The sequence below is a fragment of the Nonomuraea sp. NPDC005730 genome (genome assembly GCF_040630865.1).
Classification (GTDB): domain Bacteria; phylum Actinomycetota; class Actinomycetes; order Streptosporangiales; family Streptosporangiaceae; genus Nonomuraea.
The window spans coordinates 447401-501309 of sequence record NZ_JBEXYK010000002.1; the positions used below are offsets into that span (position 1 = coordinate 447401).

44 protein-coding genes and 1 pseudogene (1 of these 45 cut by a window edge) are annotated in these 53909 nt (G+C 72.8%); 20 read left to right on the forward strand and 25 right to left on the reverse strand.

Annotation, left to right across the window (positions count from 1 at the left end):
* Both ABZ444_RS04765 and ABZ444_RS04770 read left to right on the forward strand, forming a co-directional pair.
* Positions 1 to 200, forward strand: partial view of a hypothetical protein gene (locus tag ABZ444_RS04765; protein WP_357992679.1) — the 3' end only. 859 nt of this gene lie to the left of the window's left edge; 200 of the gene's 1059 nt are visible here — the last part of the coding sequence; its start codon lies beyond the left edge, outside the window; the stop codon is at positions 198 to 200.
* A 126-nt stretch (positions 201 to 326) separates the two neighbouring features.
* On the forward strand, positions 327 to 1841 hold the full coding sequence (locus ABZ444_RS04770) for a heparinase II/III family protein (protein ID WP_357992682.1): 1515 nt from the start codon (positions 327 to 329) through the stop codon (positions 1839 to 1841).
* Positions 1842 to 2971: 1130 nt separating this feature from the next.
* Here ABZ444_RS04770 and ABZ444_RS04775 read toward each other — a convergent pair.
* The gene (locus ABZ444_RS04775) at positions 2972 to 3793 is read right to left on the reverse strand and encodes a fumarylacetoacetate hydrolase family protein (RefSeq protein ID WP_357992685.1); all 822 of its coding nucleotides are present in this window, start codon (positions 3791 to 3793) and stop codon (positions 2972 to 2974) included.
* A 187-nt stretch (positions 3794 to 3980) separates the two neighbouring features.
* On the opposite strand from ABZ444_RS04775, the gene ABZ444_RS04780 reads away from it, so the two are divergent.
* Entirely contained in the window at positions 3981 to 4733 is a 753-nt protein-coding gene (locus ABZ444_RS04780; RefSeq protein ID WP_357992689.1) for an IclR family transcriptional regulator, read from the forward strand.
* A 67-nt stretch (positions 4734 to 4800) separates the two neighbouring features.
* Here the strand turns inward: ABZ444_RS04780 and ABZ444_RS04785 are convergent, their stop codons facing one another.
* From ABZ444_RS04785 to ABZ444_RS04820, 8 genes are all read right to left on the reverse strand, one after another.
* Positions 4801 to 5220 carry a hypothetical protein gene (locus tag ABZ444_RS04785; protein WP_357992692.1) on the reverse strand — a complete coding sequence of 140 codons (420 nt, stop codon included), beginning with the start codon at positions 5218 to 5220 and terminating at the stop codon, positions 4801 to 4803.
* A 128-nt stretch (positions 5221 to 5348) separates the two neighbouring features.
* Positions 5349 to 7397 (reverse strand): hypothetical protein, encoded by a 2049-nt coding sequence (locus tag ABZ444_RS04790; RefSeq protein ID WP_357992695.1) that lies wholly within the window; start codon positions 7395 to 7397, stop codon positions 5349 to 5351.
* 8 nt (positions 7398 to 7405) lie between these two features.
* Positions 7406 to 7642, reverse strand: coding sequence for a hypothetical protein (locus ABZ444_RS04795; RefSeq protein WP_357964611.1), 237 nt, complete (start codon positions 7640 to 7642; stop codon positions 7406 to 7408).
* A gap of 646 nt (positions 7643 to 8288) precedes the next feature.
* Positions 8289 to 10514, reverse strand: coding sequence for a glycoside hydrolase family 3 C-terminal domain-containing protein (locus tag ABZ444_RS04800; RefSeq protein ID WP_357992698.1), 2226 nt, complete (start codon positions 10512 to 10514; stop codon positions 8289 to 8291).
* A gap of 11 nt (positions 10515 to 10525) precedes the next feature.
* Positions 10526 to 11131, reverse strand: coding sequence for a TetR/AcrR family transcriptional regulator (locus tag ABZ444_RS04805; protein WP_357992701.1), 606 nt, complete (start codon positions 11129 to 11131; stop codon positions 10526 to 10528).
* 135 nt (positions 11132 to 11266) lie between these two features.
* Positions 11267 to 12385, reverse strand: coding sequence for a magnesium and cobalt transport protein CorA (locus tag ABZ444_RS04810; RefSeq protein ID WP_357964607.1), 1119 nt, complete (start codon positions 12383 to 12385; stop codon positions 11267 to 11269).
* 27 nt (positions 12386 to 12412) lie between these two features.
* The gene (locus ABZ444_RS04815) at positions 12413 to 12883 is read right to left on the reverse strand and encodes a nuclear transport factor 2 family protein (protein WP_357992704.1); all 471 of its coding nucleotides are present in this window, start codon (positions 12881 to 12883) and stop codon (positions 12413 to 12415) included.
* 4 nt (positions 12884 to 12887) lie between these two features.
* A complete protein-coding gene (locus ABZ444_RS04820) occupies positions 12888 to 13775 on the reverse strand; it encodes an amidohydrolase family protein (RefSeq protein ID WP_357992707.1) in 888 nt (295 codons plus the stop codon).
* A gap of 34 nt (positions 13776 to 13809) precedes the next feature.
* On the opposite strand from ABZ444_RS04820, the gene ABZ444_RS04825 reads away from it, so the two are divergent.
* Both ABZ444_RS04825 and ABZ444_RS04830 read left to right on the forward strand, forming a co-directional pair.
* Positions 13810 to 14514 (forward strand): M50 family metallopeptidase, encoded by a 705-nt coding sequence (locus tag ABZ444_RS04825; RefSeq protein WP_357992710.1) that lies wholly within the window; start codon positions 13810 to 13812, stop codon positions 14512 to 14514.
* Between the two features lie 46 nt (positions 14515 to 14560).
* Positions 14561 to 16126, forward strand: a complete 1566-nt coding sequence (locus ABZ444_RS04830; RefSeq protein WP_357992712.1) for a protein kinase — start codon at positions 14561 to 14563, stop codon at positions 16124 to 16126.
* On the opposite strand, the gene ABZ444_RS04835 is transcribed toward ABZ444_RS04830, so the two are convergent.
* Together ABZ444_RS04835 and ABZ444_RS04840 are read right to left on the reverse strand one after the other, a co-directional pair.
* A complete protein-coding gene (locus ABZ444_RS04835; RefSeq protein ID WP_357992715.1) occupies positions 16115 to 18250 on the reverse strand; it encodes a thiamine pyrophosphate-dependent enzyme in 2136 nt (711 codons plus the stop codon). The genes ABZ444_RS04830 and ABZ444_RS04835 overlap by 12 nt on opposite strands.
* Positions 18251 to 18481: 231 nt before the next feature.
* Positions 18482 to 19033, reverse strand: coding sequence for a TetR/AcrR family transcriptional regulator (locus ABZ444_RS04840; RefSeq protein WP_357992809.1), 552 nt, complete (start codon positions 19031 to 19033; stop codon positions 18482 to 18484).
* Between the two features lie 109 nt (positions 19034 to 19142).
* Here ABZ444_RS04840 and ABZ444_RS04845 point away from each other — a divergent pair, with 109 nt between their 5' ends.
* From ABZ444_RS04845 to ABZ444_RS04870, 6 genes are all read left to right on the forward strand, one after another.
* Positions 19143 to 20711 carry a carboxyl transferase domain-containing protein gene (locus tag ABZ444_RS04845; RefSeq protein ID WP_357992718.1) on the forward strand — a complete coding sequence of 523 codons (1569 nt, stop codon included), beginning with the start codon at positions 19143 to 19145 and terminating at the stop codon, positions 20709 to 20711.
* Between the two features lie 2 nt (positions 20712 to 20713).
* Positions 20714 to 22663 carry a biotin carboxylase N-terminal domain-containing protein gene (locus tag ABZ444_RS04850; protein WP_357992721.1) on the forward strand — a complete coding sequence of 650 codons (1950 nt, stop codon included), beginning with the start codon at positions 20714 to 20716 and terminating at the stop codon, positions 22661 to 22663.
* Complete coding sequence (locus ABZ444_RS04855; RefSeq protein WP_357992724.1) at positions 22663 to 23568, forward strand: hydroxymethylglutaryl-CoA lyase; 906 nt, start codon at positions 22663 to 22665, stop codon at positions 23566 to 23568. Before ABZ444_RS04850 ends, ABZ444_RS04855 begins: the two co-directional genes overlap by 1 nt.
* A gap of 2 nt (positions 23569 to 23570) precedes the next feature.
* Entirely contained in the window at positions 23571 to 24707 is a 1137-nt protein-coding gene (locus tag ABZ444_RS04860) for an acyl-CoA dehydrogenase family protein (protein WP_352357043.1), read from the forward strand.
* A gap of 92 nt (positions 24708 to 24799) precedes the next feature.
* A complete protein-coding gene (locus ABZ444_RS04865; RefSeq protein ID WP_357964592.1) occupies positions 24800 to 25234 on the forward strand; it encodes a GNAT family N-acetyltransferase in 435 nt (144 codons plus the stop codon).
* 58 nt (positions 25235 to 25292) lie between these two features.
* On the forward strand, positions 25293 to 28205 hold the full coding sequence (locus ABZ444_RS04870) for an AAA family ATPase (protein WP_357992727.1): 2913 nt from the start codon (positions 25293 to 25295) through the stop codon (positions 28203 to 28205).
* A 17-nt stretch (positions 28206 to 28222) separates the two neighbouring features.
* Here ABZ444_RS04870 and ABZ444_RS04875 read toward each other — a convergent pair whose 3' ends face one another.
* The 4 genes from ABZ444_RS04875 to ABZ444_RS04890 all read right to left on the reverse strand — a co-directional run bounded on the left by ABZ444_RS04875 (position 28223) and on the right by ABZ444_RS04890 (position 33457).
* The gene (locus tag ABZ444_RS04875; RefSeq protein ID WP_357992730.1) at positions 28223 to 30289 is read right to left on the reverse strand and encodes a hypothetical protein; all 2067 of its coding nucleotides are present in this window, start codon (positions 30287 to 30289) and stop codon (positions 28223 to 28225) included.
* An 82-nt stretch (positions 30290 to 30371) separates the two neighbouring features.
* A complete protein-coding gene (locus tag ABZ444_RS04880) occupies positions 30372 to 31301 on the reverse strand; it encodes a sugar kinase (protein WP_357992733.1) in 930 nt (309 codons plus the stop codon).
* A complete protein-coding gene (locus ABZ444_RS04885; protein WP_357992735.1) occupies positions 31294 to 32226 on the reverse strand; it encodes a pseudouridine-5'-phosphate glycosidase in 933 nt (310 codons plus the stop codon). Before ABZ444_RS04885 ends, ABZ444_RS04880 begins: the two co-directional genes overlap by 8 nt.
* 121 nt (positions 32227 to 32347) lie before the next feature.
* Positions 32348 to 33457, reverse strand: coding sequence for a putative sulfate exporter family transporter (locus tag ABZ444_RS04890; RefSeq protein WP_357992738.1), 1110 nt, complete (start codon positions 33455 to 33457; stop codon positions 32348 to 32350).
* Between the two features lie 70 nt (positions 33458 to 33527).
* On the opposite strand from ABZ444_RS04890, the gene ABZ444_RS04895 reads away from it, so the two are divergent.
* The 8 genes from ABZ444_RS04895 (at position 33528) to ABZ444_RS04930 (ending at position 42487) form a co-directional block, all read left to right on the forward strand.
* Positions 33528 to 34418 carry a LysR substrate-binding domain-containing protein gene (locus tag ABZ444_RS04895; RefSeq protein WP_357992740.1) on the forward strand — a complete coding sequence of 297 codons (891 nt, stop codon included), beginning with the start codon at positions 33528 to 33530 and terminating at the stop codon, positions 34416 to 34418.
* A gap of 113 nt (positions 34419 to 34531) precedes the next feature.
* On the forward strand, positions 34532 to 34834 hold the full coding sequence (locus ABZ444_RS04900; RefSeq protein ID WP_357992743.1) for a hypothetical protein: 303 nt from the start codon (positions 34532 to 34534) through the stop codon (positions 34832 to 34834).
* 112 nt (positions 34835 to 34946) lie between these two features.
* Positions 34947 to 36452, forward strand: coding sequence for an NAD(P)/FAD-dependent oxidoreductase (locus tag ABZ444_RS04905; RefSeq protein ID WP_357992746.1), 1506 nt, complete (start codon positions 34947 to 34949; stop codon positions 36450 to 36452).
* Positions 36453 to 36556: 104 nt separating this feature from the next.
* A complete protein-coding gene (locus ABZ444_RS04910; protein ID WP_357992749.1) occupies positions 36557 to 37255 on the forward strand; it encodes a response regulator transcription factor in 699 nt (232 codons plus the stop codon).
* Positions 37252 to 38601: a HAMP domain-containing sensor histidine kinase gene (locus ABZ444_RS04915; protein WP_357992752.1), complete on the forward strand. Its 1350-nt coding sequence runs from the start codon at positions 37252 to 37254 to the stop codon at positions 38599 to 38601. Before ABZ444_RS04910 ends, ABZ444_RS04915 begins: the two co-directional genes overlap by 4 nt.
* A 24-nt stretch (positions 38602 to 38625) precedes the next feature.
* Positions 38626 to 39801 (forward strand): bifunctional glycosyltransferase family 2/GtrA family protein, encoded by a 1176-nt coding sequence (locus tag ABZ444_RS04920; protein WP_357992755.1) that lies wholly within the window; start codon positions 38626 to 38628, stop codon positions 39799 to 39801.
* Positions 39798 to 41795 carry a glycosyltransferase family 39 protein gene (locus tag ABZ444_RS04925; RefSeq protein ID WP_357992758.1) on the forward strand — a complete coding sequence of 666 codons (1998 nt, stop codon included), beginning with the start codon at positions 39798 to 39800 and terminating at the stop codon, positions 41793 to 41795. Before ABZ444_RS04920 ends, ABZ444_RS04925 begins: the two co-directional genes overlap by 4 nt.
* A gap of 74 nt (positions 41796 to 41869) precedes the next feature.
* On the forward strand, positions 41870 to 42487 hold the full coding sequence (locus ABZ444_RS04930) for a TetR family transcriptional regulator C-terminal domain-containing protein (protein WP_357992761.1): 618 nt from the start codon (positions 41870 to 41872) through the stop codon (positions 42485 to 42487).
* A 1-nt stretch (position 42488) separates the two neighbouring features.
* Here ABZ444_RS04930 and ABZ444_RS04935 read toward each other — a convergent pair whose 3' ends face one another.
* From ABZ444_RS04935 to ABZ444_RS04950, 4 genes are all read right to left on the reverse strand, one after another.
* A complete protein-coding gene (locus ABZ444_RS04935) occupies positions 42489 to 42755 on the reverse strand; it encodes a hypothetical protein (protein ID WP_352320256.1) in 267 nt (88 codons plus the stop codon).
* Between the two features lie 69 nt (positions 42756 to 42824).
* Positions 42825 to 43676 carry a helix-turn-helix transcriptional regulator gene (locus tag ABZ444_RS04940; RefSeq protein WP_357992764.1) on the reverse strand — a complete coding sequence of 284 codons (852 nt, stop codon included), beginning with the start codon at positions 43674 to 43676 and terminating at the stop codon, positions 42825 to 42827.
* 59 nt (positions 43677 to 43735) lie between these two features.
* Positions 43736 to 43996 (reverse strand): hypothetical protein, encoded by a 261-nt coding sequence (locus ABZ444_RS04945; RefSeq protein ID WP_357964568.1) that lies wholly within the window; start codon positions 43994 to 43996, stop codon positions 43736 to 43738.
* 86 nt (positions 43997 to 44082) lie between these two features.
* Entirely contained in the window at positions 44083 to 45096 is a 1014-nt protein-coding gene (locus tag ABZ444_RS04950; protein ID WP_357992767.1) for a phosphotransferase family protein, read from the reverse strand.
* Between the two features lie 141 nt (positions 45097 to 45237).
* Between ABZ444_RS04950 and ABZ444_RS04955 the strand changes: the two genes are divergently transcribed.
* Positions 45238 to 46155 (forward strand): ROK family protein, encoded by a 918-nt coding sequence (locus ABZ444_RS04955; RefSeq protein ID WP_357992770.1) that lies wholly within the window; start codon positions 45238 to 45240, stop codon positions 46153 to 46155.
* Here the strand turns inward: ABZ444_RS04955 and ABZ444_RS04960 are convergent.
* From ABZ444_RS04960 to ABZ444_RS04985, 6 genes and pseudogenes are all read right to left on the reverse strand, one after another.
* Positions 46081 to 47793: an acyclic terpene utilization AtuA family protein gene (locus tag ABZ444_RS04960; protein WP_357992773.1), complete on the reverse strand. Its 1713-nt coding sequence runs from the start codon at positions 47791 to 47793 to the stop codon at positions 46081 to 46083. The two genes, ABZ444_RS04955 and ABZ444_RS04960, sit on opposite strands and share 75 nt — an antisense overlap.
* Complete coding sequence (locus ABZ444_RS04965) at positions 47793 to 48554, reverse strand: enoyl-CoA hydratase-related protein (RefSeq protein ID WP_357992776.1); 762 nt, start codon at positions 48552 to 48554, stop codon at positions 47793 to 47795. The genes ABZ444_RS04960 and ABZ444_RS04965 overlap by 1 nt, the downstream gene beginning before the upstream one ends.
* On the reverse strand, positions 48551 to 50431 hold the full coding sequence (locus ABZ444_RS04970; protein ID WP_357992779.1) for a biotin carboxylase N-terminal domain-containing protein: 1881 nt from the start codon (positions 50429 to 50431) through the stop codon (positions 48551 to 48553). Before ABZ444_RS04970 ends, ABZ444_RS04965 begins: the two co-directional genes overlap by 4 nt.
* The gene (locus ABZ444_RS04975) at positions 50428 to 51960 is read right to left on the reverse strand and encodes an acyl-CoA carboxylase subunit beta (protein WP_357992812.1); all 1533 of its coding nucleotides are present in this window, start codon (positions 51958 to 51960) and stop codon (positions 50428 to 50430) included. The genes ABZ444_RS04970 and ABZ444_RS04975 overlap by 4 nt, the downstream gene beginning before the upstream one ends.
* Positions 51961 to 52013: 53 nt before the next feature.
* A complete protein-coding gene (locus ABZ444_RS04980; protein ID WP_357992782.1) occupies positions 52014 to 52643 on the reverse strand; it encodes a TetR/AcrR family transcriptional regulator in 630 nt (209 codons plus the stop codon).
* 60 nt (positions 52644 to 52703) lie between these two features.
* A pseudogene (locus ABZ444_RS04985) lies at positions 52704 to 53909 on the reverse strand (hypothetical protein); the annotation flags it as partial.

The window sequence follows — 53909 nt, forward strand, 5'->3', positions numbered from 1 at the left end:
GTTACCTGGGCGGCCGCGCCGACCCTCTGGGCCGCCCCGGCGAGGCGTTCAGCTATCCGCTCCCCACCGGCGTCCGGCGGACGTTGATCATCGATCCGGCCACCTCCCAGGTCCTCGCCGGCACCGACGCGGGCGGGACCGGCGGCTCGCAGATCGTCCTCACGGCAGGCTGGACCGATCAGGCCCCCGACCTGCGCTGACCCCCCCACCTGCACTGACCCCCACCTGCACTTGACCCTCACCCCGACCTGTACTTGACCCTCACCCCGGCAGGCGCGTGACCGCCACGCGGCGAGTTCGGCGCGCCCGGAAACAGGAGCCGCGACGTGTTCTGGCGTGCCCGCACGACCACCGGCAGGGCCATCTGCCTGAGCGACCAGTTCCCCGCCGCCGACGTCGCGGAGGTGATGGACGGACGGGTCAGGTTCGCCGGCCTGCCGCCCGCCGACCTCGGCACGGAGATCGACTGGACCGCCGACCCGTACGGCAACCGCTCCTGGGCGCTGAACCTGCACACGCTGCGCTGGGCGGGCCGGCTGGTCGCCGCGTACGAGCGCACGGGCGAGCGGGCCTGCCTGGAGCGCGCCGCCGACGTGACCGCGCAGTGGATCAGCCGGAACCCGCGCGGCGGGCACGAACTGAGCCCGTGGGCGTGGGCCGAGCACGCCGTCGCCCTGCGCGCCCCCGTGCTGGTCTGCCTGAGCGAGCACGTGCGCACCCCGCTGCTGTGGTCGAGCCTGGCCGAGCACGGCGAGGTCCTGGCCGACCCCGCGCTCTACCGCGCGGGCCACAACCACGGGCTGGACCAGGACATCGGGTTGCTGCTCGTCGGCTGCCGCCTCGGCCGCGCCAAGTGGCGCGACCTGGCCGTACGCAGGATGATCGGGTCCGCCGAACTGGCCGTCGACGCCCAGGGCGTACTGCACGAACAGGCCCCCCGCTACGGCCTGTACGTGCACCGCCGCCTCGGCGTGGCCCTGCGCGCGATCAGCGAGAGCGGCGCCGAGCCCCCGGCCCGTCTCGCCGCCCGCCGGACCGCCCTGGAGGGCTACATCGCGCACGCCACCCAGCCCGACGGCTGCCTGACCCCCATCGGCGACGGCCCGGCCGACACCCGCGCCCCCGGCTTCCCCCACGACGGCCCCCTCGTACGCGTCTTCGACGCCGGATACGTCTTCGGCAGGACCGCCTGGGACGACCCGCGCTCGGCCCACTACTCGATCAGGTTCGGCCCCGGCCGCCGCCTGCACGGCCACGAGGACCACCTCGGCGTCACCTACAGCGCCCAGGGCCGCCGCATCCTGGTCGAGGCCGGGTTCCACTCCTACGAGCGGACCGAGTACGTGGCCTGGACCCGTACCCCGCAGGCCCACAACGTGCCCGTCCCGGACGGGGACTTCCGACCCGGCACGGCCACCCGCCTGGTGCACGCCGACCTCGCCCCCGGACGTCAGGAGTTCGAGCTGGCCGACGACGCCTACGGGGTGACCAGAACCCGCCGCGTCCTGGTCGGGCACGGCGAGGACGTGATGGCCGTACGCGACTCGGTCCCCTCGGGGACGCTGCGCAGCCTGTGGCACTTCGACCCCGCACTACGACTGGTCGAGCGGCGGGCGGACGCGGTGGTGCTCGGCGACGGCGACTGGCGGGTCACGCTGCTCCAGTGGCCCGCGACGGGCATGGAGGTGGGGGCCACCACCGTCTCCACCGGCTACCTGCGCACCGAGGAGGCGGTGACGGTCACGTCAGGAAGAGCGGCCGAGGTCCTGACCGTGATCCTCCCAGGCACCGACAGGCCGGACCCCGCCCGTCTGCCCCCGCCATGGAACCATTCGCCCTGACGCGGAACACAGGCACTCCTGTCAGGCGGCCCAGTGCCGCGGTAGGGCGGCCAGCGTCGCGGTCAGGCGGCCAGCATCGCGGTTGAAGCGGCCAGCGTCGCGTCCTCGCCACCGCCGGACCCCGCGGCCGGCTCGCACGCGTCCTCCCTACAGCCCGCCAGCCGCCCATGGCCAGGCCCCGCGACACCGGCTCCGCGACACCGGCTCCGCGACACCGGCCCCGCGACACCGGCCCCGCGACACCGGCCCCGCGACGTCCCCCACCAGACACCGCATCACCGCCCGCACGCCATCACCGGCGAAGAACCAGACAGCCCTGCTCCACACACCGACTGCGGACCGGCCCTCCAGGTGCCATGGCCGACTGCACTTCGTCCACCGGGACCGCCACCCCACCCGTCCACCGGGACGCCACCGGACCCTGCCCCCTCCACGTCTGCCGAGACCGTCACCGCCCCGGGCCCACCACCACCTCCCCGTTCGCCAGCACCGCTACCGCACCCTGTCTGCCGGAACCATGACCGCCGCCCCAGCCCGTCCGCCAGGACCGCCACCGTGCCCTCCCCGCCGGGATCGTCACCGTGCCCTTGCCCGCCACAACCCCGTTCGGCCGGGACCGTCACCGCAAGCGTGCGCTGGGACCGCCCCTGCACTGTGTCCTGCCAGGACCTTGACCGCTGGCCCAGCCAGTCCGCCGTGACCGCCGGGACCGCCGCCGTGCCCTGCCGCCACCTCCGTTGACCGGAACCACCATCGCACCCGCCCGCTGGGATGCCACCGCGCCCTGCCCACAACCCCTTCGCCGGGACCGTCACTGCATCCGTCCGCTGAGACCGCCCCTGCACCGTGTCCTGCCAGGGCCATGACCGCCGCCCCAGCCCGATCGCCGGGACCGCCACCACACCCGTCCGCAGGGACCGCCCATGCACCCGTCTCGGGCCCCCGCCGAACAATCGTGCAGTTCGGCAGCCACCCACGACGGCCGCCGCGCCCCCCGGCAGCGCCAACAGACGGTCGAGGTCGCCGCGCACGGGCAATCAACGAAATAGGTCGTCGCGGCACCCAGCGAGACCAGGCCGGGCCCGGGGCGGTCCGGGAAGTACGTCGCCCCGGCGTCCAGCGAGGGCCGGTCAGACCAGGCGGCGAGCCGTGTTCACCAGCTCGCCGACCCCCGAGATCCGGGTGACGACCTTGCTCCCGTCCGCCAGATAGCGGGGCGGCCTCCGGGCATGCCCCACACCCCCTGGTGTGCCGGTCGCGATGACGTCGCCCGGCCGCAACGTGAGAATCTGCGACAGGTACGCGATCAGCTCGCCCGGCGGGAACACCAGACCGGCCGTGTCCGCCTGCTGTACGACCTCCCCGTCCACCACACACTCCAGAGTCATCGCCCCGCTGATCTCGTCCGGCGTGACGAGGAAGGGCCCGAACGGCGTCGTCCCCTCGAACGTCTTGCCCTGCAGCCACTGCGCCGTACGGTTCTGGTAGTCCCTGGCCGTCACGTCGTTGAGCACCGAGTACCCGGCGATGGCCGCCTCGGCCTCCTCACGCGAGGCGCCGCGCACCTCCGCCCCGACGATCACGGCCAGCTCACCCTCCCAGTCCATGGAATCCGACACAGCGGGCAGCTCGATGTCGTCGTACGGCCCGATCAGCGCCTCGGCGAACTTCGCGAACACCGTCGGATACCGCGGCAGCTCCCGTCCCATCTCCAGGATGTGGTCGCGGTAGTTGAGCCCGACACAGATGATCTTCCCCGGCACCGGCACCACAGGCGCCAGGTCGGCCGTGGACAGCGGATGCCGCGCGCCGTCCGCCGCGGCGGCCACCTCCCGCCACCGCGGGTCGGCCAGCAACATCCCGACGTCGGGCGCCCCGACCTCAACGGCGTGCTCCCCGTCGATCCGGACGGCGGCCGTACGGCGCGGCAGTCGCAGCGTCGCGAGCTTCACTCGAGCTCCTCTCGATACCGGTGCAGGCCCTCGAACGCCCTGAACTCAAGACGTACAGGCATCAAATCGCCGACCTGCTCCCAGAACGGGACAGATGCACGGGGCGAGGTCCGCGTACAACCTCTCCTCGAAATTCATGCTGCCCAACGCTAGGGAGTAATTCCGCGTACTGCACTAGCGTTCTGCTGTGAAGAACAAGCCCGCGTACCCCCTGGGCTCGGTCGACAACGTGCTGCTCCTGCTCCACATGCTGCGTGACCAAGGACGTCTCAAGGTCACCGACGTCGCCAAGGAGCTCGGCATCGCCCGCTCGACTGCGCACCGCCTGCTGGCGATGCTGGTCTATCGCGACTTCGCCGTCCAGGACGAGCACCACACATACCTGCCGGGACCTTTCCTCGGCCCGGTGACGGCCGACGGTGGCGGCTCGTCCCTGCGCGAGCTGCGCGCCCACGTCCGGCCCGCCATGGAGTCCCTGTGCGCCCGCGTCCGGGAGACCGTGAACCTCATGGTCAGGATGGGCACCGAAGTACGCTTCCTGGACAGCATCGAGTCCCCGCAGATCCTGTACGTCGGCGACCGCCGCGGCACGATCCTGCCCGCCCACCGCGCCTCCGGCGGCAAGGTCCTGCTCTCCTCCCTGCCCCGCGACCAGCTCGCCGACCTCTACCAGGACCTGCCCGACCAGGAACGCGCGTCCCTGCTCCGCGAACTCGACGAGATCCGCCCCCGCGGCTACGCCCTCAACCTCGACGGCACGGAGCAGGGCGTCTCGGCGGTCGGAGCGGCGCTACGCAACGGCCGCGGCACCCCCGTAGGAGCCCTGTCCATCTCGATCCCCTCGGCCCGCTACACCCCCGACCGCCTCCCGGCCCTCCTCACCGACCTCCGCCAATCCATAACCGAGGCCGAACCCCACCTCACCAACTTCCCCACCTGACCCGCCCGAGGCCCCGAGCAACCACCCGCCCGCCTCCCACATGCACCGATCACCACGAGGCAACTGACTATCGAGACGACGTGAGCAGCAGCGGCTTGAGCTGCCGAAAAAACTCCACCGCATCCGCCACCGAATCCCTCCCCGGCGCCCCCTTCGTCACCTCGATGCTGAGGAGACGCTGGTAGTCAGGGGTCCAGCCGTAGACGAAAGCGACCACTTGGCCGGTGGCATCCTTGCGTCGCGACGCGAATCCCGGCCCCAGTCCAGCAGGCAGGTCATTTCCCCTAGTGGCCATTTTCGTGTTCTCGAGCCCTTCGGGGCTGACCGGAGACGGCTCATGGACCTTGATTACCAACCCTAGCTCGCCTTCCAGGGAAAGACCGTCAATAACTGAGCAGGACGCGAACTGACCTCCGCTCATTTTTGTACCGATGGCCCGATAATCCGTGAAGCCGGTGGCGATCTGGATCGCGTTCGCCGAAATCAAGTCACATTCGCGCGGGCTGGCCGTGACGTTCCCCAGTGGCCGAGTGTCCGAAGCCGTATCGGACGATGAGGAGCATGCCGCCGTGAGTGACAGGAGCGTGGCAACGTATACAAGCGACAGTTTCCTTCTCATGAGTCATGCCCGCCGTAATGCTTTTCCGCCGCCTTGAAACTGAGTGCGATAGCGTCATCGGGCTGGCCGAAGACGCGGGCGGTTACGGGCAGTGACAGCCACTCGTCGTAGGCGGAACGTTGTTCGGCATTCATCTCACCCCAAGGTTTGATGGACCTGTCTGCAATGAAATGCCCTGGCGCGCCAGGCGAGAAATCCTCGTAGTAGTACGGGTGAGTCTGTTCGGAAGCTCTTCCGAACAAGCCATGGCGCATCATTACGGATGCCGTCAGATCGGTGAACATGTGCTTGGCCGCGCCCAGTGCAGTGTCGGCGTCCTGGCGGGACTGCTCCTCATAACTCGGTGAAGCCTTGTCGAAGATCACTCCCTTTGCTGTGTCGGCCATGAGTCCGATGAACTTCCCTGATGGCATCGGGATCAGCCCGACGACCTGTTCGGTCAACCTCTTGAAAGAGCTCAGGCGGACGTCGTCCGCTTTCGCCTTTGCGATTGAGGAAATGTTGGCGGCATCAGTGATCAACCAGGTCGTCATGCCGAGATTGCCCACCGCTGCGGCGAACTCCGCTCCTCCGCTACGCATCATGCGCTCCTCCAGCATGTCCTGGCGCATGTTGTCTCGCTGCTGCTGTGTTGCCTCCGGGTGTGCCTCTTGCCATGCAATGAAGGCGCGTTCGGCCTCTGTGGCGACCTTGGCTGCGAGTTCGTTCAGCATCCTGGCGGCGTACAGGCCATGCGCGGAGGCGACGACCCGAAATGTTTTTTCGTCCTCGAAGGCCCATGTCATGGCCTTTTGGATTTCATCCGCGTCGAACCTCGAACCATAGGGTTTCCAGCCGTGCAGTTCCTTGGCCGGGTCAAGACCGCTTACGACGCCTGGTACCTCCTTGCTGAAGATTTGCGTGGAGCGGTGGACGTCGCCGATGTACTGGCTGAGGAGGGTGGCGAGGTGGGGGCGGGTGGAGGGGAGGTTGGTCTGGACCTTGGGGTCGCTCCAGAAGCGGACCGCCCATGAGGCGATCAGGGCGGACTTGTAGCCGCGTGATCCGCCCGGTGGCAGGTCGTGGTCGCGGAACTCCGTGGTGGCGGCCTGGATGGCCCAGCCGAGGTCGGCGTCGGCGTCGCCGAGCCAGGGGTGGGTGCGCATCAGGTAGGCGAGGGGTTTGCGGGCGGGGTCGGTGAAGAAGTCCTGGGCCACGGCGGGGTGGTGGGCCAGGGCGATCAGGGCGGTGCCCATGGGGCTGAGGTCGCCGGGGGAGACGTCTCTCGGGCCGGGGAGCGTCCAGGGGTCTCGGGGGAGGGACAGGTCGGGGGGATGGGCCAGGTCCTGGTCGTGCAGCTTGCGGACCAGGGTGAGCAGGAAGGTGTGGTCGAAGTCGCCGTCCTGGAGGAGTCTCTTCACGGCGAACGCGTTCTGGGGGTGGTCGATGTCCTCGATCAGACGGTCGGCGTAGTCGGCGGCCAGGCGCATCCGGCCGACGCCGTGGGAGGCGGTGCCGAGCAGGGTGCTGAGCATGGTGAGGAACCTGTCCTGGGTGGCCGTGTCGTAGAGGAGAGGACGGTCGCCGGGCGGAAGGTCGCAGGAGTATGCGCGGGCGATGAGTGATTTGAGTTCACGCGGCGGCATCAGGGTGAGAAAGGCCACGGCGAAGAACGGGTCGTTCTTGTGGCGTTCGAGTTCGGCGACGGATTCGGCGTCGAGTGAATGGGATGCGATTTGCGTACGGAGTCGCGCGGCCAGTGCGGTGGCCGCGGCCGCGCCTTCGGAGGGGGATTTCGACAGCCATGGGGATTCGTCGGCCCAGAGGACGCCGCTCTCGCCGGGGCGCCGGTCGGGGGTGGCGAGGATGAGGTCGAGACGGCCCTGCAGTGTGGGGATCTGGTCGTTCAGCCGGCGGCCGATGGTCGACAGCTGGGCCGGCCCCCACAGGGATACGCCGAGGGTGGTAAGGGCTCGTTCGACTTGGAGGCCGATGTCGGGAAGTGTGCTGCTTGCTCGTTTCATGCCGTTGATGAGCTGGGTCATCAGGGCGGGGTCGATGCCCACGGGAGGGGTCATGAGGCGGGCTCGGACGGGTGCAGCGTGTCGAGCAGCCTCAGTGCCCGGGTGAAGAGGTCCTTGAAGCCGTGGTCCCAGGTGCGCAGGTCGGCGGCGAGGTTGTCGCCGGCGGGGCCCTTGAGCGCGCCGCCGTCCACCAGGCGGATCAGTGCGGTGAGGTCGTTGGCGTGTTCGTCGCGCAGCCGTTCGATGTGACGCCGGGCGGCGGTTATTTCGTGCTGCGTCGCCATCATCACCCGATTTCGTTGCGCTTGGGGGGAGGGGGAAGGGTGGTCGATGGCATATTAGCCCGCCGCGTCGACGCCGGTGAAACGGAAAAGGAGCCCTCGCGTAATTCGGCTCTGAGCTGATGAATTGGGCGAAGGATTTGTGATGGCAAATGCTCCGAAACGGGTTATTTCGTTGTATTTGTGGGATAGGGCGGAGCGGGGAGCGTTGGGGCGGGTGTCAGGTGAGGGGGTGCAAGCGCTGGAGGCGAGGCCGAGTGCGGGGTGAGGTGCCGGGCCCGGGTGGCGCAGGCTGGGCTGAGTGCGGGTGCGGGTGCGGTGTCGGGCTCGGGTGGCGCAGGCTGGGCTGAGTGCGGGTGCGGGTGCGGTGTTGGGCTCGGGCGCCCCAGGCTGGGCTGAGTGCGGGTGGCGGGGCCGGGCGCCCCAGGCTGGGCTGGGGCGGGTGGGGTGGCGGGTGAGGGAGCGAGTGGGAGGCTGGTGAGGCAGGCGTTCTTCGAGAGTGAGGCGCCGCCCGCCCACCCCCACGAAGCCCGCGGGTATGGGCAGCGCGCAGTGCTGCCGGTGGAGCAGGAGAGATGGGGGAGCTGGGGAGCGCGTCCTCTTGGGTGAACGGCCGCTCATAGGTGTTCGCCCAAGAGGACGGACGGACGACCTAACGATCATCCCCCGGAAGCACGCTCTGAACGGCCGCGACGAGGTCGGCGACGACTTCGGCCGTCAGCCCGATCCCGAACGTCCGGAACTTGATCAACGGGATGCCGAGCGCCAGCCCCACCAAAGGCGAATCCGTCCGGTCGAGGTCGGGCAGCCCCGGGGCCTGCCTGAGCCGTTCCTTCAGCACCCGGCCGCCCACCGGGTGCGCCAGCCACTCGCCCAGCGTGGACATCTCGCTCAGCTCACCCACATATCCGTCACCGGGCGTGCTCAGCCCGGCGCGCAGGCGGATGTCCCGTGACGACGCGCCCACCTCGACGGTGAACGGGCCGGGGTCGATCCGCCAGCCGCCGCCCGTCACCGACCACCGCGCCAGGTCGCGCGGCCCGAGGGTGAGCCGTACGCGCTCGCTCGCCCCGGGGGCCAGGCCGACCTTGGCGAAGGCGCGCAGCCCGTGGCGGGGCCGCGAGGGCTGCTCGGCCTCGAAGGCGACGTAGAGCTGGGCCACCTCCTGGCCGTGGCGGTCGCCGGTGTTGGTGACGGTGAAGGCGACGTCCCAGGTGTGGGGGCCGGTCTCGCGCACGTCCAGATTGGAGTACTCGAACCGGGTGTAGGTCAGCCCGTGACCGAAGGGGTAGGCGACCTCGGTGCCCAGCGTGTCGTGGTGCCGGTAGCCGACGTAGCGGCCCTCGCCGTACACGACGTGGCCGTCGGAGCCGGGGAAGTGCAGGTGGGACGGTACGTCGGCGAGGCGCAGCGGGATCGTCTCGGTGAGCCGTCCGGACGGGCTGTGCGTGCCGAGCAGCAGGTCGGCCAGCGCCGCGCCGCCCGCCTGGCCGAGCAGCCAGCCCTCCAGGACGGCCGAGGCGAGGTGCCGCCACCCGGCCACCGACACGACCCCGCCGTTGGACAGCACGACGACCACCCGCGGGCACACCTCGGCCACCCGCCGCAGCAGCTCCACCTGGACGCCGGGCAGGTCGATCGAGGTGCGGTCGAAGCCCTCGGACTCGGCGGACTCGGGCAGGCCGAGGAACACCACCGCCACCTCGGCCGCCGCCGCGCTCTCCACCGCCTCCCGCTCCAGATCGGCGTCGGCCTCGCCGTCGAGCCGGTAGCCGGCGGCGAACGTCAGCCCCTCCACGGCCCGGCCGAGCGCGTCGAGCGCGCTGTCCAGGCGGGTGGGCACCACGTGCGAGCTGCCGTGCCCCTGGTAGCGCGGGGTGCGGGCGAGCTCGCCCAGCACGGCCACGCGCAGGCCGGGGGCGAGCGGCAGCACGCCGTCGTTCTTCAGCAGCACGGCGGAGGCGCGGGCGGCCTCGCGGGCCAGCTCGTGGTGCTCGTCGACGTCCCAGCCGTCGTGCCGCTCGCGGCCGGCGACGCGTTCGGCGAGCCTGGCGACGCGGCCCGCCGCCAGGTCGAGCACGGGCTCGGGCAGGCGGCCCGAACGCACCGCGTCCTCGATCAGGCCGTCGGTGCCGGTGGGCGGCATCTCCAGGTCCAGGCCCGCTTCGAGGGCCGCCACCCGGTCGTTGACCGCGCCCCAGTCCGACATCACCAGGCCGTCGAAGCCCCACTCCTCGCGCAGCAGGCCGGTCAGCAGCCGGCGGTGCTGGGAGGCGTACACGCCGTTGACGCGGTTGTAGGAGCACATGATCGCGTACGGGCGGGCCTCGCGGACGATGTGCTCGAAGGCGGGCAGGTAGATCTCGCGCAGGGTGCGCTCGTCGACGTCCGCGCTGATGCGCATGCGGTCGGTCTCCTGGTTGTTGACCGCGAAGTGCTTGACGCACGCCCCGACGCCGCGCGACTGGACGCCGGTGACCAGCGCCGCCCCCATCACCCCGGTCAGGTACGGATCCTCGGAGAAGTACTCGAAGTTGCGCCCGCACAGCGGCGACCGCTTGATGTTCACCCCCGGGCCGAGCACGACGTCCACGCCCAGCGCGGCGGCCTCCTTGGCCAGCGCCGCGCCGACCCGGCGGGCCAGTGCCGGGTCCCACGAGGAGCCGAGGGCCACGGCCGGCGGGAAGCACGTGGCGGGCTCGCTGCGGGTCAGCCCGAGCGCGTCGCCGCCGTCCGCGCGCTGGCGGCGGATGCCGTGCGGCCCGTCGGACAGCGTGAGCGCGGGCACCGCGTCGCGGACCGCCGTGGTGTGCCAGGTGTCGCTCCCGGACGTGAGCGACGCCTTCTCTGCCGTGGTGAGGTCGGGGGGAAGAGCCATGGAAAACCTCGTTATCTGGGATGCAGTCCTAGTTGCTTGAGGAAGGTGATGACGGCGGCATGCATGTCCACCTGGTCCGGGTCGAGCAGCCATTGCGTCTGCAGGCCGTCGATGAGCGCGATGAGCTGCTGGGCGACGGCGTCGGGGTCGTGGTCGAGCGGCGGCGTGGCGCGTTCGAACAGGGCGCCTAGCAGCCACGCGGCCTGCCGGCGCAGCCTGCGGTAGCGCTTGACGAAGTAGTCGTGGGCGGGATGGCCGGGATCGGCAGCCTCGCCGGAGATCTTCACGTACAGCCCGACCAGGCCGGGCGTGCTCATGTTCCTGGCGACCTGGGCGATCGCGCGGTCGAGCAGTTCCTCGGGCGACAGGCCGTCGGCGGGGCCGTGCATCAGCTCGCCGTCGACCTCGTCGCGGCGGCTGAGCACCTGGATGAGCAGGCTCTCCTTGCCGGGGAAGTGGTGCAGCAGCCCGGCGTGGGTCAGGCCCGCGTGCGCGGCGATGTCGCGCAGCGACACCGCGTGGAAACCCGAGCGGGAGAACAGCTCTGTGGCGGAGTCGAGGATGCGGGCGCGCGTGCGCTCGCCCTTGCGCCCTCGGTGTGGCATCGGTTCGGTCACCGACCGGCCCTTTCTGGGGGTCTGGGGGCACGCGGGCTGCGGATGCGTGCCGCGGTACGGCGAGATCGGCCCTCCACCGGCTCGCCCAAGAACCTACCACGTGGTTAGTTTTGTGGCGTACGCCCCCCGCGGACCCTAGAGCCAGTCGCGGCGCTTGAAGACCATGTAGAGCACCATGCACACCGCCGCCATCAGCAGGATCGCGAACGGGTAGCCGAACACCCAGTGGGTCTCGGGCATGAAGTCGAAGTTCATCCCGTAGATGGTGCCGACCAGCGTCGGGGCGAACAGGATGGCCGCCCACGCGGAGATCTTCTTGACCTCCTCGCCCTGCTGGATGCTGGCCTCGGTCATGCGGGCCATCTCCGCGTTCTGGGCCTGGGTCACCAGCGTGGAGTTGACCACCAGGATGTTCTGCAACATCTGACGGAAGGCCGAGATGCGCTCGGTCACCGTGATCGCGTGGTCGGCGACGTCGCGCAGGTAGCTCTGCAGCTCGTCGTTGACGCCGTACTTGGCGGCGCCGGCGATGAAGCCGTGGATCATGCCCACCAGCGGCGCGGTGGCCCGTTGGAACTCGATCACCTCGCCGGACAGCTCGTAGACGCGCCGCGACACCGAGGGGTCGCCGCTGAAGACCTCGACCTCGATCTCCTCGATGTCCTTCTGCAACCCGGCCACCACCGGCGCGTAGCCGTCGACCACGGCGTCGAGGATCGCGTACAGGACGGCCTGCGGGCCCTGGCGCAGCAGGTCGGGGTCGGACTCCATCCGCTTGCGCACCCCCTGCAGGTCGGGGGCCTCGGCATGGCGCACGGTGATCACGAAGTTGGGGCCGACGAAGACGTGCAGCTCGCCGAAGGCCACCTCCTCCACGTCGTCGAGGTAGCGGGCGGCGCGCAGCACCACGAACAGCGTGTCGCCGTAGCGGTCGGCCTTGGCCCGCTGGGAGCCGACGATCGCGTCCTCCAGCGCCAGCTCGTGCAGCTCGAACTCCTCGGCGAGCTTGACCAGCTCCCACTCCTTCGGACGGTAGAGGCCGATCCAGGCCATGCTGTCCGGCATCTGCTTGAGTCGTTCGAAGGCGTCGGCGAGCGAGCCGGGGTTGTCGACCCGCTCGCCGTTCTGGTAGACGGCGTTGTCGATGACGGTGGGCCGGTAGGGGTGCTCCTCGCTGGCGCGCGGGTCCATCGAGTGCTCCGGCGCCTCCTCGCGGTTGTCACCGCTGCGCCTGAACCCCTTCACCCTGGCCATGCACCCTCCGATCCGGTTGTGTGAGGACTACTGCGACAGGCTGTCGAGCTCCTGGGTCGCCCGGTCCCTGATGGTCTTGCGCCACATCGGCGTCCAGCCGAACAGCAGCCCCTGCGGCCTGCCGAGAGCCATTCTGGACCAGCGCCTGAAGTCGAACTCGTCGTGGTGGCGGACGATGAGGTCGTCCTCGAACCTGAACAACGCGTCGATCTCGTTGACGACCGTGCGGCCGGTGGAGGAGAAGGTGTAATTGGCCGTCCAGTGGGCCGAGCCGCTGAACTCGTCGGCCTGGACGTCGCGGTAGGCGCATCTCAGCCCGTCGCGCACGCCGAGCTGCAACCGCCACATCGCCATCACCCGGTCGCGGCCCTCGACCTCCTGGAAGATGGGGTCGCCGAAACTGATCTCGGGGTGGTAGCAGCGCTCCATGGCCGCGAAGTCCGCGCGGCCCAGAGCGTCGTAGAAGGCGCTGATGAGCGCCACGTGCCGATCGTTCACCTTGCTATCGAATCATGGCCGCACCGTTGTCCCAGCACACCGCCCGCAGCCACTGCTCGCCGAGATCCAGGCGGGCGAGTGCGTCGAGCTGGTGCGCGTAGGGGTACGGGATCGTCGGGAAATCGCTGCCGAGCACCACCTTCCCCGAAAGCCCGAGATCACGCAGAACCGGGCGCAATCGGGTGGGAAACGGCATGCCACGCTCGGAGAAGTCGGTGAAGGCCATGGTGGTGTCCAGGGCGACCCGCTCATGGCGGACGGCCAGCTCGAAGAACGGCTCGTACTCGGGCATGCCCAGATGCGCGATGACCGCCCGCAGCCGTGGATGGGCGGCCAGCACCGCGCCGATCGGCCCCGGCCCCACGTGGCCGCCGGGCACGGGCACCGAGCTGGCGTGCACGACCACGGGCACGCCCGACTCCGCCAGCAGCCCCCAGACCTCGGTCAGCTCGGGCGCGGCCGGGTCGAAGCCGCCGACCTGGAGGTGCACCTTGAAGATCTGGACGCCGTCCGCCAGCGCCGCGCGCACATAATCGGCGACGCCGGGCTCGGGGTAGAACGTCGCCGACGGCAGGCAGTCGGGGTTGCGGCGGGCGAAGTCGAGCGTCCAGGCGTTGAGGTCGCGCGCCATGTCCGGCCGGTGCGCGTACGCCAGGGCAGGGAAGCGCCGTACGCCCATCTCGCGCAGTCCGGTCAGCCGCTCCTCGACCGGCCGTTCGTACTCGATCTTCCAGCCGGCGCCCATCAGCGGGCCGCCGTGGTTGAAGTGATGCCAGACCCGGCGTTCCATTCGTTCGGGCAGGAAGTGCACATGCAGGTCGATCAGACCCGGCAGCCCGAGCTCGCGCCACCACGCCGGAACGTCCGCGTCAGAATGTAGTTCTGCGGCCACAGCCGGGACTTTACCCGGCTAGTGTTTCTCCTCGATGGACATGCTCTGGACCCACCTGATCAAGGTTCAGCCTGACCCCGATCCCTGGGTCGTGCTGGTCTCGGCGCTGGCCGCGCTCGCGGTCGTCGCGTTCCGCACACCCTGGCAGGTGTCCAGGGGCCTGATCACGATCGCCCACGAGGGCGGCCACGCGGTCATGGCGCTGCTCACCCGGCGCAAGCTCGAAGGCATCCGGCTCCACTCCGACACCTCCGGCGTCACGCTGACCAGGGGCCGCCCCAACGGCCCCGGCATGGTGCTGACCGCGCTCGCCGGTTACCTGGCCCCCTCGCTGCTGGGGCTGGCCGCCGCCTGGCTGACCGAGCAGGGCCGCATCACGCTGCTGATCTGGAGCGTGCTGCTCTTCCTGGTGTGCATGCTGCTGCTGATCCGCAACCTCTACGGCGCGCTGATCCTGCTGGTCACCGGCGGCGCGGTGTTCGCCCTGTCCATGTACGCCCCCGCCGAGGTCCAGCAGATCGTGGCCCTGGTCGCGACGTGGTTCCTGCTGTTCGGCGGCGTCCGGCCGATCGTCGAGCTGCAGCGCAAGCGGCGCAGGCGGCAGGCCAGAGACTCCGACGCCGACCAGCTCGCCCGGCTGACGTTCCTGCCCGGCGGCTTCTACGTCTTCTTCTTCCTGGTCGTGGCCGCCGTGTCGGTGGTGTTCGGCGCGTACCTGATGAACCCGTTGGCCCCCTGAAAGCCGAAATTTCACATTAAACTCACCGGCAACAGGGGGGAGTGCCGTGTTGCCAGCCGAGGACGCGCCCGGCTACCGGGTACTCGATCAGGCGGGCCAGGGCGGTTTCGCCGTCGTCTACCGCGCCTACCAGGAGCGCCTCGACCGGGTCGTGGCGCTGAAGGTCCTGTCGGTCGACCGGGTCGACCAGCGCACCATGCGCCGCTTCCAGCGCGAGCTCCGGCTCACCGGCCGCCTGACCGGCCATCCCAACGTCGTGACCGTCTTCGACACCGGCGTGACGCGCTCGGGCAAGCCGTACATCGCGATGGACTTCTTCGAGAACGGCTCGCTGCGCGACAAGATCCGCAAGGAGGGGCCGCTCGCGGTGCCCGACGTGCTGCGCGCGGGCGTCAAGCTGGCCGGCGCGCTGGCCGCCGTGCACGAGGCCGGGGTGCTGCACGGCGACATCAAGCCGCAGAACATCCTCATCTCCCGCTACGGCGAGCCCGCCATCGCCGACTTCGGCGTGGCCAGGGTGGTGGACTCCGCGGAGATCTCGGCCACCTCCCAGGCGTTCACCCCGCTGCACGCCGCCCCGGAGGTGCTCACCGGGCAGCCGCACTCGGCCTCCGGCGACATCTACTCCCTGGGCTCGACGCTCTACCACTTGCTGGCCGGGCAGCCCGCCTTCCACAACCCGGCCGACCCGTCGATCGCGCCGCTGATGTACCGGGTGCTGAGCCTCGACCCGCCGCCGATCAACCGGCCGGACGTGCCACCGGTGGTGTTCGGGACGATCCTGCACGCGATGTCCAAGCAGCCCGAGCGGCGGCCCGGCTCGGCCAGGGAGCTGGCGCGGCGGTTGCAGGAGGTGCAGGCCGAGCTGGGGTTGTCGGTGACCGACCTGGTGGGCCAGGATCCGGGGCCGGGGCCGGCGACGTCCACCGTCCCGCGCCGCCCGCAGGCACCGCCGCATCCGGGCGACTCCTCTCTGCCCGCCACCGGAAGCCGGCTCGCCCCCGCACCCGTCCCGCCACCGCCCGGCCCTGCGGGGGACATGGGCGGGGCACGGCGGGAGGCTCCCACGACGGGGGACGTGGGCGGCGCTCGGCGGGAGGCGCCGACGACGCCGCCCGCCGGGGCCGGGAGCCTCGGGAGGCGCCTGCTGATCGGTGGCGCGGTCGCGGCCGTGGCGATCGCCGGCACGGGCCTGGCCGTCTACCTGTCGCTGCGGCCGCCCGCCGGTCCGGGCCCCGCCGACCGGCACCCCGAAGCGACTTCCGCGGCGACCGCCGCCACCACGCCGCCGCCGATCAGCAAGCGGGACGTCGCCGCGCTCGCCCCCCGCGGGCTCAAGGTCACCGCCGACCGCGGCGCCCTGGTGGAGCTGAGCTGGGCGCTCCCGGCCGACGCCCGCCGCTACCCGGTCGTCCTGCAACGTTCGCGGGCGGGTGGGGGCGACGTGACCGTCGTCGCCCTCGGGCCGGGCGCCACCAGCGGCCGCGTCGCCGGGCTCGACCCGGACACCGGCTACTGCTTCCTGGTGGGCGTGCCACTGCGCATCTCGGCGGCCACCACGGTCGCCTGGTCGAAGCCGGCCTGCGTCAGAGGGGCGCGCTCAGCCCAGTAGCTTGCGCGCCGCCTGCTCGATCTCCTCCTCCGACAGCAGCACGTGGTTGGCCGCGTCGCCCAGCGGGATGAAGCTGTCGGCCGAGGTCACCCGGGCCACCTGCCCCGTGAACCCGGCGTCGATCAGCTCGGTCGTCACCCCCTCGGACACGCCCCCGGAGTGGCGGGTCTCGTCGGCGATCAGCACCTTGCCGGTCAGCTCGGCCGCCCGCAGCAGGTCGTCCACCGGCAGCGGGGCCAGCCAGCGCAGGTCGAGGACGCGGCAGCCGTAGCCCTCCTGGGTGAGCCGGACCGCGGCGCGCAGGCTCATCCGCAGCCCGTTGCCGAACGTCACGATCGTCAGGTCACGGCCCTCGCCGTACGAGCGGGCCCGGCCGATGGGCACGTGCGTCTCGCGCCAGCGCCCCGGCGCCGTGTACGGCGCCAGCCAGCCGCCGTCACCCTCCTCGAACAGGTCACGCGTGTGGTAGAGCGCGATCGGCTCCAGGAACACGCAGACAGACCCGGCCGTACGGGCGGCGGCCAGGCAGGTGCGCAGCATGGCGGCGGCGTCGTCGGGACGCGCGGGCGAGGCGAGGACCAGGCCCGGGATGTCGCGCAGCGCGGCCACCGCGTTGTCGTTGTGGAAGTGGCCGCCGAAGCCCTTCTGGTAGGCGTAGCCCGCGACGCGGACGACCATGCCGTTGGTGTAGGCGCCGCGTGAGAAGAACGACAGGGTGGCGCCCTCGCCGCGGATCTGGTCGAGCGCGTTGTGCAGGTAGGCCAGGTATTGGATCTCCGGCACCGGGAGCTGGTTGGACACGGCCGAGCCGAGCGCGAGGCCGAGGATGGCCTGCTCGTCGAGGAGCGTGTCGAACACCCGCGAGCCGCCGAACCGCTTCTGCAGCCCCCGGGTGACGCCGTAGACGCCGCCCTTCCTGGCGACGTCCTCGCCGAAGACCGTCATCTCGGGGTAGACCACCAGCGCGTCGGCGAGCGTGCGGTTGATGGTCTGCGACAACGTCAGCGGCTTCTCCAGCTCGGGCAGCGAGCCGGCGAACGCCTTCTCCCTGAGCGGGCCCTCGGCGGAGGTCGGGCTGATGTTGGCGATCAGGTCGGGACGGCGCGGCGCGATCGGCTCCATGACCTCCGCGGCCGAGCCGAGCCGCGGGGCGCGGGTGGTCTCCAGGGCGATGCGCAGGATGTGCTCGCGCGCCGACTCGTACGTCTTGAGCAGCTCCTCCGGCGTCTCCAGACCGGCCTCCACCAGCAGCCGCGCGGTGCGGACGAGCGGGTCGCGCTCCATGTCGGCCCGCAGCTCCCGCTGGGTGCGGTAGGCCGACTCGACGTCGGACCCGGCGTGCCCCATCAGCCGCACGGCGGACAGGTGCAGGAACGCGGGGGAGCGGTTGGCGCGGACGTGCTGGACGGCGAGCGTGGCGGCGTCGTAGGCGTCGGCCAGGTCGCAGCCGTCGGCGGCGAAGTAGGCGATGCCCGGCCGCCGCGCCGCCGCCTCCACCCAGCCCTTGGGGGTGCGGACGCTGATGCCGATGCCGTTGTCCTCGCACACGAACAGGATGGGCAGCGGCTGCCCCTGGAAGGTGGCGTAGGAGGCGGTGTTGAGCCCGGTCAGGGCGCTGGCGTGGTTGATCGAGGCGTCGCCGAAGCTGCACACGGCGATGGCGTCGGGCGGCCAGGCCGACCGGTCACCGAGCGCGGCGGCCCGTTCGATGGCGAAGGCCACGCCCACGGCGCGCGGCAGGTGGCTGGCGATCGTCGAGGTCTGCGGGATGACGGCCAGGTGGGGGTGGCCGAACACCTTGTGCCGGCCGCCCGCGATCGGCTCGTCGGCCGCCGCGGTGAGGCCCATCAGCACGTCGCGAAGGCCCTGCTCGGGCAGCCGGCCGGCCTGCTCGGACCTGGTCAGGTAGAAGGCGCCGGACCGGTAGTGGAGCAGCGCCGGGTCGCTCGCCCTGGCCGCGGCGGCGACCGCCGCGTTGCCCTCGTGGCCGGCCGACCCGATCGTGTAGAAGCCTTCGTCCTGCTCGCGGAGCCAGCGGGCGGCGATGTCGAGCAGGCGGCTGTCGAGCTGGCGCTGGAACAGGGTCCGGCATCGGTCGCCGGTGAGCGACGTGCCCTCGCGCACCGGGCCGCCGGGATCTCGGGCGGGGCCTGACTTCAGCGCCTCAACGGATTGGATGAAATGTGTCTCAACAGTGTCGCGCGCCACACCCTGATTATGTCCGTCATCGCCGCCGCCGTCTGCCGGAGTGCATGACAGATTGTGGCCCGGTCCGTTTGACCCAGATCCATGGCCTTTTGCAGAGGTCTACGACGCTTCGAGGTTTTCGTCCGGCCGGTATGCGCTGTCTGTCAGTTAGTGATTGTTAACGCTGGCCTCGATCGCGGCGCGGGCCATCGTGTGCAGCAGGGGGCGCATGTCGTGCGGGGCCAGCTCGCCCGCGCTGTGGGGCGTCGAGTTGAGCAGGCCGAAGACCGCGTGCGTCGCCGCGCGCAGCCGGGCCGGCGGGCACGCCGGGTGCAGCTCGGCCAGCACGGTCACCCACTCCTCGACGTAGAGGCGCTGCAGCCGCCTGATCCTGCGCCGCTCCGGCTCGGGCACGTTGCCCAGCTCGCGGTCGTGCACGGTGATCAGCGCCGGCTGGTCGAGCGCGAACGTGATCTGCACGTTGAGCAGCGCGTCGAGGGTCTCGGCCGGCCCGTCGGAGGAGGTCGCCACCGCCACCGCCGACTCCCGCAGCCGCGAGCTGACGTCGAGCAGCATCTCGGCGAGCAGCGCTTCCTTGCCGCTGAAATGCCGGTAGAGCGCGGGGCCCGAGACGCCGACCGCGCCCCCGATGTCCTCGATGGAGACCCCGTGGAAACCGCGCGCGGCGAACAGCCGGGCGGCCGCCGCGAGGATCTCCATGCGCCTTCTGCCGCGCTCGCGGGTAGGTGTGGAGGCAGTGGTCACGTCTCACATGCTAGACGATTACGTTAATGATGACTAACATCTCGGCCATGACGAGAGGGGACTCATGAGCGACTGGCCGGTGCTGAAGTCGGCCGTGGCGCCCGGGAGCGAGGCGTACAAGCACAACGCCGAGCTCAACGAGCGGCTGTCCGCCGAGCTGCTCGAACGGCTGGCCGCGGCGGCGCTCGGCGGCCCCGAGCGGTCGCGGCAGCGCCACGTCGAGCGCGGCAAGCTGCTGCCGCGCGACCGCGTCGACGGGCTGCTCGACCCGGGTTCCCGCTTCCTGGAGCTGTCGCCGCTGGCGGCCGGCGGCCTCTACGACGACCAGGCGCCCGCCGCCGGGATCATCACCGGCGTCGGCAGGGTGGCCGGGCGCGAGTGCGTGGTCGTGGCCAACGACGCGACCGTCAAGGGCGGCACGTACTACCCGATGACCGTCAAGAAGCACCTGCGCGCGCAGGAGGTGGCCCTGCACAACCACCTGCCCTGCGTCTACCTGGTGGACTCCGGCGGCGCGTTCCTCCCCAAGCAGGACGAGGTCTTCCCCGACCGGGAGCACTTCGGGCGCATCTTCTACAACCAGGCCACGATGTCGGCCCGCGGCATCCCGCAGATCGCCGCGGTGCTCGGCTCGTGCACCGCCGGCGGCGCGTACGTGCCGGCCATGAGCGACGAGGCGGTCATCGTCCGCGGCCAGGGCACGATCTTCCTGGGCGGTCCGCCCCTGGTGAAGGCGGCCACCGGCGAGGAGGTCACGGCCGAGGAGCTGGGCGGCGGCGACCTGCACTCCCGGGTCAGCGGCGTCACCGACCACCTGGCCGAGGACGACGCCCACGCCCTGGCCATCGTCCGCGACATCGTCTCGACGCTGGCCCCCCGGGCTCCCCGCCCCTGGGACACGGTCGCCCCCGAGGAGCCGCGGCACGACCCGCGCGACCTCTACGGCCTCGTCCCGGCCGACACCCGCCAGCCCTACGACGTGCGCGAGGTCATCGCCCGCCTGGTGGACGGCTCGCGCTTCCTGGAGTTCAAGGCCGAGTACGGCTCCACCCTGGTCACCGGCTTCGCCCACCTGCACGGCCACCCGGTGGGCATCGTGGCCAACAACGGCATCCTGTTCAGCGAGTCGGCGATGAAGGGCGCGCACTTCATCGAGCTGTGCGACCAGCGCCGCATCCCGCTGGTGTTCCTGCAGAACATCAGCGGGTTCATGGTCGGCAAGGCGTACGAGGCGGGCGGCATCGCCAAGCACGGCGCCAAGATGGTGACGGCCGTGTCGTGCGCGCGGGTGCCCAAGTTCACGGTGGTGATCGGCGGCTCGTTCGGGGCGGGCAACTACGCCATGGCCGGACGGGCGTACTCGCCCAGGTTCCTGTGGATGTGGCCCAACGCCCGCATCTCCGTCATGGGCGGCGAGCAGGCGGCGAACGTGCTGACCACGGTCGGCAACGCCGACCCCGACGCCATCCGCGCCCAGTACGAGCACCAGGGCAACCCCTACTACTCCACCGCCCGGCTCTGGGACGACGGCGTGATCGACCCGCTCGACACCCGCACCGTCCTCGGGCTGGCCCTGTCCGCGGCGGCCAACGCGCCGCTCGAACCCGCCGGCTACGGCGTCTTCCGGATGTGATCATGTTCTTCGACCGTGTTCTCATCGCCAACCGGGGCGAGATCGCCGTCCGGGTCGTCCGGACGCTGCGCGCGCTCGGCATCGAGTCGGTGGCGGTGTTCACGCCGCCCGACGCGGGCGCCAGGCACGCCCGCGAAGCAGACATAGCCCTCGAAGTCTCGAAATATCTGGACATCGAGGCGATCGTCGAGGCGGCGCTCGCCTCCGGCGCGCAGGCCGTGCACCCCGGCTACGGCTTCCTGGCCGAGAACGCCGCCTTCGCGCGGCGCTGCGCCGAGGCCGGGCTGGTCTTCGTCGGCCCGTCCCCCGAGGCCATCGACGCCATGGGCGACAAGATCCGCGCCAAGGCCACGGTGTCGGCGGCCGGCGTGCCGGTCGTCCCCGGCGGGGCCGAGCCCGGCGACGACCTGGCGGAGTGGGCGGAATTCCCGGCGCTGATCAAGCCGTCCGCGGGCGGCGGGGGCAAGGGCATGGTGCTGGTGCGCTCGGCCGCCGAGCTGCCCGACGCGCTGGAGTCGGCCCGCCGTACGGCGCGGGCGGCGTTCGGCGACGGCACCCTGCTCATCGAGCGCTACGTCGAGAACCCCCGGCACATCGAGATCCAGGTCATGGCCGACGCCCACGGCAACGTCGTGCACCTGGGCGAGCGCGAGTGCAGCCTGCAGCGCCGGCACCAGAAGATCATCGAGGAGGCGCCGTCTCCCTTCGTGACCCCCGGCATGCGCGCCGACATGGGCGCCGCGGCCGTCGAGGCCGCCCGCTCGGTCGGGTACGTCGGCGCGGGCACGGTCGAGTTCATCGTCGACGGCACCACCGGCTCCTATCACTTCATGGAGATGAACACCCGGCTCCAGGTCGAGCACCCGGTCACCGAGCTGGTCACCGGCCTGGACCTGGTGGAGCTGCAGCTGCGGGTCGCGGCCGGCGAGCCGCTGCCGTTCGGCCAGGAGCAGGTGCGGCTCGACGGCCACGCCGTCGAGGCGCGCGTCTACGCCGAGGACCCGGCGCGCGGCTTCCTGCCCAGCGGCGGGCGCGTGCTGGCCCTGCGCGAGCCCGGCGACGACGGGCCGGGCCGGGTGCGGGTCGACTCCGGCCTGGCCGAGGACGGGGTCGTCGGCAGCGACTACGACCCCATGCTGTCCAAGGTGATCGCCTGGTCGCCGGAGCGCGGGGCGGCGCTCAGGGCGCTCGACCGCGCGCTCGCCGGTACCGCGGTGCTGGGCGTGGTCACCAACGTGCCGTTCCTGCGCGCGCTCGCCCGCCACCCCGCGGTCGTGGCGGGCGAGCTGGACACCGGCCTGGTCGAACGGGTGCTGCCCGAGCTGCTGCCGGAGTCCGGCGTGCCGCGCGAGGTGGCCGCGGCGGCGGCGCTGATCTTCCACACGCTGCCGCAGGGCCCCGACCCCTGGCAGGTCACCGACGGCTGGCGGGTCGGCGAGCCCGCTTGGACGACCTGGCGGCTGGAGTCGCGCGACGGCGTGCACGCGGTGCCCGTCCGCGGGCTGCCCGGCCGTTCGGCCGAGGTGCTGCTCGACGGGGAGGCGGTGCCCGCCCGGATCACGACCGGCGGCGGCGGGGCGGCCGTCACGCTCGGCGGCCGGACCACCCGCTACCTGACCGCCCGCCACGGCGACACGCTCTGGCTGGGCAAGGACGGCGAGTCGTGGGCGTTCACCCGCCACCTCATCGGCGACCCGGGCGACCGGCCAGGCGCGGCGGCGGCCGGCGACGGCGTGGTCCGGAGCCCCATGCCCGGCACCGTCCTGCTGGTCAAGGTGCAGCCCGGCGACCGGGTGAGCAAGGGGCAGCCGCTGGTCGTCGTCGAGGCCATGAAGATGGAGCACACGGTCACCGCCCCGTGCGACGGCGTGGTCGCCGAGCTGCCCGTCCAGCCGGGCAGGCCGGTCGACATGGACGCCGTGCTGGCCGTGGTCACCGGTGAGGAGGCGTGATGCCGTACCGCATGCAAGGGCTTCCCGAGCGGGTCACGGTCTACGAGGTGGGCCCGCGCGACGGCCTGCAGAACGAGTCGGCGATCGTACCGGTCGATGTGAAGGCCGAGTTCATCGACCGGCTGGCCGACGCCGGCCACCAGGTCATCGAGGCGACCAGCTTCGTGCACCCCAAGTGGGTGCCGCAGCTGGCCGACGCCGGTGAGCTGCTCGGCCGTCTCGACCGCAGGCCCGGCGTGCGCTACCCGGTGCTGGTGCCCAACGAGCGCGGGCTCGACCGGGCGCTGGAGCTGGGCGTCACCGAGATCGCGATCTTCGCCAGCGCCACCGAGACCTTCGCCGCCAAGAACCTCAACCGCACGCTGGAGAGCCAGTTCGACATGTTCGAGCCGGTCGTGGCCAGGGCGCTGGAGCAAGGTCTGCGGGTGCGCGCGTACGTGTCGATGTGCTTCGGCGACCCCTGGGAGGGACCCACGCCGGTCGGGCAGGTCGTCGCGGTCGGCGAGCGGCTGCTCGGGCTCGGCTGCTACGAGCTGTCGCTCGGCGACACGATCGGCGTCGGCACGCCGGGCCACGTCACCGAGCTGATCGGCGCGTTCGGCGGCCCCGAGCGGCTCGCCGTGCACTTCCACGACACCTACGGGCAGGCGCTCGGCAACACGCTCGCCGCCTTGAAGGCGGGCGTGACCACCGTCGACGCCTCCACCGGCGGCATCGGCGGCTGCCCGTACGCCGAGTCCGCCACCGGCAACCTGGCCACCGAAGACCTCGTGTGGATGTTGCGCGGGCTCGGCATCGAGACCGGGCTCGACCTGGACAAACTCGTGTCCACCAGCACCTGGCTGGCCGAGCGGCTGGGCCGGCCCAGCCCCTCGCGCGTCGTCCAGGCCCTCGCGAAAGGCTGATCATGCTGAACGACGAATACCAAGAGTTGCGCAAGACCGTCGAGGCGTTCGCCCGTGACGTGGTGGCGCCCGTGATCGGCGACTACTACGAGCGCGAGGAGTTCCCCTACGACATCGTGCGCAAGATGGCCGACATGGGGCTGTTCGGCCTGCCGTTCCCGGAGGAGTACGGCGGCATGGGCGGCGACTACTTCGCGCTGTGCCTGGCCCTGGAGGAGCTGGCCCGCGCCGACTCCAGCGTGGCGATCACCCTGGAGGCCGCGGTCTCGCTGGGCGCGATGCCGATCTACCGGTTCGGCACCGACGAGCAGCGCCAGGAGTGGCTGCCCCGGCTGGCCTCCGGCGAGATGCTGGGCGCGTTCGGGCTGACCGAGCCCGGCGGCGGCTCCGACGTGCCGGGCGGCATGCGGACGACCGCCGTGCTCGACGGCGGCGAATGGGTGATCAACGGGACGAAGGCGTTCATCACCAACTCCGGCACCGACATCACCGGCGTGATCGGCGTGGCCGCGCTCACCGGCGAGCGGGAGATCTCCACGATCCTGGTGCCGAGCGGCACGCCGGGGTTCACCGTCTCCAAGAAGTACTCCAAGGTCGGCTGGAACGCCTCCGACACCCGCGAGCTGTCCTTCTCCGACTGCCGGGTGCCCGCCGCCAACCTGCTCGGCGAGCGGGGACGCGGCTACGCGCAGTTCCTGCAGACCCTCGACGAGGGCCGCATCGCCATCGCCGCGCTCAGCGTGGGCCTGGCCCAGGGCTGCGTGGACGAATGCCTCAAGTACGTCAGGGACCGCAAGGCGTTCGGCCACCCGATCGGCCACTACCAGGCCATCCAGTTCAAGATCGCCGACATGGAGGTGCGCGCCCACACCGCCCGGCTGGCCTACTACCACGCGGCCGAGAAGATGCTGGCCGGGGTGCCGTTCAAGAAGGAGGCGGCGATCGCCAAGCTGGTGTCCTCGAACGCGGCCATGGACAACTCCCGCGACGCCACCCAGGTGTTCGGCGGGTACGGCTTCATGAACGAGTTCCCGGTCGGCCGCTTCTACCGCGACGCCAAGATCCTGGAGATCGGCGAGGGCACCAGCGAGGTGCAGCGTATGCTCATCGCCCGCCAGCTCGGCCTCGGCGACCTCTGACCGCAGGCCGTTCCGGACGCCGTACCGGACGTCACGGCACACTCCCGTGGCACGATGGACGAAAGGGCACAGAGGTTCTAGTGTCGTACCTCATGACGGCGGACGATCTTCTCATCAGGAGGGCGGAGAAGGCGGACGCGGACGAGGTGTTCGCGTTGGCGCGCGAGTTCGGGCTGACCTTCAGGCCGGAGCGCGCGGCCTTCGACGCCGCGCTCCCGCAACTCCTGCGCAACGAGGACGCCCTGCTGCTCACGGCGGTCGTGGGCGGGCGCGTCCACGGATACCTGCTGGGGTTCGTGCACCTGACGCTGTTCGCCAACGGGCCGGTTGCCTGGGTCGAGGAGGCGATGGTCCAGTCGGGCTCGCGCCGGCAGGGCATCGGCCGCCGGCTGCTGGAGGAGTTCGAGGCGTGGGCCCGTACCCGGCGGGCCGGGTACGTGGCGATGGCCACCCGGCGGGCGCCGGAGTTCTACCACGCCCTGGGCTACGAGGCGTCGGCCACCTTCTTCCGCAAGGTTTTGCGCTGACAGACGACGGCCCGGAGTTTCGGTCCGTTTTGTCGGTGTTTGATGGCATCCTTGGGGCGTGAGCATTCACACCGTCAGCCCCCTGTTCGTCGGGCGCGCCCGCGAGCTGCACGCTCTGGGCGACGCCCTGGTCAGAGCACGTGCGGGCGCGTCGTCCACCGTGCTCGTCGGCGGCGAGGCGGGGGTCGGCAAGACCCGCCTGATCAGCGAGTTCATCGACCGGGCGGGCGACGCGCGGGTGCTCGTCGGCGGCTGCCTGGAGCTGGGCACCGAGGGCCTGCCGTTCGCGCCGTTCACGGCCGTGCTGCGCGGGCTCGTGCGCGAGCTCGGGCGCGACGGCGTGGCGGCGCTGGTGCCCGGGGGCACGACGCGCGGGCTGGCCCGGCTGCTGCCCGAGTTCGGCGAGCCGGACAAGGACGGCGCCGAGGCGCGGGCCCGGCTGTTCGAGCAGGTGCTCGGGCTGCTGGAGCGGCTGGCCGAGGAGCGTCCGGTGCTGCTGGTGGTCGAGGACGCCCACTGGGCCGACCGTTCCACCCGTGACCTGCTGTCCTTCCTGGTCCGCTACCAGCGCACGGCGGCCCGGCTGCTGATCGTGGTCACCTACCGCACCGACGAGCTCCACCGCACCCATCCGCTCCGGCCGATGCTGGCCGAGCTGGGCCGCATCGAGTGGGTGAGCCGGGTCGAGCTGCGCAGGCTCACCCGCAGGGAGGCCGTCGCGCAGGCGGCCAGCATCCTGCGGCGCGAGCCGTCGGCCGCCGCGATGGACCTGATCTACGCCCGCAGCGAGGGCAACCCGCTGTTCGTCGAGGCGCTGCTGAGCGAGGCCGACGGCGGCGACATGCTCCCCGAGTCCCTGCGCGACCTGCTGCTGGCCAGCGTCGAGCGGCTGCCCGACGAGACCCAGGAACTGCTGCGGGTGGCCAGCGCGGGCGGCCAGCGCATCGAGCACGACCTGCTGAGCGCGGTGGCCGGGCTCGACGACACCGCCCTGTCGCGGGCGCTGCGCCCCGCCGTGGCGGGCAACGTGCTGGTGGTCGACGGCGAGGGCTACGGCTTCCGGCACGCGCTCATCCGCGAGGCGCTCCACGACGACCTGCTGCCCGGCGAGCACACCCGGCTCCACACCCGCTACGCCGAGGCACTCGAACGCGACCTGTCGATCCTGCCCGCCCCGCGCGGCGCGATCGAGCTGGCCCACCACTGGCACTCCGCCCACGACTCCACCTGGGCGCTGGTCAGCGCCTGGCGCGCGGCCGCCGCGGCCCGCAAGTCCACCGCCTACGACGAGCAGCTCAGGATGCTCTCTCGGGTGCTGGAGCTGTGGGACCAGGTGCCCGACGCCGCCGAGCGCATCGGCTGCGGCCGCCTCGACGTGCTCCGGCAGACCGCCACGGTCGCCCACCTGGCCGGCGAGTACGAACGCAGCCTGGCCCTGGCCGGGGCCGCGCTCGCCGAGGTCGACCTCGACGCCGACCCGATCACCGCGGCCACCCTGCTGCGCCAGCGCGGCCTGACCCGCTACGACCTGGGCCGCGCCGGCTATCTCGACGACCTGCGCCAGGCGGCCGAGCTGGTGCCCGCCGAGCCGCCGACCAAGCTGCGCGGCCAGGTCCTGGAGACGCTGGCGCGCATGCTGCACCGTCCGGAGGACTGGCCGGAGAAGCTGGCGACGGCGCAGCTCGCCATGGAGATCGGCCACGAGATGGGCGACGCCAACGTCGAGGCCCACGCGCTCATCAGCCTCGCCTGGGCGCGGTCCCGCTTCTCCGACATCGAGGCCCAGCTCGGGCAGTTCGCCGAGGCGCGCCGAGTGGCCCGCGCCCAGGGCGCCTACAACGCGCTGATGCGCTGCGCGATCTCCGAGTCCGACGCGCTGGAGGGCGCCGGACGGCACGAGCGGGCCGCCCAGGTCGCCCGCGAGGGCGTGCAGGAGGCCGGGCACTACGGCCTGGCACGCACGTCCGGCACGTTCCTGGCGATCAACCTGACCGAGCCGCTACTCTCGCTGGGCCGCTGGGACGAGGCGCTCCAGGTGGTCGAGCAGGCGCTCGACCTCGCGCCGCCGGCCCCCTACCGGGCCAGTCTCCAGGGCTTCGTGATGGACATCGCGCTCGCGCGGGGGCAGATCGACCGGGCCGACAGGCTGCTGTCGTCCTCCGCCAGCGTGTTCGCGCGCGGCACCTACCGGGACCAGACCGTGCTGCCGCATCTGCGCAGGCAGGTCCTGCTGCTGCGGGCGCAGGGGCGGCTCGGCGAGGCGCTGGAGGCCGCCGCCCGGGGGCTGGAGAACCAGGACCTGCGACCCTCGCCGCGCTACGCCTGGCCGCTGCTGGTGACGTTCGCGCAGCTCGCCCGGCCCGCTCTCGGCGAGGGCGGCGCGCCGTACGCGGGGGTCGCGGCGGCCGTCGTGGCGCGGCTTCTGGAGGTGGCGCGGGAGCTGGCCGTCGACGGCGACCTCCAGGAGGCGCAGCGGCTGACGTTCGCGGCGCTGACCGGGCCGGAGGAGGGGCTCGGCGGGGCGGCCCAGCTCAAGGCGTGGGAGTCGGCGGTGGCGGCCTGGGCGGGGTTGCGGCAGCCGTACGCGGAGGCGCAGTGCCTGGTGGGGGCCGCCCAGGCGGCGCTGGCCGAGGGCGCCCGGCGGGCCGCGGCCGCGATGGTGACGCGGGCGCGGGAGCTGGCCGCGCAGCTGGGCGCCACGCCGCTGCTCGAACAGCTCGACGTGTTCGGACGGCGGGCCCGCGTCGGCGGCGCCGACGAGCCCGACGGGCCGCCGCTGGGGCTGACCGCGCGCGAGCTGGAGGTGCTGCGCGAGGTGAGCGACGGGCGCAGCAACCGGGAGATCGCCGCGGCGCTGTTCATCTCGGTGAAGACGGTCAGCGTGCACGTCTCCAACATCCTGGCCAAGCTGGGCGTCGCCACCCGCGGCGAGGCGGCGGCCACGGCCCACCGGCTGGGCCTGTTCGGGTGACCGCGTAGGCGCGAGCGTCAGCCGGTGAGCTGGGCCTCCAGGCGGTAGCCGTCCACCGTGACGTAGACCTGGTCGCCGGGGCGGGCGTTCAGGCGCATGAGCACCGGCTGCAGCGAGTCGAAGACCGGCTGGTGGCCCTGCCAGACCAGCACGATCGCGTTGTCGCCGGGCCCGGTCACCGACAGCAGGGTGCCCGGACGCATGCCGAGCTGGGCCGCGTAGCCCTCCGGCACCGGCACCGGGCCGCCCCTGAGGTGTTCCGGGGTGACCTCGATGCGCTGCCAGCGGCGCGGGTCCGACGACGGGCTCGGCAGCGGCGGAGGCGGCGTGGCCGGCGTTCCGGCCAGGCTGCCGGGCAGCATGCCCGACCGGCCGCCGGACAGCGCGGACAACGTGGCCAGGGCCGCCGAGGGGTCGATCGAGTTCGCGCCCGCCGTCGGGATGGGCTGGCCGCCCCGGTGGTGGTGGCCGTTGGCGCCCGGCGTACGGCGGGGGAGGGGCTGGGCGGGCTGCGGGGAGGCGTCCGCCGGGCCCGGGGCCGACTCCGAGGGCAGGGCGTCGAGCCACGCCTTGGCGGAGTGGGCGCGGATGCCCAGCTCGGCGAGCAGCTCCACGACGTCGGTGTCCGGCGGGGCGGCGGCCAGGAGCTGGCGCGTACGGGCCTGGAGGCCGTGGATGTCGCCGACGACCAGCCAGCCGTCCTGGAGCCGGCGGTCGGGCATGAGCGTCACCAGGACCCGCCACAGGGGCGTGCGCAGCGACGGGACCATCGCCGGGTGGGCCGGGTCGGCGCCGATGAGCTGCTCCTCGGTGGCCGCCGCGCCGAGCCATTCGGTGAGCCGGAACATGTGGCCGGTGACCGGCGCGGACTCCGACGAGCGCAGCCAGTGCAGGACGCGTTCCTCGGCGGTGCGCTGGGCCTGGGAGAGCACCTCGCGGTCCACCAGCAGCTTGTGGGCCAGCGTGCGCAGGCTGACCGGGTCCTCGGCGAACAGCCGGTGCACGGCGACGGCCAGCTCCAGCTTGTCCAGGCCGCGGAACAGGCCGTCCACGACGCGGACCATCGCGTGGTCGGGGTCGGCGGGGACCTGGCCGGGAGCGGGCGTCCCGCCGGGGGCGGGGGCGGCGTACGGGGGGCCGTCGGCGGCGGCCTGGGGGCCGCCGTCCGGACGTCCGGCGGTGGGCCGCTGCGGCAGCCGCGCTCCACCCTGCGCGGGGAAGGACCCGGTCTGAGGGCCGCCGGACGGCTGTGCGGGGAACGAGCCGGTCTGACGGCCGCCTTCGGGCTGGACCGGGAACGAGCCGGTCTGGCGGGTGGCGTCGGGCTGGGCGGCGAAGGAGCCGGTCTGGTGTCCCTGGCCGCTCTCGGGCGGCGGGGGGAACGAGCCGGGCTGCTGGGCGGCGGGCCGGGCCGCGGCCGGGCGTTGCGGCAGGCCGCCCTCACCGGCCGGGGCCTGGCGCGGGGCGCCCTGGGGCTGGGCGGGGAAGGCGTCGCTGTGCGGGGTGAAGGCGGCGGGCGGGCGCTGGGGGCCGCTGCCGGGCTGGGCGGCGTACGCCTCGGGTTCGGCCGCCGGGACGGCCGGGAAGGACCCCGTCGCGCCGCGCGCGAGCGGACGGGTGACGTCCGGCGACCCGGACTGCTGAGCGGGTACGGCCTCCCGCTGCGCCGGGATGCGCCCGAGCACCTCGCGCAGGACCGAGCCGATCACCACCTCGGGCGTCGCCGACGGGGTGCCGAGATCGCCGGGCGACAGGCGGCGCAGCCGCTGCCAGCCGCCGAGCCCCGTGATCGCCGTACGGGTGGCCTCCGGCCAGCCGGGCAGCGCCGGATCGACCTGATGGACGGCGAGCGCAGGAAGCAGGTCCACCAGCGGCAGATGGTCCCAGCGGGCGGAGATCAGCCGGGCGAGCCGTTCGCAGACCCAGTCGAGACCCGCCGTGCCGAGCGCCCTGGACACCGCGAGCGAGGACCACCACCCCGCCGGCAGCCGCGGATCACCCAGCACCTCGGCCACCTGCTGAGGGCGGCTCCAGCGCAGAGCAGGGACGAGGTCGCTCAGGCAGATCGATGACTCGACTTCCATCGGCGGACCTTATCCTCCCCAGTGGGCCGCGTGGGCAACCCGGTACGCATGTGGCTAATGGTGCAGCCTACGCGGCAAGCTATCAATCAGTGTGAATAGGGTAAAGACGGTTCAGATCCAAACCGTACCGTGGACGGCCGCCCACCTGGGCCACACATTGCGCACCGGCACGGCATCCCGCCTCCAGCGCGAGCGCGGCGTCCGCCCCCTGGAGGATGGCGGCGAGATAGCCGGCCGCGAAGGCGTCACCGGCGCCCGTGGAGTCCACGACCTCGGCGGACATGCCCGCGCACGTCGCCGTGACCGCGCCGTCCACCGCCACCAGCGCGCCCTCGGCGCCCAGTTTCACGACCGCTGTGCCGTACGTCTCACTCAGCAGCACTGCGGCCCGCTCCGGGGACGGGGCACCGGTCAGGACCAGGGCCTCGTCCAGGTTCGGGATGATCAGATCGGCCGCGGACGTCTCCCGCATGAAACGTTCGACGCCGAAGTCCCGCAGCGGGCCCGTCGAGGCCGGGTCGATGCTGACCGGCACGCCGGCGGCGACGGCGTCCCGGACGGCGGCCCTGGCCAGGCGGAGGCCGGGCGCCGCGAACAGCGTGTAACCCGACAGGTGCAGCCGCCCGACCCCGTCGAGCAGGGCCGGGTCCCAGTCGGCGTCGGAGATCAGGCCGCCCGCGCCGCGGTTGGTGAGCATGGAACGTTCGCCGGTCTTGTCCACCATGGCGATGACGACCGCCGTGGGGTGCTCCAGGTCCACCAGCACGTGGGGCCGGACCCCGGTCCTGACCAGCTCGGTCGTGTGCCACTCGCTGCTGTCGTAGCCGAGCTTGGCCAGCAGCCGCGAGTCGGCCCCCAGGTGGGCGGCCCAGGCGGCGGTGTTCGCGCCGGAGCCACCGGGCCGCAGCACGATCTCCGCGGCGGTGTCGGTGCCCGCCATGACCGGCGAGCCGTGCAGCGCCACCACATCGGTGACGACGTCACCGACGACCAGGAGACCCGTGTCACTCACGGACCCACGCCCACGCCACGGCGATCCGGGCGGCCAGCGCGGTGTTCCCGCGCACGGCGGCCAGGTTCGCCTCCAGCGAGGCGCCGCCGGTGCCGTTGACGAGATAGCCGAGCAGGAACGGCGTGATCGCCTGCCCCTTGACGCCCTCGCGCTCGGCGGCGGCCAGCGCCTCGGCCAGCACGCGGTCGTGCAGCGCCGGGTCGAGCTGCTGGTCCTCGGGCACCGGGTTGGCGACGATGAACGCGGTCTCCGGGCCGGCCAGCGCGTCCTGGCCGCGCATGACGGCGGCGGCGTCCTCGGGCGACTCGATCCGCCAGTCGATCGGCTGGCCGGAGGAGTTCAGGTAGAAGCCGGGGAAGGTGTCGGTGCGGTAGCCGGCCACGGTCACGCCGCGCGTCTCCAGCCGCTGCAGCGTGGCCGGCACGTCGAGGATCGACTTCACGCCCGCGCAGACGACCGTGATGCGGGTGCGGGCGAGGGTGTCGAGGTCGGCGGACTCGTCCTGGTCCTCGGTCCAGCCGCGGTGCACGCCGCCCAGGCCGCCGGTCGCGAAGATCCGGATGCCGGCGCGGGCGGCCAGGAACGACGTGGCCGACACGGTCGTGGCCCCGCTCGCCTTCAGCGCGGCGGCCAGCGGCAGGTCGCGCTGGCCCAGCTTGCGCAGCCCGGACTCGGTGGCGATGCGCTCAAGCTCCAGCTCGTTCAGGCCGATCCTGGCCACGCCGTCGAGGACGGCGATCGTCGCCGGGACCGCGCCCGCCGCGCGGACCGCTCCTTCAAGCTCGCGGGCCACCTCCAGGTTGCGCGGCTGCGGCAGGCCGTGCGAGATGATCGTGGACTCCAGGGCCACGACGGGCGCGCCGCCGGCCAGGGCCTCGGCGACCTCGTCGGACGGCTGGAGGAAAGGATCGGTGGCGCTGCGCATGACGGGTTTCAAGCTCCTTGAGTGGTCCTGGCCGGTTCAGGGAGAACGGCGTGCCTGACGGAATTTGTTCCGAACAGAGCAGCGTACGGTGGCCTGGCCAGGACGTCCACTCAGGTGGTTGTCACAGCAGCACGGCGACCCCGGTGAGCGAGACGGCCGCGATGAGCCCGGTGGCGATGGCGCCGAGCAGCACGGCCCGCCCGCCCTTGACGAGCTTGCGCACGTCGATCCCGGTGCCCAGGCCGAACAGGGCGGCGGCCATGAGCACGTTGGTGACCTGCGGGACCGCCCGCGTGACGACGTCCGGCACCCAGCCGGTGCTGCGTACCGCCACCATGAGCAGGAACGCCGCCACGAACAGCGGCATGACCGGCGTCCGGCGCCCCTCCCGCCGGTTCGCCGCGGCTGCACCGCTCATCGAGCGGCGGGCACGGAAGGACGTCAGGGCGACGAGCGGGGCCAGCAGGACGACGCGGGCCAGCTTGACCGTCACCGCGGCGGCCAGGACGCCCGACGCGGCGCCGATCGCGGCCACCTGCGCCACCTCGTGCACGGCCGCGCCGGTCCAGACGCCGAGCTGGGCCGGCGACAGCCCGAGCAGCGCCGCCAGCGCCGGGACGGCCACGATGGCCGCGCTGCCGTAGAGCACGACCACGCTCAGCGCCGCGGCCGCGTCGTCGTCGTCGGCGTCGTCCGCGCTCTCGCGCATGGCCGCGACCGCCGCCGCCCCGCAGATGGACACCCCGGTCGCGACCAGCAGCGACGTGCCGGGCGACAGGCCCAGGCGGCGGCCGATCACCGGCGTCACCGCGAACGTCACGCCGGTCGCCGTCACCACGATCACCAGCGTCTGCCAGCCGAGCGCGAGCACCTGCGGCAGCGCGATCTGCAGCCCGAGCAGCGCGATCGCCACCCGCAGCACCCGCCGGGCCACGAACGCCAGCCCCGGCCTGAACCGCTCCCAGACGGCCCCCGCCCCGGCCCACCGCGCGGACGTCGCCGCCCAGGCCACGAGGTTGGCCAGGACCGCCCCGGACAGCACCGCGATCACCGCCGGGCTGAACGCCGGGGCGAACCGGTTCACCACCACGGCCACCACCACCGCGGCGGCCGCCAGCCCGATGCCCGGCCACACCGACGCCGCGGGGGCGGCCGGCGCCTCGCCGCCTCGGGGGTCGGGGGTCGGCCGGGGCGCGGTGAGCGGAGGGATCCGCTGGTCGGGGAGAGGCATGATGCCAGTCTTCGGGGCCTGCGTACCGGCCGGTAGACACGCGTTGACTGGGAGGCCATAGCCTGTGGCTATGAGCGCGCTGCCGGATCTCGACTCGCTGAAGCTGCTGGTCGACGTGGGCGAGCTGGGCAGCCTGGGGCAGGCGGCCAAGGCGGCGGGCATGGCCCAGCCGTCGGCCAGCAAGCGGGTGGCCATGCTGGAGCGCCGCCTCGGCGTCCCCCTGCTGGAGCGCACGCCGCGCGGGTCCACGCTCACCGCCGAGGGCCGGATGGTGGCCGGGTGGGCGGCCCAGGTGCTGGCCGCGGCCGAGGAGCTGATGCGGGCCGTGGAGGCCGTGCGGCACAGCGAGGCGGCCCACCTGCGGGTGGCCGCCAGCATGACGGTGGCCGAGTACCTGGTGCCGCGCTGGCTCGGCGAGCTGCAGAACCGCGAGCCCGAGGTCCAGGTGGGGCTGGACGTGGTCAACTCCACCGACGTCGCGGCCAGGGTGCTGGGCGAGGAGGTGGAGCTGGGGTTCGTCGAGGGGCCGACCGTGCCCGAGGGGCTGGACAGCCGGGTGGTGGGCACCGACCGGCTGGTCGTCGTGGTGGCCTGCGGCCATCCCTGGGCCCGCCGCCGTACGGCCCTGCGCGGGGCCGAGCTGGCCGCCACGCCCCTCGTGGTACGCGAGCCGGGCTCAGGTACCCGCGAGACCCTGGACGTGGCGTTCAAGAGCCTCCACCGGGCCAGCCCCCGCCTGGAGCTCGGGTCGAACTCGGCGGTCAAGGGGGCGGCGCAGGCGGGGGCCGCGCCCGCGGTGCTCAGCCGTTACGCGGTCGAGGCGGACATCGCGACCGGCCGCCTGGTCGAGGTGCCCCTCGCCGGGATCAACCTGGTGCGGAACCTGCGCGCGGTGTGGCGGCGCGGACGTTCGCTCACCGCCCCGGCCGCCACGCTGCTCGCCATCGCCAGCCGCCCATGAGGACGCCCGGCGGGCGGGCTGTTGACGCTGCCGGGCGGACGATCTAGCTTTCGCTTAGGAAAGTTTCCTAAAAGTTAGGCCACGTTCACCCCCCGAACCTCAGGAGACTCCGTATGAGCCTTCGTCGTCCCCTCGTCGCTCTGGCCGGATCGGCGGTGATGTGCCTGGCGGCGGCGGGCCTCGCGCCGTCGCCCGCCCTGGCCGCGCCCACCGACTGCACCGCCTGGGTCAGCGGCGGCTACGCCTACAGCAACTGCACCTCCGGCACCGGCCAGCACGCCGTCGGGGTGGAGCAGTCGCACCCGTACGCCGGGCCGATCGTCCTCACCGGCGGCTGGACGGCCGTCGGCGGGGTCTCCTCGGTACGGCTCACGCCCTGGCCGGTGAAGCGCGTCTGGGTGAACAGGACGGGCTGACGGATCCGGGCCCGGCCGGGAGGGGACCCCGGCCGGGCTCACCCGCGAGTGGCCGCACCATCTCCGCGCGAACCGTTGACTAAAGGCACAGGTCGGGTCATAAGGTGCGGGGATGGGTGCGTATGACGTCGTCGTGGCAGGTGGCGGGCACAACGGGCTGGTCGCGGCCGCCTACCTCGCCGGAGCCGGTCGCCGGGTCCTGGTGCTGGAGCGCCTCGGGCACGTCGGCGGCCTGGCGATCTCCACGCGGGCCTTCCCGGGCGTGGACGTCCGCCTGTCCCGCTACTCCTACCTGGTGAGCCTGCTGCCCACCCGGATCGCCCGCGACCTCGGTCTCGACCTCGACCTGCGCCGCCGCCGGTACGCCTCCTACACCCCCAAGGGCGACACCGGCCTGCTCGTCGACAACGAGGACGAGGCCCGCACCGCCGCCTCCTTCCGCGCCGTCACCGGCGGCGAGCACGACCACCGCGCCTGGCGCGACTTCTACGCCATGACGGCGGACGTGGCCCGCGCCCTTGCCCCCACGCTGCTCGAACCCCTGCGCACCCCCGCCGAGATCGAGCGCCTGGTCGGCCCGGAGGCATGGCGCGACCTGTTCGCCCGGCCCGTCGGGCAGACCGTGGACGAGCGGTTCGCCGACGACACCGTGCGCGGCGTCGTGCTCACCGACGCGCTGATCGGCACGTTCGCCGACCCGTCGGCCGACCTGCTGGCCAACAGGTGCTTCCTCTACCACGTGATCGGCGACGGCACCGGCGAGTGGAACGTCCCGGTGGGCGGCATGGGCGCGGTCTCCGGCGCGCTGGAGCGGGCGGCCCGGCGGGCCGGGGCCGAGATCAGGACCGGCGCCGAGATCGTCGGCATCTCGCCGTCGGGCGAGGTCACGTACGTGGCCGAGGACGGCGAGCACACCGTGGACGGCCGCCACGTGCTGGTCAACCTGCCCCCGGCGGTGCTGGACCGGGTGCTCGGCGGGCCCGCGACCGTGCCGGAGGGCGCGCAGCTCAAGGTCAACATGGTGCTCGCCCGGCTGCCCGGGCTGAAGGACCCCTCGGCCGATCCCCGGGCCGCCTTCAGCGGCACTTTCCACATCAACGAGGGACGCGACCAGCTCGCCAAGGCGTACGAGCAGGCGGCGCGAGGGGAGATCCCGGAATCGCCGCCCGCGGAGGTCTACTGCCATTCCCTGACGGACCCGTCCATTCTCGGGCCGGAACTGCGGGGGAAGGCCGAGACGATGACCCTGTTCGGTCTCCACATGCCCGCCCGACTTTTCCGGGAAAATCCAGAAAAAGCGCGTGAGGATGCGCTGCGGGCCACGTTCGCCTCCATGAATGCGGTGCTCGCCGAGCCCATCGAGGACTGCCTGCTCCGCGCCCCCGACGGCACCCCGTGCGTCGAGGTCAAAACCCCCGTCGACCTGGAGAGGGACGCGGGACTGCCGGGTGGCCACATCTTCCACGCCGACCTGAGCTGGCCGTACGCGGAAGAAAGGGGATGGGGCGTGGAGACCGGGCACGAACGCATTCTGCTGTGCGGCGCCGCGGCCCGCAGGGGCGGCGGCGTGAGCGGGATCGGCGGCCACAACGCGGCCATGGCGCTGCTGCGGCCCTGAACCGTGCCGGAGATCGCCGTTCCCCCGTCGCCGTGGCGATTTCTCAGGACACATCGGTGAACCCGTTCATCGTGTTCTCATAGTGGGCTCATATCTTGTGACACATGAGTGAGCCCGCACGGTTGCTGGTGGTGGACGACGAGCCCGCGTTGCGCGAGGCGCTGCAGTCGAGCCTGGAGTTCGAGGGCTACCGGGTCGGCACCGCCAACGACGGCCAGGCGGCGCTGGAGGCGCTGGCCGCGGAGCCGTACGACGCGGTGCTGCTCGACGTGATGATGCCGCGGCTCGACGGGCTCACCGCCTGCCGGCGGCTGCGGGCCCAGGGCAACCACATCCCCGTGCTCATGCTCACCGCCCGCGACGCCGTCGGCGACCGGGTGTCCGGGCTCGACGCGGGGGCCGACGACTACCTGGTCAAGCCGTTCGAGCTGGACGAGCTGCTGGCCCGGGTGCGCGCGCTGCTGCGCCGTGGCGCGCTCAGCACGGGCACCGCCGACGGCGGCACGCTCACCTACGGCGACCTGCGCATGGACCCGGCCACCAGGGAGGTCACCCGCGGCGACCGCGGGCTCGACCTGACCAGGACCGAGTACCTGCTGATGGAGCTGTTCCTGGCCCACCCCCGCCAGGTCCTGACCCGCGACCAGATCCTCAACGAGGTGTGGGGCTTCGACTTCGAGCCGACCTCCAACTCCCTCGACGTGTACGTCATGTACCTGCGCCGCAAGACCGAGGCCGGGGGAGAGCCCCGGGTGATCCACACGGTCCGCGGGGTGGGGTACGTCCTACGGGCCACCCCGTGATCCGCAACAGCCTGCGCACGCGGCTGACGCTGCTGGTCACGGCCGCGGTCGCGATCGCGATCGCGGTGTGCGCCGGGCTGTCCTGGTTCATCGTGCAGAACCAGGTCATCAGGCAGCTCGACCAGACCATCCTGGAGCCCGAGGGCAAGGGCGACGAGCGGTTCCTCCAGGAGAACTGCACACCGGAGGGCTCCTCCGACTACCACGACATGGCGACGCTGCTGTTCGCCGACGGCAGGACCTGCTCGCTCGGCTCGCCGATCGTGCCGGCGGAGGAGGACAAGAAGGCGATACCCGGACGCGGCGAGCCGGTCTACCGCAACGGCGTGACGCGCGACGGCAACGAGGTGCGCGTCGTGACCCTGAACTTCGCGCCCGGCGTGGCCGTCCTGGAGGCGCGGCCGCTCTACCACATCAAGCTGACGCTGCGTAACACCGCGCTCGCGCTCGCCGCCATCGCGGCCCTGGGCGTGATCGGCGCCGCACTGGCGGGACGGGCCATCTCCCGTACCGCCCTGCGCCCCGTGGGCCGGCTGACCAAGGCGGCCGAGCACATCGCCGAGACCGAGGACCTCAACACCCGCATCCCCGTCCAGGGCAACGACGAGATCGCCCGGCTCAGCTCCTCCTTCAACGCCATGACCGCCGCCCTGGCCGGCTCCCGCGAACGCCAGCAGCAGCTCGTCGCCGACGCCGGTCACGAGCTGCGCACCCCGCTGACCACCCTGCGCACCAACATCGACCTGCTGCTGCGCAGCGAGCAGACCGGCAGGCAGCTCGACCCGGGCGCCAAGGAACGCCTGCTGGTCAACGTCAAGGCGCAGTTCGCGGAGCTGTCCACGCTGGTCGGCGACCTGCTCCAGCTCGCCAGGGGCGACACCGACCACGAGCCGCACGTCGAGCTGGCCATGCACGACGTCGTCACGGCCGCCGCGGAACGCGCCCGGCTGCGCGGCGCCGACGTGCGCACCGACCTGCACCCCTGGTACGTCGTCGGCAGCCCCGCCTCGCTCGAACGCGCCGTGCTCAACCTCATCGACAACGCCCGCAAGTTCAGCCCCGAGGATCAGGTCGAGGTCTCGCTCAAGGACGGCCGGCTGACGGTCCGCGACCACGGCCCCGGCATCCCCGAGGAGGAGCTGCCGCACGTCTTCGAGCGCTTCTGGCGCTCGCCCTCGGCCCGCGGCCTGCCCGGCTCCGGGCTGGGCCTGGCGATCGTGGCGCAGGCCGTGTCCGAGACCGGCGGCAAGGTACGGCTGTCCAACGCGCCCGGCGGCGGCGCGATCGCGACGATCGATCTTCCCGGAACTCTCACTCGTCACTCACAATCGGATAAGTCCTCTTAAAGACCCGAATCGTGAGCTGGCTGCATGGAGACAACAGCGGTAAGGACGCGCCTCGTAGAGGTGGTCGTCCCGGTCCACAACGAGCAGCGGGCGCTGCGCGAGAGCGTCGCCCGGCTGCACGCCTACCTCGCCACGACGTTCCCGTACGGCTTCCGCATCACCATCGCCGACAACGCCAGCACCGACGACACCTGGCGGCTGGCCACCGAGCTGGCCCGTGAGCTGCCGCAGGTACGGGCCGTGCACCTCGACGAGAAGGGCCGCGGCCGGGCCCTGCGCCAGGTCTGGTCCACGAGCGAGGCCGACGTCGTCAGCTACATGGACGTCGACCTGTCCACCGACCTGGACGCCTTCCTCCCGCTGGTCGCCCCCCTGCTGTCGGGCCACAGCGACCTGGCCATCGGCACCCGCCTGGCCAGGGCCTCGCGGGTGGAGCGCGGACCCAAGCGGGAGTTCATCTCCCGCTCGTACAACCTGCTGCTGCGCTCGGTGATGGGCGCCGGGTTCTCCGACGCGCAGTGCGGGTTCAAGGCCGTGCGCACGGAGATCGCGCAGGCGCTGCTGCCCGCCGTCGAGGACGAGCAGTGGTTCTTCGACACCGAGCTGCTGCTGCTGGCCGAGCGGCACGGCCTGCGCATCCACGAGGTCCCCGTCGACTGGGTGGACGACCCCGACAGCCGCGTGGACATCCTGCGGACCGCCCTCGACGACCTGCGCGGGCTGGCCAGGGTGGCCCGCAAGACCCTGTCGGGCGCGGCGCGCCTGCCGATGCCCGCCCGGGTGCGGCGGGCCGAGCTGCCGAAGGGGATGGCCAGGCAGCTGCCCAGGTTCGCGATCGTGGGCGTGGTCAGCACGCTGGCCTACCTGGCGCTGTTCTCGATGTCGCGGCAGGTCGTCCCCGCGCAGCTGGCCAACGCGGTCGCGCTGCTGGTCACGGCCGTGGCCAACACGGCGGCCAACCGCCGCTTCACGTTCGGGGTCAAGGGCTCGGGCGGGGCGCTGCGCGACCAGTTCGAAGGCATGATCGCGTTCCTGGTGGGGTTGTCGCTGACGTCGGGGAGCCTCGCGCTGCTGCCCGGCGGGGTCTCGCACGGGGTGGAGCTGATGGCGGTCATCGCGGCCAACGCGGCGGCCACCCTCGTCCGGTTCCTGCTGCTGCGCGTGTGGGTGTTCAACCCCAGGCGCAGGAGCGGGCGGTGACCGCCGTCGCCGCGCCCGCCCGCGCCCGCGCGCTGACCGGTGCCGTGGGCGACCCGCGCTGGTCGCGGCCCGCGATGTGGACGGTGCTGGCCGCCGCCTTCGTCCTGTACGCCTGGGCGCTCGGCGGGGACGCCAACGAGTACTACGCCGCCGCCGTCCTGTCGGGCACGCGGAGCTGGAAGGCGTTCTTCTTCGGCGCGATCGACGCCGGGTCCTTCATCACGGTGGACAAGCCGCCGCTGGCGCTGTGGGTCATGGGGTTGTCGGCGCGGATCTTCGGCTACGGCACGTACAGCATGCTGATGCCGCAGGTCCTCGCCGGCGTGGCGGCCGTCGGGGCGGTGTACTCGGCGGTCCGCAGGTCCTTCGGGCGCACCCGTCAGGGGCACGTCGCGGCGCTGGTCGCGGCCGTGGTCATGACGCTCACCCCGATCACGGTGGCCATCAACCGGGACAACAACCCCGACACCGTGCTCGTGCTGCTGCTGGTGCTGGCGGCCTGGTTCTGCCTGGAGTCGCTGCGCACGGCCCGGCTGCGGCCGCTGCTGCTCGCCGCGCTGTTCGTGGGGCTCGGGTTCAACGCCAAGATGTTGCAGGCGTACCTGGTGGTGCCGGCGTTCGGGGTGGCCTACCTGGCGTGCGCCCGCCACGGCCTGGCCCGGCGGGTGGGCCACCTGCTGGCCGCCGGGGTCGTGCTGGTCGTGTCCAGCGCCTGGTGGATGGTGGTCGTCGACCTCTGGCCGGCCGCCTCGCGACCCTACGTCGGCGGCTCGACCGACAACACGGTCCGGGACCTGGTGATCGGCTACAACGGGCTCGGCCGGATCTTCGGCCAGGACCGGGCCGGCGGCGGGTTCGGCGGCGCGAACTTCGGCGGGCAGGCGGGGGCCGGGCGGCTGTTCAACGACGTCCTGGCCGGGCAGATCTCCTGGCTGCTGCCGTTCTGCGCGGTGGCGTTGGCCTTCGCCGTGCTGCTGCGGGTGCGCGGGACCCCCTTCGACGCGGCCGCCTGGCTGCTCTGGGGCGGCTGGCTGGTCGTGCACCACGCCGTGTTCAGCTTCTCCAGTGGCACGTTCCACCCCTACTACACGACCGCGATGGCGCCCGCCGTGGCCGCGCTGACCGGCATGGGGGCGACCGTGATGTGGCAGGCGTACCGCAGGTCGCGGGGCTGGGCGTGGGCGCTGCCCGCGGCGGTCGCGGTGACCGGCGGGTGGGCGTTCGTGGTGCTGCGCCGTACGCCGGAGTGGCTGCCGTGGCTGGCCTGGGTCGTGCTCGGGGCGACCGCAGTGGCCGTGGCGGCGCTCGTGACAGGAATCCTGACAGGGCTCGTGACAGGGTCCGCGACAGGGCCCGGGACGGCCAGGGCGCGGACGGCGGGCCGGGTGACCGTCGTGGCGCTGGCGGCCGCTCTGGTCGCGGGGCTCGCCGGTCCGGCGGCCTACGCCGTCTCACCGCTGGGGACGCGGGTGAACGGCACCAACCCCACGGCGGGCCCGTCCACGGGCCGTACGGGCGGCTTCGGCGGCTTCGGCGGCCCGCCACCGGTCGGCGAGTTCCCCGGCGGCCGTACGGGCGACCTGCCGGGCGCGGAGCCGCCTCAGGGTCAGCCGGACAGTGAGCCGCCTCAGGGGCAGCCGGGCGCACGGGGCCGCGGTCTCATGGGCGGCGGCGTGGCCGACTCGACGGTGCAGTACCTGGTCGCCAACCAGGGCCGGGCGACGTGGCTGGTGGCCGTGGGCAGCGCCCAGCAGGCGTCCTCGATCATCCTGTCCACCCGCCGCCCGGTGATCGCCATGGGTGGCTTCACCGGCTCCGACCCCGCCATGACCGTCCCCGGCCTCCGGGAGCTCCTCTCCTCGGGACGGCTCAGGTACGTGCTGCCCGGCGGCCGGGGCGGCCCCGGCGGCGGCGACACCGAGGTGACCGCCTGGGTCACCGCCAACTGCGCGGCCGTGGACGGCCACACCGGCCTGTACGACTGCGCCGGCTGACGAGCGGACGGGGGCAAGAGGGAACCGGCAGCGGCCGCGGGGCCCGTCCCCGCGGCGCGCTATAGGCTGATCGGGTGGCGAGTACGACCCGGGCCGATCAGGCCGACCAGCGCAGAGCAGAGCTTCTCGAGGCCACCCGCAAAGTGGTGCTCGAACGCGGCCTGGCCAACACGCGCATCGCCGACATCGCCAAGTCCATCAACGTCAGCGGCGGCCTGATCCACTACCACTTCGCGACCAAGGACGAGCTGATCACCGCCATGCTGCGGGCCACGCTCGACATCGAGAGCGCCCGGCTCAAGGAGCTGGCCGACGGCCCCGGCACGGCGGTGGAGCGCCTCGACCGGGTGCTGCGCTACTACATCCCCGAGTCGCGCTCCGACCAGAGCTGGCTGCTCTGGATCGACGCCTGGAACACCGCGCTGCGCGAGCCCGCGGTCAACGCGATCATGCTGGAGCTGGAGACGGCCTGGCTCGACGCGCTGGCCCAGGTGTTGTCGGCCGGCACCGACGCGGGGGAGTTCGCCTGCGCCGATCCGGCGGGCGCGGCCGAGCGCATCGACGCCATGCTCGACGGCCTGATCATCCGCTACACCCTGCATCCCAACGTGCTCGACAGGGCGCGGCTGCTGGCCCACGCGCGCACGGCCGCCGCCGGGGAGGCCGGCATCGCGGTGGAGCGGTTCGGCTGAGTCAGGCGGGCAGGGCGGCCAGCAGGAAGGCCAGGCGGGCCGCCGCCGACTCGACGTCCTCGGCGGTGCCGAGGCGGTAGCCCCACGACGTGATGTACGCGCCGTCGTCGGAGCAGGTCACCGTCTCGGCCAGGGTGGCGGAGAACCGGTTGCGCACCGACACGTACGCCGGGTCGCTGGCCAGCGCGACATTCTGCACCGAAAGATCGGCGTGACGGCCCGCGTGCCACGCGAACCGCTCAAGGCAGAGCGCGGTATCAAGCATCATGCGTCACCTCCGCAACGTCTCGCGACAGAATTGCACGATCTTGCTGCGGGTGGCAAGCAATTGCTGAGGTTAATGTGGAGTTTGTTGCAGGTATTCGCGAAGAATACGGATGATGACTTCTCGCCCCGGCTCGCCGAACTCCGCCACCTTGGCGTAGTCGTCGAAGGCGCGCACGTAGAAGGCGATGTCGTCGGGGTCGCGCAGCACGAGGTCCTTGGTCATCGTGGCGACGCCCACCATGGCCTCGTTGTAGATCCAGAACCCGTTGATCGGCGCGGACGGCAGCTCGGTGCCGAAGGGGATCACCCCGAAGTCCACGTTCGGCAGCGTGCTGACGGCCAGCAGCCGGTCGAGCTGGCCGCGCATGACGTCGGCGGGGGCCAGCGCGCTGCGCAGCGCCGACTCCGGCACCACGAACCGGAACGTGCGCGTGCGGTCGTAGAGGATCTCCTGGCGCTGCATGCGCACGCGGACGGCCGCGTCGATCTGGTCGGCCGCGCTGTAGAGGCGCTTGACCTTGCGGAACACGTGCCGGGCGTACTCGGAGGTCTGCAGCAGGCCGACGACGATGCCGGGCTCGAAGACGCGGAACAGCTTCGTGCGCGCCTCCAGGTCGCGGATGTCCTCCTGGATGGCGGCCAGGCCGCTGCGGTGACGCTGCTTCCAGTCGTCGTGCCGCTCCAGCAGCGCGATGGCCTGCCTGATGAGCTCGTCGGTCGTGTCGGGCGCGGCCCCCACGGCCTGCGCCCACACGACCACGTCATCCTCGGTCGCCGTCTGCCTGGCGTTCTCCAGGCGGGAGACCTTGGACGGCTGCCAGCGCAGCCGCTCGGCCAGGTCTTTGCCCGACAGGCGGGCGGCCTCGCGCAGCTGGCGAAGCTGGCCGCCGAGGTCGATGCGCGCCTGCTGATAGGACGTCACGCGGCAAGAGGCTAGCTCCGCGGGCACCGATCATGCCAGGCCCAGCCGCGCAATCGTGATCAAGCGGTTGCCGACGGTGTCCCGTCGCTGGTGGGCCGGGCGCCGGCTGATCCGTCGGCCAGGACCCGGCGGGCGATCTCGGTGAGGAGCTCGCGGGGCACCTCGACGGCGGCCTCGCCGTCGAGCACGTCGCGGAGGTCCGCGAGCGCCTCGGGGTCGGTGACGTGAAGTCCCTGGACGACGATGGTGCCGCGATCGGTCTCGTACAGGGTGGGGCAGGCGCCCGCCTCCGAGGTGGAGCCGAGGAACCGCATGCGCATGACGATCCTTTCCCCGAATGCCAGATGCAATTGCGCGCAATTGTACGCATCTGGGCGTCCGGCGTGATCCTTTTCTCGCATCGGGTTCAGCGCAACAAGCCTTGCGTGATGTCGTGGGCGCGGGCGAACAGACCGAGGGTGGTCGCGTGCAGCACGTCGCCGATGTCCCGGGGCGCCTTGCCGGCGAACGCCCGCGCGTGCGTGCCCTCCAGCACGATGCCGAGCTTGAAGCAGGCCAGCACCGCGTACCAGTCGATCGCCGACAGGTCGCGCTCCGACAGCGCCGCGTAGTACGCGACCAGCTCCCGCTCCGAGGGCAGCCCCGGCACGTGCCCGTTGTTCACCGGCCAGGTGGCCAGCAGCCAGCCCAGGTCGAGCAGCGGGTCGCCGATCGTGCACATCTCCCAGTCGACGATCGCCGCCACCCGGGGCCCGTCGAGGGCGAACATCAGGTTGGCGAAGTGGTAGTCGCCGTGCATGATCCCCGGGACGAACGCGGCCGGCCGGTGGCGGGTCAGCCAGTCGGCGGTGGCGTCGAGGCCGGGGATGTCGGGGCCGGGGTAGCCGTCGAGCTCGCCGTAGGAGTCGAGCTCCTTCAGCCAGCGCGGCACCTGCCGGTCGAGGAAGCCCTCGGGACGGCCGAACCCTGGCAGCACCGCCGGATCGACCCGGCCCAGCTCGGCCAGCGCGGCGGCGGCCTCCAGGCCCATCCGGTGCCGGATCGCCGCGTCGGAGGCGTGCGGCTCGGGCAGCCCGGTCGAGGGGTTGAACCCGGCCACCGGCTCCATCAGGTAGAACACCGGCTCCCGGGCGGTCTGCGCGGCCACCAGCCGCGGCGCGGGCACCGCCGTGCCGCTCAGCGCCGCCAGCAGCCGCGCCTCGCGCCGCAGCACCTCGTTGCTCCTGGCCCTGGCATGCAGGGGCGGCCTGCGCAGCACGTACGGCCGGCCGCCGCGTTCGAGGCGGACCATGACGTTCTGGGTGCCGCCGGGGATCGGCGCGACCTCCGTGATCGTCCCGCCCGGCAGCCCCTCGGCGTCCATCCACGCGCCGAGGTCGTCGAGGTCGATGGCGCTGACGTCGATGTGGGTGGAGGCCATGGCCGCCCTTTGGCAGAACGATATTCTGGAGAGCTTCAACCTATGAGAGCCTCCGCAGACCGGTCAACCCAGGGCCGGCATGAACGGCAGGCGGCGCAGCGTCATGGCAGACATGATCCCTCATTGGGGGAATATGGGTGGATGACGTGTGTGGTGGCAGTCGATGTGGGCGGGACAACCCTCAAGGGCGGATTGATCGCCCAGGACGGCGGCATCCTCTACCGGGAACGCCGTCCCACCCCCCGCACCGAGGGGCCGGAACGCGTGATAGCGGCGATCTCCGCCTTCGTCGCCGACCTGAGCGCGCCGCGGACCGTCGACGGTGCCCTGCTTCGTCCGGCGGCCGTGGGCCTGGCCGTGCCCGGCCTGGTCGCGTCCGGGCGGGCGGTCTTCTCGGCCGCGTTCGGCTGGCGGGACGTGCCCGCCGCGGCCTTCACCGACGGGAGGCTCCCCCTCTCCCTCGGCCACGACGTGCGCTCGGCCGGCGAGGCGGAGCTGGCGTACGGATCGGCGGCCCCCGATGCGCTGTACCTGCCCATCGGCACCGGCATCGCCGGAGCCGCCGTCCTGACCGGCTCCCTGTACGGCGGCGCCGCCGGCTGGGCCGGGCAGATCGGGCACATCCCGGTGCGTCCGGGCGGGCTCCCGTGCCCGTGCGGGCAGCGCGGCTGCCTGTCCGCCTACGCCTCGGCCGCCTCCGTCGCCGCCCGCGCCGGCGAGACCTCCGCCGAGGACGTCGTCCGCCGGGCCGCCGCCGGGGACGAGCCGGCCGCCCGCGTGTGGTCGGCGGCCGTGGAGGCGCTGGCGCTGGCCCTGGCCACGTACACGCTGGTGCTGGACCCCGCGGTGATCGTCATCGGCGGCGGCCTGTCGCTGGCCGGGGACGCCCTGCTGACCCCGCTGCGCGCCCGGCTGGCCGCGCGGCTCGCCTTCCGCCCCGCGCCCGAGGTACGGGTGTCGGCGCTCGGCGTGGACGCGGGCCTGCTAGGCGCCGGGCTGCTCGGCCTGCGGGCGCTGGGGGAGCAGGGCGGCGGGCACGTCGACCACCTGGGCGCGTAGCTCCTCGCCCAGGGCCTTGGCCTGCGGATCCATGCGCGGGCTGGCCGCCACGCCCCTGCCCAGCAGCCCGTGCACGACGAAGTTGAGCGCCCTGATGTTGGGCAGCTCGTGCCGCTCGACGCGGTGGGCGGCCAGCTCCGGCAGCAGGGACGTGAGCCGGTCGGCGGTGAGGGTGGCCGCCAGCCAGGCGTACTGCTCGTCGGTCGCGGCCCAGACGCCGAGGTTGGCATCGCCGCCCTTGTCGCCGGAGCGCGCCCCCGCCACCCGGCCCAGAGGCACGCGTACGGCAGGCCCGCCGGGCGGCGCCGGGACCGGCGGCGCGGGCGGCTCGGGGACCGGCCCGCCCGCGGGGACCGGAGGCTCCTCCTGGGCGGGCAGCTCCACGCCGTCCAGGAAGACCCGCGGGCGCACCTGCGAGGCCGGCACCAGGACCGGCCAGTACACCCCGTACGGGGAGGCGTCGCCGGGCGGGGTGAGGCCGTGGAAGCCCGGGTAGCTGGACAGGCCCGTCTCCACGACGGCCGAGGAGAAGACCCGGCCCGCCGTGCGCCGGTCGGCGTCCATGACGGTGATCCGCAGCAGCCCCGCGTCCGTCAGCGTCACGTCCACCTGGTCGAAGGTCTCGCGCGGCACCCGCGCCCAGACGGCCTCCTCGGCGACCCGCGCCTTGGCCTCGACGTCCAGGCCGGTCAGGACGAGCGTCATCGTGTTGCGGTAGCCGGCCGGGTAGTTGACGGCGACCTTGAGCGTGTCCGGCGGCGGCTCGCCCCGCGTGCCGGAGATCAGCACCCGGTCGGGGCCGTCGTCCGAGAGCGTGATCGTGTCGAACCTGGCCACCACGTCGGGGCCCAGGTAGCGCGGGCCGCCCAGCTCGTAGACGAGCTGCGCGGTGACCGTGCCGACCGAGACCAGGCCGCCCGTGCCCGGATGCTTGGTGATCACGGCCGAGCCGTCGGCGCGCAGCTCGGCGATGGGGAAGCCGCAGTGGGCCAGGTCGGGCACGTCCTGGAAGAAGGCGTAGTTGCCGCCCGTGGCCTGGCAGCCGCACTCGATGACGTGACCCGCGACGACCGAGCCGGCCAGCGGGTCGAGGTCGCCGGGGCCCCACCCGTACCGCCAGATGCCGGGGCCGGTGACCAGGGCGGCGTCCGTCACGCGGCCGGTCACCACGACGTCCGCGCCCGCCGACAGCGCGGCGGCGATGGGACGGCCGCCGAGGTAGGCGTTCGCGGTCAGCGGCGCGGCCGGCGCGCGCTCGCCGGTGTCGGCGTGGACCAGGTCGAGCGGGCGGCCCATGAGGTCGTCGCCGGTCACGTGGGCGACCTTGGGGGACAGGCCCAGCCGGGCGGCCAGCTCGTGCACGGCCTCGGCGCACCCGGCCGGGTCGAGGCCGCCCGCGTTCGTCACGATTTTGATGCCGCGGTCGAGGCACGGGCCGAGCACGTCCTCCAGCTGGCGCAGGAACGTGGGGGCGTAGCCGGGGCGGCCCTTGAGCCGGTTGCCGGCCAGGATGAGCATGGTCAGCTCGGCCAGCCAGTCGCCGGTGAGCACGTCGATCGGGCCGCCCTCGACCATCTCCCTGGCCGCCGAGAGCCGGTCGCCGTAGAAACCGCTGCAGTTCGCGATGCGCAGCGCCATCACGGCACCCACTTGGGCGGGCGCTTGTCCATGAACGCCGCGATGCCCTCCTGCCCCTCGGCCGAGGTGAACCGCTCGGCCGACAGCTCGCTCATCCGCCGCAGGCCCTCCTCGAACGACACCGCCGGGACCTCCCGCACCAGCCGCTTGGTGATGGCCAGCGCCTCGGGGCCGCCCCTGGCCAGCATCCCCGCGTAGTGGTGCACGGTCGCGTCGAGCTCGGCCTCCGGGACGGCCCTGGTCAGCAGGCCGATGCGGGCCGCCGTGGCGGCGTCGAACACCTCGCCGGTCAGGAAGTACTCGGCCGCCGCCCGCGGGTCGAGCCTGCGCAGCACGGGCACCGAGATCATGGCGGGCACCACCCCGAGCCGCACCTCGGTGAACGCGAACGACGCCGTGTCCGGCGCGATCGCGAAGTCGCACGCGGCGACCAGGCCGAGGCCGCCCGCGCGGGCCGTGCCGTTCAGGCGGCAGATCACCGGTTTCGGGCTCTCCCAGAGCAGCGTCATGATCTCCGGGAAGGACGCCGTCACCGGCGCGTCCGCGTCGCCGCGCTGCTCCTTCAGGTCGGCGCCCGAGCAGAACACCCGGCCCGTGCCGGTCAGCACGATCACCCGGGCCCCCGGCTCGGCCAGCGCCCAGCGCAGGTGCTCGGCCAGCTCGGCCAGCAGCCGCCTGGACAGCGCGTTGCGGTTGGCCGGCGAGTCGAGCGTGACGGTGGCCACGCCCTCCGCCAGCTCCCTGTGCACCAGGCTCGTCATGTGGTCTCCTCCTGAATGATCGCCAGCACGGCCCCGGCTTCGACCTGCTGTCCCTTCTCGACGCGTACGTCCGACACCACGCCGCCCGCGGGGGCGGCGATGCGATGCTCCATCTTCATCGCCTCCAGCACCAGGACCGGCTGGCCGCGGGCCACCGTGTCACCCTCGGCCACCTCGACCCGCAGCACGCTGCCCGGCATGGGCGCGAGCAGGGAGCCCGGGGCGACGTGCTCGACCGGCTCGGGCAGGCGCGGCACCGGCGTCAGCACGGCCGCGCCCATGGGGGAGTCGACGTAGACGCGCTCGTCGCCGTCGTACCGGGCGACCTGGAACGTCCGCCGCAGGCCGTCGCGTTCCAGGACCACCTCCTCCGGCCGCGCGGAGACCACCGTGACGCCCGCGGGCAGCGGGTCGTAGACGACGTCGGCCTCCTCGAAGCGGGCGCGGGCGGCCTGCGAGCGCACGTTGCGCCAGCCGGTGGGCAGCCCGGCCAGGACGGGGGCGTCGCGCCGGTGCGCGGCGGCCATGGCGAGCGCGGCGGCCAGCGCCGGCAGCGCGCTGTCGCCGGAAGGCGGGGACGACAGCGGCGACAGCGGGCCGCCGGGGGCGAGGAAGGCGGTGTTCGTCTCGCCCGCCAGGAAGGCCGGGCTGGTCACGACGTCCAGCAGCAGGTCGCGGTTGGTGGTGAGGCCGTGCAGCCGGGCCCCGCGCAGGGACGCGGCCAGCTTCCGCGCCGCCGCCGCCCGCGTCGCGCCGTACGCGACGATCTTGGCCAGCATCGCGTCGTAGTGCGGCGACACCTGCGACCCCGACTCGACGCCCGAGTCGACCCGGACGTCCCCCGGCACCTCGAACCGGCGCAGCACGCCCGTCTGCGGCACGTAGGCGGCGTCCTCGGCGTACAGCCGCGCCTCGATCGCGTGGCCGCGCGGCGCGGGCGGCTCGGGCGGCAGCGCCGCGCCCTCGGCCACCTCCAGCTGCAGCCGGACGAGGTCGACGCCGAACACCAGCTCGGTGACCGGATGCTCGACCTGGAGCCGGGTGTTCATCTCCAGGAACGCCACCCGCTCGCCCTTGACCAGGAACTCCACCGTGCCGGCCCCGACGTAGCCGATCCGCCGGGCCGCGCGCACGGCCGCCGCGCACAGCAGCTCGCGGGTGCGCTCCGAGATCCCCGGCGACGGGCACTCCTCGACGACCTTCTGGTGCCTGCGCTGGACGCTGCACTCCCGCTCGCCCAACGCCCACACCGTGCCGTGCCCGTCGGCCAGCACCTGCACCTCGACGTGCCGGGCGGCCTCCAGCAGCGGCTCGGCGAACACGGCGCCGTCGCCGAAGGCCGCCTCGGCCTCCCGCCGCGCCGACTCCACCTCGGCGGCCAGCTCACCGGCGTGCCTGACGATCCGCATCCCGCGCCCGCCCCCGCCGGCGGACGCCTTCACCAGCAGCGGGAACTCGTCCGGCGCGGCCAGGTCGAGCGAGGGCAGCACCGGCACCCCGGCCTCGGCCATCAGCCGCTTCGCCGCGATCTTCGACCCCATCGCCTCGATCGCCTCGGGCGGCGGCCCCACCCACGTGAGCCCGGCGTCCAGCACGGCCCGCGCGAACGCGGCGTTCTCCGACAGGAACCCGTAGCCCGGGTGCACCGCGTCGGCGCCGGAGGCCCGGCACGCCTCGATGATCCGGTGGGCCGCCAGGTAGGTCTCGGCCGGACGGGACCCCGGCAGGCGGACGGCGAGGTCGGCCTCGCGGGCGTGCGGCGCGCCCGAGTCGGCGTCGGAGAAGACGGCGACCGTGGAGAGGCCGAGCGAGCGGCAGGTGCGGAAGACCCGGCGGGCGATCTCGCCCCGGTTGGCCACGAGCAGACGGGTGATCACGGGCGGAACACCCCGAACCCCGCCGCGGGCGGCACCGGCGCGCTGTTGATCGCCGACAGGCACATCCCCAGCACCGTACGGGTGTCGCGCGGGTCGATCACCCCGTCGTCGTAGAGCCGCCCCGACAGGAAGAACGGCAACGACTCCGCCTCGATCTGGGACTCCACCATGGCACGCATCGCCGCGTCGGCCTCCTCGTCGTAGACCTGCCCCCTGGCCTGCGCCGCGGCCCGCCCGACGATCGACAGCACCCCGGCGAGCTGGGCCGGGCCCATCACCGCCGACTTGGCGCTCGGCCAGCTGAACAGGAAACGGGGGTCGTAGGCGCGCCCGCACATGCCGTAGTTGCCGGCGCCGTAGGAGGCGCCCATGACGACGGTCAGGTGGGGCACGGTTGAGTTCGACACGGCGTTGATCATCATGGCGCCGTGCTTGATGATGCCGCCTTGCTCGTAGTCCTTGCCCACCATGTAGCCGGTGGTGTTCTGCAGGAACAGCAGCGGCGTGCGCGACTGGTTCGCGAGCTGGATGAACTGGGTGGCCTTCTGCGACTCCTGGCTGAACAGCACCCCGCGCGCGTTGGCCAGCACCCCCACCGGGTAACCGTGGACCCGCGCCCAGCCGGTGACCAGCGAGGGGCCGTACAGGGGCTTGAACTCCTCGAACTCGCTGCCGTCCACCACGCGGGCGATCACCTCGCGCGGGTCGAAGGGGATCTTCAGGTCCTCCGGGACGATCCCCAGCAGCTCGTCGGCCGGGTAGGCGGGCTCGCGGGCGGGCAGCGGCGCCACGCCCTGCTTGCGCCAGTTGAGCGAGCGCACGACGGCGCGGCCGATGCGCAGCGCGTCGTGCTCGTCCTCGGCCAGGTAGTCGGCCAGGCCGCTGGTCCTGGCGTGCATCTCGGCGCCGCCCAGCGACTCGTCGTCGGACTCCTCGCCGGTGGCCATCTTCACCAGCGGCGGGCCGCCGAGGAACACCTTGGCGCGGTCGCGGACCATCACCACGTAGTCGCTCATGCCGGGCACGTACGCGCCGCCGGCCGTGGAGTTGCCGAAGACCAGCGCCACCGTCGGGACGCCCGCCGCTGACAGCCGCGTCAGGTCGCGGAAGATCCGGCCGCCCGGGATGAAGATCTCCTTCTGCGTCGGCAGGTCGGCGCCGCCGCTCTCGACCAGGTTGACGTACGGGAGCCGGTTGGCCAGCGCGATGTCGGCCGCGCGCAGCGACTTGCGCAACGTCCACGGGTTGGACGCGCCGCCCCTGACCGTGGGGTCGTTCGCGGTGATCAGGCACTCGACGCCCTCGATCACCCCGATGCCGGTCACCATGCCCGCGCCCACCTGGAACTCGCTGCCCCACGCGGCCAGCGGCGACAGCTCCAGGAACGGCGAGTCGGGGTCGATCAGCAGCTCGACGCGCTCCCTGGCGAGCAGCTTGCCGCGCCGGCGGTGGCGCTCGACGTACTTCTCGCCGCCGCCGGCCACCGCCTTGGCGTGCTCGGCGTCGAGCTCGGCCAGCTTGGCGAGCATGGCCGCGCGCCGGGCCAGGTGCTCGGCGCCGTGCGGGTCGAGCCGGCTCCTGATCACAGGGCCTCCTGTCGCGAAGTCGACGTGGGCGTCAGCCCGATGGCCCGCGCCCACAGCCGGGTCAGGTGGTCGACGGCGTCCTGCTCGCCGGCCCGCTCCCCGAGATCCAGCCACACGTGGGCGAAGTGCTCGACCATGCCGCCCAGCATGACGGCCGTCAGCCGCGGGTCGAGCGAGGGGTCGGCCAGGCCCTGCTCCTGCAGCCGGCGCAGCCCCTCGGCGCCGCGCCGGACGAACGCCTCGCGCAGCTCCAGCACCAGCCGCCCGAAGCGGGCGTCGGCGTCGGCGGCGTGCTCCACCATGCGGACCAGGCGCGAGTTGGCCGCCCAGGCCCGCAGGTAGAGGCGGTTGGCGGCCTCGATGCGGGCGTACGGGTCGCCGGCGGCGGCGTCGCCGACCGCGCTCGCCGCGAACATCTCGCCGACCACCGTCTGCGCCACCTCCCCGAACAGCGACTCCTTGGAGTCGAAGTACGTGTAGAAGGTGCCGTGGGAGACCCCGGCCCGCGCGCACACGTCGTCGATCCGCACGGCGTCATACCCGTGCTCCTCGAACGCCTCACGCCCGGCCGCGAGCAACGTGGCCCGGGTGCGCTTGCCACGCAGGGTCAGGGACCTGACGATCACGTCAGTCACCGTAGCGAGCGGGGCGCGCGGAAGGAAGGGGTCCCGCCGCGCGCCGTCACGTCAGGTGCAGTGGCTCCAGCCGGACTTCCAGCTCAGCGAGTTCCACGAACCGCCCCAGATCACGCACTTCTTCACGGCCGCCAGCCGGACCGGGCCCGCGTACGCGGTGAACTTGCCCGGGTTGCCGCCGCTCGCGCCGCCCTGGACCTGGAGGGTGGCGTTCATGGAGACCTTGCCGGGATAGACCAGCTTCGACATCGTGACCACGCAGTTCTTGCCCGCGCCGGTGTTGTAGAGCAGGTAGATCGTGGCCGAGGTGCCCAGCGCGTGCTTGTCGATCACCTTGTAGCCGGAGCCGCAGACGGTCACCACGTTGTAGGTGTTCGGCTTGGGCGTGGCGGTCGGCTTGACGGTGGGCTTGACGGTGGGCTTGACGGTGGGCTTGCTCGTCGCCGGCTTCTTGGCCGGGCCCGAGATCGTGGTCGCGGAGCCGGGGGTCGGGGGTGTGCTCGGCTGGTCCTCGCCGTCGATCAAGCCCGTGGGCTTCTTCTTGGTGGGGGTGGGCTTGGGGGTGGGGCTCTTGGTGGCCGGGTGGGCCGTCGGCACGGTCGTCACCGGGTTCGGGACCGTGATGACCGGTTCCTTGGTGTGCTTGACCTTCTTGGGCGGCTCGGCCTGGCCGACGTCCAGCGTGGGGACGGGCTCGCCGGTGTCCGCCGTGAGGATCGGGTCCGGGGTCACCTCGGCGACCGGCGGCTCGGGCTGCCCGGCGCCCTGTCCGTCGCCGGCGGGGTTCTGGGAGGTGTTGCCGGTGGAGGTCACGGCGACCTTGTCGCTGTTGGCCTGCACCACCACGGCGCCGGCCACCACCAGCAGCGCGGCGGCGGCCGCGCCGGAGAGGGCGAGCGTCAGCGTCCGCCGCTGCTTGTCCGGCGCTCCGCCGGACGACCCGCCCTGCGGACCGCCGGGACCGCCGACCCTGGTCGCCCCCGCGTTCCCCGCCTGGGGGCCACCGGGGTGCCCCACCTGAGGAGCGCCCGGCATGCCACCGTGCGGGTGCCCGTGCGGCACCGCGCCCTGCGCGCCCGGACCGCCCATGGCACCGGCCTGCGCGGCCGGACCGCCCATGCCGTTGGCTTGAGGACCGCCGGGAACGCCCTGAGGACCGCCGCTCTGGGGGCCGCCGGGAACGCCGCTCTGGGGGCCGCCGGGCGTGCCTCCGTGAGGCGCGCCGGGGGCGCCGGGGGCGCCGCCGTGGGGGGCGCC

Bases quoted from the DNA above. Each gene is read 5' to 3' on its own strand.
- ABZ444_RS04795 (WP_357964611.1), bottom strand. From the start codon at position 7,642: ATGATGGCGACGCAGCACGAAATAACCGCCGCCCGGCGTCACATCGAA.
- ABZ444_RS04800 (WP_357992698.1), bottom strand. From the start codon at position 10,514: ATGGCTCTTCCCCCCGACCTCACCACGGCAGAGAAGGCGTCGCTCACG.
- ABZ444_RS04810 (WP_357964607.1), bottom strand. From the start codon at position 12,385: ATGGCCAGGGTGAAGGGGTTCAGGCGCAGCGGTGACAACCGCGAGGAG.
- ABZ444_RS04825 (WP_357992710.1), top strand. From the start codon at position 13,810: ATGGACATGCTCTGGACCCACCTGATCAAGGTTCAGCCTGACCCCGAT.
- ABZ444_RS04840 (WP_357992809.1), bottom strand. From the start codon at position 19,033: ATGGAGATCCTCGCGGCGGCCGCCCGGCTGTTCGCCGCGCGCGGTTTC.
- ABZ444_RS04845 (WP_357992718.1), top strand. From the start codon at position 19,143: ATGAGCGACTGGCCGGTGCTGAAGTCGGCCGTGGCGCCCGGGAGCGAG.
- ABZ444_RS04850 (WP_357992721.1), top strand. From the start codon at position 20,714: ATGTTCTTCGACCGTGTTCTCATCGCCAACCGGGGCGAGATCGCCGTC.
- ABZ444_RS04855 (WP_357992724.1), top strand. From the start codon at position 22,663: ATGCCGTACCGCATGCAAGGGCTTCCCGAGCGGGTCACGGTCTACGAG.
- ABZ444_RS04860 (WP_352357043.1), top strand. From the start codon at position 23,571: ATGCTGAACGACGAATACCAAGAGTTGCGCAAGACCGTCGAGGCGTTC.
- ABZ444_RS04865 (WP_357964592.1), top strand. From the start codon at position 24,800: ATGACGGCGGACGATCTTCTCATCAGGAGGGCGGAGAAGGCGGACGCG.
- ABZ444_RS04875 (WP_357992730.1), bottom strand. From the start codon at position 30,289: ATGGAAGTCGAGTCATCGATCTGCCTGAGCGACCTCGTCCCTGCTCTG.
- ABZ444_RS04885 (WP_357992735.1), bottom strand. From the start codon at position 32,226: ATGCGCAGCGCCACCGATCCTTTCCTCCAGCCGTCCGACGAGGTCGCC.
- ABZ444_RS04890 (WP_357992738.1), bottom strand. From the start codon at position 33,457: ATGCCTCTCCCCGACCAGCGGATCCCTCCGCTCACCGCGCCCCGGCCG.
- ABZ444_RS04895 (WP_357992740.1), top strand. From the start codon at position 33,528: ATGAGCGCGCTGCCGGATCTCGACTCGCTGAAGCTGCTGGTCGACGTG.
- ABZ444_RS04900 (WP_357992743.1), top strand. From the start codon at position 34,532: ATGAGCCTTCGTCGTCCCCTCGTCGCTCTGGCCGGATCGGCGGTGATG.
- ABZ444_RS04905 (WP_357992746.1), top strand. From the start codon at position 34,947: ATGGGTGCGTATGACGTCGTCGTGGCAGGTGGCGGGCACAACGGGCTG.
- ABZ444_RS04910 (WP_357992749.1), top strand. From the start codon at position 36,557: ATGAGTGAGCCCGCACGGTTGCTGGTGGTGGACGACGAGCCCGCGTTG.
- ABZ444_RS04920 (WP_357992755.1), top strand. From the start codon at position 38,626: ATGGAGACAACAGCGGTAAGGACGCGCCTCGTAGAGGTGGTCGTCCCG.
- ABZ444_RS04935 (WP_352320256.1), bottom strand. From the start codon at position 42,755: ATGATGCTTGATACCGCGCTCTGCCTTGAGCGGTTCGCGTGGCACGCG.
- ABZ444_RS04945 (WP_357964568.1), bottom strand. From the start codon at position 43,996: ATGCGCATGCGGTTCCTCGGCTCCACCTCGGAGGCGGGCGCCTGCCCC.
- ABZ444_RS04950 (WP_357992767.1), bottom strand. From the start codon at position 45,096: ATGGCCTCCACCCACATCGACGTCAGCGCCATCGACCTCGACGACCTC.
- ABZ444_RS04955 (WP_357992770.1), top strand. From the start codon at position 45,238: ATGACGTGTGTGGTGGCAGTCGATGTGGGCGGGACAACCCTCAAGGGC.
- ABZ444_RS04960 (WP_357992773.1), bottom strand. From the start codon at position 47,793: ATGGCGCTGCGCATCGCGAACTGCAGCGGTTTCTACGGCGACCGGCTC.
- ABZ444_RS04965 (WP_357992776.1), bottom strand. From the start codon at position 48,554: ATGACGAGCCTGGTGCACAGGGAGCTGGCGGAGGGCGTGGCCACCGTC.
- ABZ444_RS04975 (WP_357992812.1), bottom strand. From the start codon at position 51,960: ATGCTCGCCAAGCTGGCCGAGCTCGACGCCGAGCACGCCAAGGCGGTG.